This window comes from Streptomyces sp. NPDC048434 (assembly GCF_043200375.1).
Lineage (GTDB): Bacteria > Actinomycetota > Actinomycetes > Streptomycetales > Streptomycetaceae > Streptomyces.
This window is the reverse complement of the sequence record NZ_JBICXQ010000028.1, coordinates 1-57,671: the sequence shown is the minus strand read 5'-3', so window position 1 is coordinate 57,671 and position 57,671 is coordinate 1. Positions and strand designations below refer to the sequence as shown.

The following is a 57,671-nucleotide window of genomic DNA, read 5'->3' as shown; positions in this document are numbered from 1 at the left end:
ACCCTGTGGGGTGCGGCGGGCGAGCGCGGGCGGCGACAGCTTCAGATGCACGGAGAGATCGAAGGGAAACCAGTGGCCGAGCAGCAGGGGGCCGTGCAGCAGCAGGACGCCGCCGGGCGGCAGTTCCACGTACCCGCTGCGCGTCGCCCGGTCCGTCACGGGATCCCACAGGTCCGGCAGCACCCGCCCGGTGCCGCCCGGGTCCAGCGGCTGGAACACCTCGCGCCACAGGGCCTGCCGGTCGAACCACTCGTCGTGGTAGGCATCGGGGTCCTCGCGGCCGTATTCGAGCCGCAGCGAGGCGGGGCGCAGAAAGCCGAAGGTGCCGGCCTGGTGCACCGCCCGCCCCCGGATCCGCAGCGCCTCGGCGAGCCGCCCGGCCAGCTCGCCGGGCGAGGCGGCGGGGGCCCCGTCGAGAGCCACCCGCAGCCAGGGGCTCCCGTCCTTCGCCGGCATCGTGGCGATGCGCTCGGCGAGCGCGTCGGTGAGCCGTTCCCAGGTGATCGCTTCGAGCCGCACCCCGCCATTCTGCCCGGCGACCGCGCGGCGCGGGGCGCCCCGCGTCGGGCCGGGAGCGGTCAGGCCCCCTTGCCCCTCATCGGTACGCCCGTTGCGGCCGTCCGTGCCCCAGGGGAGAGGCGGACCGGTTCATGAGCGGGCCGGCGGCCGGGTGCCGCGGTTCAGGCCTGGTCCGCGGAGGGCCGGGCGGCTCCGTAGCGGCTGAGTTCGGCCGCCGCCTCCTTCGTCGCCTCGATGACGCCGTCGGGGGCCACCGGCATCACGGACTTGAGCTTGAGGAGCAGCACCGCTCCCATGATGGAGCCGTCCCACATGATCGGCGCCGCACAGGAGTTCCAGCTGGCCATGCACTCCTCGTACCCGAGTGCGTGTCCGAGGTCGCGTACCTCGGCGAGGGACTTCGCCAGCGCATCGTTGTCCCGGTAGACGCCGGGTCCCGCCTGGTCGGGGACAGGCTCGGCCAGCACCCGCTGCTGGAGCACCTCCGGCAGATAGGCGAGGATCGTCCGCCCGGAGGCACCGGTGCGCAGCGAACGCGTCACGGACAGCACATCGCGCGGTGTCATCCCCAGCTCCGCGAGGTCGGAGTCGCCGACGGCCATGTCGACGCACTGCCGTTGCGCGCCGGAGAAGGGCGCCACCATGTAGAGAAACGCCAGCCCACCGTCGGTGGCCATGCGCAGTTCGCGCAGCACCGTCTGCGAGGTCGCGCCGTCGAGGCGGTGGTCGAGCGCGGTGAAGGCGAGCTGGGCGGCCGAGGTCCGCAGCCGGTAGAGGCCGCGGTCCACCCGCTCGAAGATCCGCTGGTAGATGCCGGACTGGAGGATGCGGTAGACGACGGAGTCGTCCAGGCCGGTGAACTCGGCGATCTCACCGGGCCCATGGGCGGATCCGCCCAGCTCGGCGAAGGCCGTCTGGACGAGGAAGACCCGCTCGGCATGGCCGGATCCCGACGCCCGGGAGCCCGTGGACGACGTGCCCTTGGGTGCCTGGCGCGCCTTCTTGGAGTGGCCCGCGGTATGCGACGCCTCGCCGGTGGCGGGCACGGCGGCCGAGGCCGACGCTCCGGTGGCTGCGGTGCTGTTGCCCATCGTGTGCTCTCTCCCCTGGCAGTGGTAGGCGCCCGAAGGTGCCCGGCATGTGCGCTGCGAGCCGGCACCCCCGCCGGCCGCGGTTCCCGGCGGCCGGTCCCGGGGTGCGCTCCCGCAGCCGTTGTGCCCGTCCGGCACCCCGGGTTACCGGAATTATCGGGCGACGTCGAGGGCCAGTTTCCCGGTGGGGGTGCGTGCGGCCAGCTCGTGGTGCGCCCGTGCCGCCTCACCGAGTGCGTACACGGCGCCGGTCAGCGGCTTGAGGGTGCCGTCCGCGACCGCGTCGAACAGCGCCCGCATGGACGTCGGCAGCGCCGTACGGTCCGCGTAGAGCTGCGGCAGCCAGAAGCCCGAGACGGTGATGCTCCGCTCCATCAGGTCCCGGGTCGGCACACTCGCCAGGTCGCCGCCGGCGAACCCGTACACGGCGAGCCGGCCGCGCGGGGCAACGGCGGCGAGGGTCCGCTCGAAGGTGACACCTCCGGTCATCTCCAGCGCCGCCTCGACCGGACCACCGGCCGCGTCCAGGATGCGCTCGGTCAGGTCCTCGGCGGTCGAGTCGACCACTGCGTGGGCGCCCAATTCCCCGGCCAGCTTGCGCTTTTCCGGGGAGCCCGCCAGGCCGATGACCTTGGCGCCGGCCCGCGCGGCGAGCTGGACGGCCAGCGACCCGACGCCGCCCGCCGCGGCCGGTACGACAACGGTCTCGCCCTCGGTGAGGCGCAGCGAGGTGAACAGCAGATGCCAGGCGCTGTTGCCCTGCAGCGCCAGCGCGACGGCCTGTTCGTCGCTGATGGCGTCGGGGACGTCCCAGGTCACGCGCCGGTGCAGCAGCGTACGCTCCGCGTATCCGCCGCCGCGGCACAGCCCGACGACGCGGCGTCCGCCGTCCACCGTCCCCACGACCTCGTTCCCGGGTATGTACGGCAGCTCGACGGGTGCGAGATAGGTGTCCCCCCGTACGTGCACATCCGCGTAGTTGATGCCGGCCAGGGACACCTCGACGAGCGAGTGGCCGCCGCGGGGCGCGGGCTCGGGAACGTCCTCGAGCCGCAGCACGTCCGGGCCGCCGAATTCTCGCATCACAATCGCGCGCACGACTCTCCCTCGGGTTCTCCGGTGCGGTGCCCGCACAGGGTAGGCAGGCCGACCATCTGCCCGCCGGTACCCGATCATTTCGCGCCAACCCTGGGGGGCTTCGCGCGCCAACGCCCCTCTTCTCACGCGGATTTCCCGCCCGCTTTCTCGCCTCGCGAGCAAGCTCCCCGGCAATTTCTACCGATTGCGACGTTTTGCTGCAGATCTACCCACCGGTATCCCCAAGGTGGCCACCACGCGCCTCTCGCTCAAACCTCGCTATCGGATGTGATCGCCGCCGCCTACGATCCCGAAATGTGTCCGCCGTTGACCAGATGTGACGGCTGCGTCCCCCGGGGCAGAGCGCATTCCGCGAGGCAGTTGCGCCCGCCCCACCCGGTGATACGGGCGGGTGGCGGAGGAGGACGTGGCGGTGCGCAGGACAAGGCGGGCACGGCCTGAGGGGGAATCATGATGGGGAAATCGGGGGGCGGCAGGCCGGCGTTCGCGTCGGCCTGCCGGGACCCACAACGAGCGCAGCCGCTTCCGCCGGTACCTCTGCGCCTTCTGCGGACCGCATCCGCGTCCCTGCCGTTCTCGTTGACGGCTACGTTCACGGCCGCCACCGACGCCGTCATCGCCGCGGCGCGCCGGCGTTCCCGACCGTATGCGGCACCGCCCTTTCTGGACGTGTCCCGCACCCGCCGGGGATCCGTGCTCCGCCGCCGAGAAAGGGACTGCCCATGAACGGGTCGAGCACGACGAGCAGCAACGGGCTCCAGTTCAACCACCCCTACCTCGCCGTGGTGCTCGGCGGCGGTTTCACGGGCATGCTCGCCGCCGCGACGCTGTCCGAACACGCCGACGTCGTCGTCGTCGAGCGGGAGCGGCTGCCGCGGACCCCCGCCCTCCCCACGGACCTCCCGCAGGCCCGGCACGCCCATCTGCTGACGGGCGACGGCGCCCGGCTGGTCGATGCCCTGCTGCCCGGCAGTGTCGAACGCTGGCTGGCCGAGGGCGCCCGCAGGGTGCCGAAGCCGGCGGAGTTCGCCGGCCGGTTCCCGAAGGGCTGGTTAGGCCGGCGGGCACGCTCGGAGTATCTGATCGCCTGTTCCCGCGATCTGCTCGACCGGGTCATCCGCCACCAGGTGCCGGCCCTCCCCGGGGTGACCGTCCTCGACGGAACCGAGGCGGCCGAACTCACCGGCACCGCGGAACACATCACCGGGGTGCGCGTCCGGGACACCACCACCGGCGCCACATACCGCCTGGATGCCGACCTCGTCGTCGATGCCACCGGCCGCCACTCCACCACCCAGGACCGGCTGGCCGCGCTGGGGCTGCCCACCGCACGCGAAGACCTCTCGGACTCCGGAATCGTCTCGGCGACCCGTATCTTCCGTGCCCCTGACGGCATGGAGAAGTGCCCGGTGCTCACGACCCGTTCGGCGCCCGTCGGCCCGGTCCCCGGTCCTGTCGCAGCGCGGCGCCCGGTTCCCGGAAGGACGGCGACGCTGATCCCGATCGAGGGCGGGCGCTGGCTGGTCACGCTCACCGGTAGCGGGGACGACCGGCCCTCCGAACACGCGGGCCGGTTCGCGCCGTTCGCCCGTCGTACGGGCAGCGCCGTCATCGGTGACCTCATCGCCGACGCCGAGCCGCTGAGCGAGGTGCGGCTGTCCCGCGACACGACCAGCCGGCGCCGCCGCTATGAACAGCTGCCGTCCTGGCCCACGGGATTCATCGCCCTCGGCGGCGCCGTGGTCTCGCTCGCCCCCGACTGCGGGCAGGGCCTGTCCCTCGCCGCCCATGGTGCCGCCGCGCTGCGCGGGGCACTGCGCCGGCACGGGATGGACGAACCGGCCCTCGCCCGGAAGGTGCAGCGCGCCTTCGGACGCCTCGTCCGGGCGCCGTGGTCCCTGGCCACCGGCGCGGTCCTCCACTCCCCCACCGCCGGCCGGCCCGCCGTCGGCCGCGCCTACCTCGACGTCGTCACGCCCTCCGCTCCGACGGCCCCGGTCCTGCGCCCCGCTGCCGCACTCGGCCTGCTCCGGGGTACGGCACCCGGCCCGGCGGCCGGCGGTGCACCGGGCGGCCCGGCCGCGCCGAAGGCCGCGGTCCCTTTGCCGGCGACGGCCGGCCCCGCGTCGTCCACCGCTCCGCGTCCGGCTGCGGCCGGTGCCGCCTCCGCCCTCCCGGCGACGCCTGCCGCCACGCTCTCGGCCGTGCCGCCCGCCCCGGGACAGCCCTCGGCCCCGTCCCACCACCCCGGCGCCGAACCCGCCCCCAGACGCCTCCCGCGCCTCGGCTTCGGGCCGACGGCACTGCGCCGTATCGGCGGGGCGGGCAGACGGAAACCGGCCGACGGCTGACGACATGCGGGCCGTCCGCGCGATCCTCGGTGGCGCCGGATCCCTGCCCGGCGCCACCGGCCACGCTCCCGTGGTGAAGGCGGGGCCCACCGTCGAGCCTGCGTTCCTCGCTCTTCCGTGCCGCCCGGAGCGCCGGGCGGCTGCTCGGTCACATCCCGTCGGCACCGGTGAAATTCGGTCGCCGGGCGGTCCGGCCTCGATCACAGTGGTGGCGGGGCGGCGCGCTGCGGCGTCTGACGGTGTGTGCAGAAACGGGGAATGGGATGTCGACGCTACGCGTCACGGTCGAGGAACTGACGGTTCATGAGCACCCGAACGCCGATGCGCTGGAGTTGGCGCAGGTGGGCCTGTACCGCGCGGTGGTCGCCAAGGGCGTCTACCGGACCGGCGACCTCGCCGTGTACGTACCGGAACAGGCCGTACTCCCCGGGGAGTTGGTGGCCGAGCTGGGTCTGACGGGCAAGCTGGCCGGGTCCGCGGCCGACCGCGTCAAGGCGATACGGCTGCGTGGCGAGCTGTCGCAGGGCATCGTCTGCCGCCCGCGAGCGCTGGACGGGACGGACCTGGTGCGGGCGCATGAGGACGGCACGGACTTCGCGGCGGAGCTGGGGATCGTCAAGTGGGTGCCGCCGGTGCCGATTTCGATGAGCGGGGAGGTCGAATCGGCGCCCGGTCTTCTGCCGTGGATCGATATCGAGAACCTGAAGCGGTATCCGGCGGCGTTCTCCGAGGGCGAGCCGGTGGCGGTCACGGAGAAGGTGCACGGCACCGCGTGCTGTCTGACCTTCAGCGTGCCGGACGAGGGTGTCCAGGTGACGTCCAAGGGGCTCGGAGCGCAGCGGCTCGCGCTGGTCGAGGATCCGAAGAACCTGTACTGGCGGGCGGTGCGCGGCCATGACGTGCCGCGGGTCGCGGCAGAGATCGCCGGGGAGCTGGGGGCGTCGCGGGTCGGTGTGTACGGCGAGGTGTACGGCGACGGCGTCCAGGATCTGGGCTATGGCGCGGACAGCCGGCGCGGGGATCCGGCGTACGCGGTATTCGATGTCGCGGTGGAAAGTGACGGACAGCTGCGGTGGCTGGATCCGGAGGAGCTGACGAAGGTGCTGGACGGCCGGCTTCCGGTGGTGCCGACGCTGTACAGCGGCCCGTATGACGCACGGCTGGCGATGGAGCTGGCCGAGGGCCGCGAGACGCTGTCGGGACGTGCGGTGCACCTCCGGGAGGGTGTGGTCGTCCGTCCGCTCCGGGATCGCTTCAGCGCGGAGCTGGGCGGGCGGGCCATCGCGAAGGCGGTCAGCGGCGCCTATCTGACGCGTAAGGGCGGCACGGAGTACGAGTAGCCCTCCCCCGCACTGCTGACTGCTGTACGGGGACGGCAACGGGTCATGTGTCACCGGCCGTTGTGGCCTCCCGGGGTTCCGTCCGGAGCCCCAGGAGGCGGTGGGCGAGGGCGAGTGGTGCGTGGGGGTCGCGGGGAGGCGTGGGGGCCTTGGTGCGGTGCGCGGGGAGGCGTTCGACGGTCGTGGTGCCGGTGTCGGATTCCAGGGCCGGCGCGTATCCCGCGGCGCGCAGCGCGTCCAGGGTGGCGGTCGGGGGGCGGTTGCTGACCAGGACGGTCGGGGCGATGGCACGCAGCCCGAGGTCGCGCAGTGCACGGTGGGCGGCAAGCTCTTCGACGAGGGCTTCGTCGTCGGAGCGGATGCAGCAGGCGGCGGGCAGGACGCGCATCCGGCCATGGGAGCGGGCGGCGTCCTGGACGAGGTAGCCGAGCGGCTGCGGCAGGGTGCCGGTCGCCGAGGCGCGGGCGAGGTCCTCCAGGAGGGTTTCGGCGCGGTGTCCGGCAGCCAGCGCGCGGCGTACGGAGTGCGGCGTGAAGCGCCAGGTCACGGCGTGGCCCTCGGATTCCCGGTCGGCCGCGGCGGCGAGCAGTCCGGCGAGTGCGGCGGCGGGGCGGCCGGGCACGACGGCGGTCAGGTCGGCCTGGAAGTGGGCCTGTTCGAGGAGCGGCGGGAGCAGCTCGGCGAGCGGCTCGTCGAGGGAGCGCGCGTCGGCGAGCAGCGCCCGGCCGAGAGGGGTGAGGGTGCCATGGGCGACCAGCCCCAGGTAGGCGGCCTCGTGGAGGGTGTGGGCGGCGCGTTCCCCGGCCATCGGCTGCCGGGTGACGGCGAGCGGGCGGTGCCAGTCCGCTGCCCGGAGGAGGCCCTCCCACGGGGTGCGGGTACCCGCCGCCTCCTCCTCCTCCTCCTCCGGTGAATTGGTGAACGGCAACGGCGGAAGGGGTGCTCCGGCGCCGAGGGGGACGGTGGCCAGGGCGGCGAGGAGCGCGTGCCGGAGGGCGGGTGCGTGCCGGTCGTGGCCGCGGACCAGTGCGGTCGGGGTCTCGCCGGACGTGGTGTGGGTGGGGATGTCCCACAGCCCTGACCAGGCGGCCAGGAGGGGGGCGAGGCGCGCGCCGGGCGGGCGGCCGAGCCAGTCGTCGTAGGCGCCGGTGGGCAGCGCGGTGATGCCGGACGGGCTGCGGGTCAGCGCGATCAGGTCGGCTGCGAGCGTGAGGTCGAGGAGGAGGCGGGTCTGCGGTTCGGTGGCGCCGGCCGCCCTGGCCAGCCGTTTGATCTCCCGTACGGCCAGCCCGCCCGACTTGCGCAGCGCGGCGGGCTGCGTCGCCAGGGCGGCCAGCAGGCGGTCGACGGTGGCGGCGAGGGTCGCCGCGGCGGCCCGGGATTCGTCGTGCGGCGAGGTCGTGGGGACGGCTGCGGCGGGCGTCGCGGGGGCGGCGGTGTCGTCCTGGGCGGGCTGTGGGGCGTCCGCGAGGAACGGGCCGAGGTCGTGGGCGGCCAGGAGTTGCGGGGCGCGCGGCGGCACGACGACCGTGCCGTCCTCGGTCGGCGCGGCGAGCCCGTCGTCGTAGAGGTGGCGCAGTGCGGTTTCGGCGGCGGTGCGCTGCCGGCCGGGCGAGGTGACCCCGAGGGCGGCGAATACGTCCTCGGGCGGGACGGGTTCGGTGGCCAGATGCGCGAAGGACAGCCGATGCGCCATCAGGGACTGGTAGTCGGCGCCCGCGGCGGGGGCGGCGGGGCCGGGTGCCTCACGCCCGGCGCGCTCCTGGCTGATGCGGGCGGTGGCGGCGAGCACCTGGAGCCGGGGGTGGTCGAGATGCAGCACCAGGTGGTGGAGGGTCTCGTAGGACCACAACGCATGGGCCAGGCCGCGCAGTCCGGTGGGGGCGGGCCGGCGGGCGAGCGGTTCGGCATGGCGGGTGAGGAGTGCGGCGAGCTGCTCGGGGGTGCGCCGGGCGAGGGATCGGGTGACTGCGTCGAGACCTTCCACGGCGTCGAGGTTAGTCATCGCGCGAGCAGGGCGGTGAGGGCGCCCACGGGGTCGGGGTCCGCGGGCCCGGTGGGCCACCAGTCTTCGGTGCCGGGCTCGGATTCGTACGGATACCAGCGGTTGTCGTGGCCGAAGCGGAGCTGGATGCCGCGGTCCGCGTCGGTGAGGTGGTTGTGGCGTGGGCGCAGGGCCGGGAGGTCCGCGGCGAGGAGGGCGCTGCGAGCCCGGTCGAAGTCTCCGGCCGGGGGGTTCCAGGTGGCGTCGAGGAGGGAGAGGCCTTCGGGTCCGCCCTGCCGCCAGGCGGCGACGGAGCGGGCCACGTCGGTGGTCGTACGGCCGGTCGCCACGGCGAGGTCGCGGTAGAGGGCCCGGGTGGCGGAGGTCAGGCCGGCGGTGGGATGGGCGGTGGCCGCCAGGCGGATGGCGTCCTCCCATACGGGCAGCGCCGGGAAGGGGCTGTGGACGGGCGGCCGCCCGCCGCCGGGGCCCGGGGATCCGGCGGCGGATACGCAGGCGTGGGCGCGGGAAGATGCGTCGGCCGCCAGGAATTCGAGGGCCGCGGGGTCGAAGGGGAGGTGGTCACCGTCCGGCAGGGTCGGCGGGTGGGCGGCCCGGGGTGGGGCCGGCAGCGGTGGTGGGAGCGGCGGGCGGGGGTGGTCGGCGAGCGCCGCCCTGGCGAGGACACCACGGGGTGACGGCTTGTCCGGTGCCGCAGGCTCCCCGGGGGCAATGCCGTTGGCCGCCGCGGAGCTTGGTGCGGTGACGTCGGAGGGCGTCTCTCCGCCGGTCGCGGGCCCGCGGCGGTGCGGGGGCGGCCGGGTGGTGGCGGGGGTGTGGGCGCGGGCCTCGCGGGCGGTGAGGACGGTGTTGCGGCGGGAGAGTTCGTCGAGGAGTTCGCGTTCGCCGCGGCCCCGCATCAGCAGCAGGACGAACGGGTCCGCGTCCAGGAGGCGGGCGGCCTGGAAGCAGAGCGCGGCGGCGTGCTTGCAGGGCCTGCCGTCGTCGGGGCAGGAGCATCGGGTGACGAGGTCGCCCGGCCCCGGGAGGAGGCGCACCTCGCCCTCGGCCAGGGCTCGGGGCAGCTTCTTGGCCAGCAGGGCGGTGAGTTGACCGGGCTCCGCGGCGATGGCGTCCAGGAGTCCGTCCCACTCCTGGTCGGTGAGGGTCCTGAGGCGGATTTCGGCGCTGTAGGGGCGGGGTCTGCTGCCGCGTACGGTGGCGACGATGCGGCCCGGCGTGACGTTGATGGTGTCGACATGGCCGTCGCGGGCGTAGGTCCGGCCGCGGGCGAGCCGGGCGCCGTCGAGGGCCGCGGTCTCCAGTGCGTCCAGCCAGGCGCTGCCCCACCAGGATTCGGCGAACAGCCCCCGGGCTCCGGTCCTGGCCGGCAGGGGCGGGAAGGTGCGCGAGCGGTCCGCGCGGGCCAGCCGGTCCGCGGCGGCGGCGCGCCCGGAGGCGGGGCGGGGGGTCATCCGGGCCTCCTGAGGGAGACGAGGTCGGCCAGTTCGGCATCGGACAGTTCGGTGAGCGCGCTCTCGCCGCCGGAGAGCACCGCGTCGGCGAGTGCCCTTTTGGCGCCGAGGAGTTGGGCGATGTTGTCCTCGACCGTGCCCTCGGCGATCAGCCGGTGGACCTGGACGGGCTGGGTCTGCCCGATGCGGTACGCACGGTCGGTGGCCTGCTCCTCGACCGCCGGATTCCACCAGCGGTCGTAGTGGATCACGTGTCCCGCGCGGGTCAGGTTCAGGCCGGTGCCCGCCGCCTTCAGGGACAGCAGGAAGACCGGGGCGTGGCCCGACTGGAAGCGGTCGACCATCTTCTCCCGTTCGGCGACGGGGGTGCCGCCATGCAGGAGCTGTACCGGGATGCCCCGGTGGGTCAGATGGCGTTCGAGCAGCCGCGCCATGCCGACGTACTGGGTGAAGAGCAAGGTGGCGCCGCCCTCGGCGAGGATGGTGTCCAGGAGTTCGTCGAGGAGTTCGAGCTTCCCGGAGCGGGCGGCGAGTCCGGGCGCGGCCTCCTTGAGGTACTGCGCGGGGTGGTTGCAGATCTGCTTGAGGGCGGTGAGCAGCTTCATGACCAGGCCACGGCGCGCGATGCCCTCGGCGGTCTCGATCCGGGAGAGGGTCCCGCGGACGACGGCCTGGTACAGCGCGGCCTGTTCGCGCCCCAGCGCCACCGGGTGGTCCGTCTCGGTCTTGGGCGGCAGTTCGGGGGCGATGCCGGGGTCGGACTTCTTACGGCGCAGGATGAACGGGCGCACCAGCCTGGCCAGCCGCTCGGCCGCCCGCGGATCCTCGCCGCCCTCGACCTCACGGGCGTGCAGCGCACGGAACGTCTTGAGGGAGCCGAGGAGCCCGGGGGTCGTCCAGTCGAGGAGCGCCCACAACTCGGAGAGGTTGTTCTCCACGGGCGTGCCGGTGAGGGCGATCCGGGCGGGGGCTTTGATGCTGCGCAGCGCCTTGGCCGTCGAGGAGCGCGGATTCTTCACATGCTGGGCCTCATCGGCGACGATCCAGGCCCACGGGTGTCCGGCCAACTGCGTGGCGCTGCTGCGCATCGTCCCGTACGTCGTCAGCACAAAGCCGCCCTCCAGGCCGTCGAGGCTGCGGCCTGCGCCGTGGAAGCGGCGTACGGGGGTGCCGGGGGCGAAACGCTCGATCTCGCGCTGCCAGTTGCCGAGGAGCGAGGCCGGGCAGACGACGAGGACCGGTGCGGCGGGCTGCCGGTGCAGATGGAGCGCGATGACGGTGATGGTCTTGCCCAGGCCCATGTCGTCGGCGAGGCAGCCGCCGAGTCCGAGGGAGGTCATGGTGTCGAGCCAGGCCATGCCCCGTAGTTGATAGTCACGGAGGGTGGCCCGCAATCCTGGCGGCTGGGGCAGGGGCCGCGGATCGGCGGTGAGAGCACCGCGCAGTGCGGCGAGGGCGCCCTGGGGCACCACCTCGACCTCCTCGCCCTCCACCTCCGCGGTGCCGTTGAGCGTCGCGGCGAGGGCGTCCGCCGGCTCCAGGTAGCCCAGTTCGCGTTTCCGGGCCTTGCGGACGAGCCCGGGGTCGACCAGGACCCACTGGTCACGCAGCCGGACGACGGGGCGATGTGCCTCGGCGAGGGCATCCATTTCCGCCTCGCTCAGCGGCACTCCGTCCATCGCCACCTGCCAGCGGAAGTGCAGCAGTTCACGGGTGTCGAAGAAACCGAAGCCGTCCGCGGCCGAGCCCGGTGCCGGGCGCAGCACCGCCGCAGCGGTCAGGCCGCGGGCCAGTTCCTTGGGCCAGTGGACGGTCACTCCCGCGGCGCCCAGGCGTGGCGCGGCTTCCCCCAGCAGGTCGTACAACTCGTCCTCGCTGAGCGCCAGTACGTCGGGAACCGGCTGTTCCAGGAGGCGGGTGAGCGGGGCCCAGATACGGGCGGCGCGGCGCAGTGCGAGGAGGGTGTCGACACGGGAGCGCGGCCCGAAATGGTCGGGGCCCTCCCCCTCCCACAGTCCGCGGGCGTCGGCGACCAGGGTGGGGTCGGTGAGGCTGTGCACCTGAAGGACGGCGGCCGCCGCACTGCGCTCTTCGGCACCGCCCCGCCCGCTCTCCTCCCTCGTGTCGAAGAGCTTGTGCGGGGCGAGATCGAGACGCAGGGAGAGCCGCACCCCGGCGTCGACTCCGGCCGCGACCTCGGCGGCCCATTCCCGGGCGCCGGGAAGGTGTTGAGGCGCACTCGCGGCGAACGGGGCACCGGCCACCAGCGCGGCGGCGGGGGTGCGCGGCAGCGCATCGGCGACCGCATCCACGTAGAGCCGTACCAGGGCCGCCGGGTCGTGCACCTGGAGCGGGCGGCTGCCGGCGATCGGCACGGCGTAGGCATCGGCGGGCATGGCGGCGGCGATGGCCCGGAGATGCGCGATGTCGTCGGGGTCGAGCGGCCCGGCGCGCCAGGCATCGGTGTCCTCGGCGGTCAGCCCGGGGAGCAGCCTGCCGCGGGCGGCGAGATGCAGCGCCTGCAGGGTGGCCGCGCCCCAGCAGGCGGCGGCCGGGTGGGCGGCCGGGTCGTGCCGCGCACGGACCAGCAGCGGGACGGCCTCGGCGAGCGGAAGCAGCACGGCGGGGACCGTACGGCTGCGGGCGCCGTTCCCATGGCGGCGGGCGAGGGTGAGCCGGCCCGGCTCGGCGGCCCCGTCGCCGCCCGGCACCGCCTCGTCTCCTTCCCCGGTTCCGATGTCCGGGAGCGGGCCGCCATCGGGCCGCCACAGCGCGATCTTCCCGGCGCGCGGCGGCTGGGCGGGCAGGAAGACCGCGGCGCAGCGAGCCGGCGCAGCACCGATTCCGCCGCCCTCCCCCGCGCCCCCGGACCCGTCCGTGGGCGGCTCGTGCAACGGCCGGGGCTCCCCTGCCGTCTCCCACCGCCTCGTCATCCCATCCCTTACTTCTTGGTCGTTCGCTGCTGCGCGGCCGTTCGCCGCGCGGTCGTTCCGCCCCGGCCGCGGCGACCGCAGCGTCTGCCGCGCCCGGCCTGATCCGGCGCCCCCGACCTGCGAGTCTACGGTCGTCCGCACCACGTCTCCGGCGTCCCTCCCCAGCGTTCGCACCTCCCTCCGGGCGCCGGGCGATGAAGCACCGGCCGTGCCTCACGACCGAACCGGCGCCTCTCGACCGTGCGCGCCCCTCACCGCGTGACGCAGGAAGCGAGCAGGCGAGCAGGAGACGGCACTCTCTGCCGACCCCGGCTCCGCCACGGCGCCCGGCCATGCGATTCCGATGGAAGCAGACAGCACTGACAATGCGTCCCGACCAGGCCTTTTCGTGCACCGGCCGGGGTTATCCACAGGCCGCAGGAATCCCTCTCGCCCTCAGCCCGAGATCCGCTACGGTGAGTGACGTCATCACCCTCAGTAATCATTCGACGTCGATGAGGAGCACATCATGCACATCCCCACGCCCGAACAATCCGCCGCGGCGGAGGCCTTTCCGACCGGTTCGCATCTGGTGATCCAGGCCGGCACCGGGACCGGCAAGACGACGACTCTCGCGATGCTCGCCCGCACCGCGCGGCGGCAGGGCCGATCAGGTCGGTATATCGCCTTCAACCGAGCGGTCGCGCGCCATGCCGCGCGGACGTTCCCCACCGAAGTGGCCTGCGGGACCGCCCATGCCCTCGCCTACACGGCCGTGGGAAGGCGCTACCAGGCACGCATGAACGCCCCTCGGCAAGCAGGATGGCGCACGGGCGCCGCCCTGGGCATCGACGAGGACATGACCGTCCGCATCGACGCACGCAAGGTGACCCACAAGGCACTCTCGTACACGGTCCTGCGCACCGTCGCCCGCTTCTGCCAGTCGGCCGACACAGAGATCGCGCCGCACCACGTCCCGCCCCTGCGCGGAGCCGAATCCGCCCCGCTGCACGCACAACTCGCCGATCTCGTCCTGCCCTACGCGCGCAAGGCCTGGGCCGACCTGCAGCATCCGGACCGCGGCGTCGTCCGCTTCGAGCACGATCACTACCTCAAGATGTGGGCGCTGCGCGGGCCCGTCATCCCCGCGGATTTCCTGCTCCTGGACGAGGCACAGGACACCAACCCCGTGGTCGAGCAGGTCTTCACCGCACAGCGCGGCCACGCACAACTGGTGCTGGTCGGAGACTCGGCTCAGGCCATCTACGGCTGGCGCGGCGCACGCGACGTCATGACCGGATTCGACGGCAGACAGCTCAGCCTCTCCCGCTCGTTCCGCTTCGGACCCGCGCTTGCGGCCGAGGCCAATCGCTGGCTCACCATCGTCGGCGCCCCGATCCGGCTCACCGGATCACCCGGTCTGGAGACGGAGTTACGTGCGGTCGGCGCGCCGGAGGCGATCCTGTGCCGGACGAATGTGGGAGCGATGGTGGAGGTGATACGGCAGCTGGAGGCGGACCGCCGCGTCGCCCTCGCGGGCGGCGGCGAGGCACTCAGTGCTCTCGCACGCGCCGCGCACGACCTCGCGGCCGGGCGCCGCACCGTCCACCCCGATCTGATGCTCTTCGAGAGCTGGGCCGAACTGCGCGAGTACGCGGAGTTCGACCCGTCCGGGAAGGGACCTGCTGCCGCTGGTGGAGCTTGTCGACGAGCACGGTACGGAGGCATTACTGCACGCCCTGGATCAGCTCTCACCCGAGGACTCCGCCGAAGTGACGGTGTCCACGGTTCACCGGGCCAAGGGCCGGGAGTGGGCGAGCGTGCGCGTCGCGGACGATTTCACGGGCCCCGATGACCTCGACGAGCCCGGCGAGGACGGAACCCCGCTGCCCGGCCCGGTCGACATCGACGAGGCGCGCCTGGCCTATGTCGCCGTGACCCGCGCCCGATCACTCCTCGACATCGGCGGACTGTCCTGGATCAACAGCCACCCCGCCGGCGACCCTCGCCCCGACCCGCACCCCACCGAGGAGAGAGCCGCAGAACAGCAAGGGCAAAAGACAGTACAAACCAAGGAAAGAGGTGCTGGGTACAGGTGACTGACTCGCCGATCGGGAGGATCCTGGAGGTGGGAGATGGATGCCGATGCGTACGGGAAATGAGCCTCTTCAGGCACGCAGCCCGCTGAAAATCCGGTGCGGACTGGCGCTGTGGGGGATGCTGTGGGCGATCGCGGGAGCCGTGGCCTTCGTCCATGCCGGGCGGCCGGAATGGGCGGCGGCGTGTGCCGCACTGGCGATGGTGGCGGCCACGGATCTGATCATGGTCATCCGCCATATCCGCCAGGGACCGCACTACCAGCCGGGCAAGGACATACCGCCCTACACCCCTGACCGGGGCCGGAACGACGCGTTCGGCATACGCAACGGCTCCGGCCGGAGACGGAACACCAGACCGTAAGTACTGGGGCGCGAGGGTACGGCGTAACGCGTCCGGCGACAGGACGGGGCGCCGCGGTGGCCGCGATCGGCGCGAAGGGCGCGGCTACTCGGGACCGTCGCCCCGTCGGTCGGGGTCGGGGTCGCGATCACCGTTGCCCGTGCCGGGTGCAAAGCGGGCGGCTTCGATGAACTCCGGGCGCGGTTCGAGGGCCGCTGCCAGTCGGAAGTGGCGCAACGCCTCCTCGCCGCGGCCGGCACGCTCCAGGGTGCGACCGAGCGCGAAGTGCGCAAAGGCGTTGTCCGGCTCGCGTTCCAACACGATCTGGAACTCAAGCTCCGCAGGCCGCAGTTGAGCGGCGAGAAAGAAGGCGCGGGCGCGCAGCAGTCGGGCCGCGGTGTTCTCGGGGTGCGCGGTGATGACCGAGTCCAGCAGCTGGATCGCACCGCGTGGGTCACGGGCCGCCAACAGCTGCTCCGCGGCACGGAAGTCGATGACATGCGTCTCAGGGCTGCTCTCGGGCACGACTGCTCCTCTCCGTCGCCGTCGGGACACACATCAGCCACGGACCGTACGGCGTTACCTGCGGCACAACAATCCCATCGGTCGCGGCATTCCCCGGCCGGCATGGCCTCAACCGGCTCCCTCGACCTCCATATGAGGGCACACCAGTTGAGGCGGAGGGAGCACGGACGGTGCGCGGGAGACAGACGGAGGGGGAGGCGAGACGGCGGGGGCCCGGCGAGGGGCGCGGGATAGGGGGCCCGGTGGGGGGAGGGCCGAGGTAAGGAGCCTGGCGAGGGAAGGCGCGAGGTGAGGGATCCGGCGGGGAGAGGCGCGAGGTAAGGGACCACAGCGATGACCGGCGGAGGTGGGAGCGGAGGAGGAGGTGGGTGGGGGGCGGGGGCAGGGGGGCGGGGGGGACCGGGGGCAACAGGGCAACAGCCCAGCCCCAACGCCCCACCCCCTGACCCCAGATCCGCAGATCCGCAGATCCGCAGAAGCCAACCGCCCCCGCCGCCGGTTCCGCCGCACTCGCCCCCGCCGCACTCGCCCCCGCCGCCGGTTCCGCCGCACTCGCCCCCGCCGCCGGTTCCGCTGCCCCCAGTCTCCGGCCGCCGGCCTCTCACTGCCGGTCCGCTTCCCCTACCGCCTGATGCGGTACGCCTTTACAGGCTGATGTGGTACGCCTTGCGCAACGTCTCGTGCACGGTCCACTGCGTGCGGTCGCCCTCGCGCAGGACGCAGGCGTCGCCGGGCCCCACCTCCAGCACCGCGCCGCCCTCGACCTCGATGGTGGCGCGCCCGCTGACGACCACGAACAGCTCATTGGCCTCGGTATCCGTCACCACACCCGGCGTGATCTGCCAGATGCCCCGGATCTGCCGCCCGTCGGGGGACTCCCACAACACCTTGCCCGTCACCACCGGCTCGCCGGCGACGATCTGAGAAGGGTCCAGCGGTTCCGGCTGCAGATCGGCATCCGCGATGCCGGGGATATTGACCACGAACGACGCGAGCGCCGAGTCGTCGGCAGCGGGCACCGTGGCGGACTCGGAAACCGAGCCGGGGCCGGAGCCGGGCTCTGCCGTGGTGGCGGGCCCGGTGGCGGAGTTCTTGGCATCAAGGTCGGAAGCAGCAGTCATGGCGGCGAGGGTACCGTCCGGCCTCAGTCGCTCCGCAGCCGCTCCCATACGGCGCGGACCTGGGGTTCCAGCGCGTCCAGCGGCCCGTCGTTGTCAATGACGAGATCCGCGACGGCCAGCCGCTGTTCGCGGGTCGCCTGGGCCCCCATCCGTGATGTGGCCTCGTCCTCCGCCATGCCGCGCAGCTGCACCAACCGGTCCAGCTGGGTCTGCGGCGCGGCGTCGACCACGACCACCAGGTCGTACAGCGGTGCCAGGCCGTTCTCCGTCAGCAGCGGGACATCGTGTACCACCACCGCGTCCGGCCCGGCCGATGCCTCGAGTTCGGCCGACCGCGCCCCGACCAGCGGGTGCACGATGGCGTTCAGCGCCTTCAGTTTCTCGGGGTCGGAGAACACGATCCGGCCCAGCTGCGGCCGGTCCAATGTGCCGTCCGGCGTGAGCACACCGCTTCCGAACTCCTCGACCACTGCCGCCAGTCCGGGCGTACCCGGCTCGACGACCTCGCGGGCGATCTTGTCCGCGTCCACGATCACCGCGCCGTACGACGCCAGCAGTCGCGAAACCTCACTTTTGCCCGCGCCGATTCCGCCGGTCAGCCCCACCTTCACCATGGGCCCACGCTATACGCTGCGCCCGGACGGCAGGAGCGCAGGAGGCTCGACCTCCCCCAGGCCCCGGGCCTCCCCCAGGCCCCGCGGCCTCCCTCAGGTTCAGGCCCCGCCCGCACCGCCGTCGCCCTCGCGCTCCGCCAGGAAGCGCTCGAACTCCCGGCCGATCTCGTCGGCCGACGGCAGTTCCACCGGCTCGGCCACCAGGTTCCCCCGGCTCTCGGCCCCGGCCACCGCGTCGTACTGGTGCTCCAGTCCACTGACCAGCGTGACCAGCTCCTCATCGCCCTCCGAGATCTGCCGCTCGATCTCCTCCTGCGTCCGCAGCGCCTCCGTACGCAGCGAATGCGCGGCGCCGGGCAGCACCAGCCCGGTCGCGGCCGTCACGGCTTCCAGCGCCGTCAGCGCGGCGTCCGGGTACGCGGACCGGGCGATGTAGTGCGGTACGTGCGCCGCCACGCCCAGCACATCGTGTCCCGCCTCCGCCAGCCGGAATTCGATCAATGCCTCCGCGCTGCCGGGCACCTGTGCCTCATCGAAGAAGCCGCCGTGCCCGGGCATCAGGTCGGTGCGGTTTCCGTGCGGGGTGATGCCCACGGGGCGGGTGTGCGGGACGCCCATGGGGATGCCGTGGAAGTTCACCGAGAGGCGTACGCCGAGGCGCTCCACGATCTCCTTCACGGCGCCCGCAAAGCGCTCCCACTCGACGTCCGGTTCGGGTCCGGTCAGCAGCAGGAACGGCGCATCGGTCGTGTCCCGTACGAGCCGCAGGTCAATGCTCGGCGTCTCATAGGCGGTCCAGCGGCTGCGCTCGAAGGTGAGCAGCGGGCGGCGGGCGCGGTAGTCGACGAGGCGGTCGTGGTCGAAGCGGGCGACGACCTCGTTCGGCAGGCCGTTCAGCAGCCGTTCAACGATCTGGTCGCCGGTCTCACCGGCGTCGATGTATCCGTCGAAGTGGTACAGCAGCACCAGTCCGGCGGAGTCCCTGGAGGCGATCGCCTCGACCTCCGCGAGCCCGCTCGGCTCCCATTCGTACAAACCCTGGGGATCCAACACAGTGACTGCTCCTCCTCGTTCTCATCAGCGTCAACGCACGACCCGGCGCGGGCATTCCCGACGACGCGGATGACCCGCCTGCATCGCACACGCCCCGGTGCCGGGCCGGCCTTCGCTCCCACCGACACCGGTCCCCCTCCGATCCCGGTCCCCCTCCCCGGTCGCGATCCGGCCCCTCCCAGCCCCACACCGAACCCAGCCCAGCCCCGCCGGCCCCGCCGAACCCGTCAAACGCATCCCGTCCCGACCGGCCCCCGGCCCCGGCTCCGGCCCCGGCCCCGGCCCCTCACGCCGAACTCCCCCACCCCCTCGCCTCACACCCATTCAGCAACATGAACTCACCTGCACATACAGCGAGTTCACCTCCCCAACCACCACCTTGCGCCTTGCGCACTCCGCCCCGACCCAAGTAGTCGACCTCTCCACAGCGCCCAGCCCAGAGACGCACTCGCCACCGCCAAGCCGGGCGATACGCTTCAGCTCGCCGACGGCACGTACAAGGGCAACTTCACGACCGCTGCCGCCAAACGCCCCCTCATCCCGCACCCCACGGACCGGCTCGCCGAAGACCATGCCCACCGCGGGCGGCGACTCCGGCCCGTACCCGAACGGCACCTCGTACCGGACGCATCAGACCGAAAGTGCGTCCCCTCACCGACAACCGAAAGGACAGCACCCCCACCGAGGACCAGAAGGTGATCCCGAAGGACGCCTGGAACGGGCCTGGAACGGTGTCGCCATCGGCTGCCCTCCCACCCCGCCCGCCGCTCGCTCCGCACAACCTGAACATGGCGGACGGGCCGCTTCCGCAAGTCCGGCAAACACAGCGTCCTCAAGAACTCCTCCACCCACGACCCCGGCAAGTACGGCAGCGGTAGGGGTGAGGGGTGGGTGTACGTGGGGTGGCTCGGGTCGGGCTGGGGCTGCGGCACGGCCTTCCGTGGCCGCACCGCTCAGGTCGGACGGCGGCGCCACCGGCTCCGGCCGCTACGGCCCCAGCCGCTACGGCCCCAGCCGCTACGGCCCCAGCCGCTAGGGCCCGGCCCTACCACCCCTACAGCCGCACCATCCCCCGAACACGACGAAGACCCGCTCCCCGGAGGGGAACGGGCCTTCGTCTATCGGCTAGTGCCTATCGGCAAGAGCTCAGCTCTGGCCGCCGGCCAGCTTCTCGCGGAGCGCGGCGAGGGCCTCGTCCGACGCCAGGGCGCCGGAGTTGTCCGCCGACTCCGAGGAGTACGAGCCGCCACCGGTGCTGGCGCCACCGCCGGTGTTGCCGCCCGTCGCAGCCGCCGGCGCCGCAGCGCCCTCGGCCGCAGCCTGCTCGTCGGCCTCGCGGGACTTGATGACCTGGGCCTGGTGCTGCTCGAAGCGCGTCTGCGCCTCGGCGTACTGGTTCTCCCACGCCTCGCGCTGGGTCTCGTAGCCCTCGAGCCAGTCGTTGGTCTCGGGGTCGAAGCCCTCGGGGTAGATGTAGTTGCCCTGGTCGTCGTAGGACGCGGCCATGCCGTACAGGGTCGGGTCGAACTCGACCGCCGACGGGTCGGCACCGAAGGACTCGTTGGCCTGCTTCAGCGAGAGGCTGATGCGGCGGCGCTCGAGGTCGATGTCGATGACCTTGACGAAGATCTCGTCGTTGACCTGGACAACCTGCTCCGGGATCTCGACGTGGCGCTCGGCCAGCTCGGAGATGTGGACCAGGCCCTCGATGCCCTCGTCGACGCGCACGAACGCACCGAAGGGAACGAGCTTGGTGACCTTACCCGGGACGACCTGACCGATCTGGTGGGTCCGGGCGAACTGCTGCCACGGGTCTTCCTGGGTCGCCTTGAGCGACAGGGACACGCGCTCGCGGTCCATGTCGACGTCCAGGACCTCGACCGTGACCTCCTGGCCGACCTCGACAACCTCGGACGGGTGGTCGATGTGCTTCCAGGACAGCTCGGAGACGTGGACGAGACCGTCGACGCCGCCCAGGTCCACGAAGGCACCGAAGTTGACGATGGAGGAAACGACGCCGGAGCGCACCTGACCCTTCTGGAGGGTGGTGAGGAAGGTCTGGCGGACCTCGCTCTGGGTCTGCTCCAGCCAGGCACGGCGGGACAGGACCACGTTGTTGCGGTTCTTGTCCAGCTCGATGATCTTGGCTTCGAGCTCCTTGCCCACGTAGGGCTGAAGGTCGCGGACACGGCGCATCTCGACCAGGGAGGCCGGGAGGAAGCCACGGAGGCCGATGTCGAGGATGAGACCACCCTTGACGACCTCGATGACGGTACCGGTGACGATCCCGTCTTCTTCCTTGATCTTCTCGATCGTGCCCCAGGCGCGCTCGTACTGGGCGCGCTTCTTCGAGAGGATCAGGCGGCCTTCCTTGTCCTCCTTCTGGAGGACCAGGGCCTCGATCTCGTCACCAACGGCAACGACCTCGTTGGGGTCGACATCGTGCTTGATCGAGAGCTCGCGGCTCGGGATCACACCTTCGGTCTTGTAACCGATGTCGAGCAGGACCTCGTCCCGGTCGACCTTCACGATGACGCCGTCGACGATGTCGCCGTCGTTGAAGTACTTGATCGTCTCGTCGATCGCGGCGAGGAAAGCTTCCTCGTTACCGATGTCGTTGACCGCAACCTGCGGGGTGGTGGCGGTGGTCTCGGTGCTGCTCGTCATGTGGGTAAAGGCTCCGGTGCGGACATTGAAGTCGTAGGTACTGCTACGCCGAGAACCCGTATCGCCTCTGCATAAGCCGGACAGCGTCAAAGACGTATCTACTGGGAGCCCGCAAATGCCGGAGCATTCGGAGCGACCCGAAATACGCCTCAAAACCGAGGGGACATACATACAGATGCGAGCGCGGCCTGCTCCGTCTGAGGCGCGCAAGCCCGCAGCGCAACTTGTAGCATACGGGGGCAGCCGGACCCGGTCAATGCGCGAACGCGCACACCGGGGGCAGAACTCCCCATAACCGGCACACGCGATGTTCCGCGAGGTCGAACGGCCTCACAGTCCCTGCAGCTACAAGCAGAGCGAACACTACGACGACGGGCGCCATGAACCAAGAGCACGAGCCGGAGGCCACCCGCCGTGATGCTTCGGACACCGAAAGCAGCCGGGCCAGCCGGGGCTGGTGGGACAGCAACGCGGACGAGTACCAGAGCGAGCACGGTGCCTTCCTCGGGGACGACCGGTTCATCTGGGGCCCCGAGGGGCTGGACGAGGCGGACGCCGCACTGCTCGGCCCGGCAGCCGAACTGAAGGGGCGCCGGATCCTGGAGATCGGGGCCGGCGCGGCGCAGTGTTCCCGCTGGCTGGCGGCGCAGGGTGCGCTCCCGGTGGCGCTCGACCTCTCCCACCGGCAGCTGCAGCACGCACTGCGGATCGCCGACGGGGCGGCGGACGTCGCCACCGAACTGGTCGAGGCAGACGCCGGGGCACTGCCGTTCCGCGATGGCGGCTTCGACCTCGTCTGTTCCGCGTACGGCGCGCTGCCGTTCGTCGCCGATCCGGTGCGGGTGCTGCGCGAGGTGCGCCGGGTGCTGCGGCCGGGCGGCCGGTTCGTCTTCTCCGTCTCCCACCCGATCCGCTGGGCCTTCCCCGACGAGCCGGGGCCCGAGGGGCTGTCCGTGGGGGCTTCCTACTTCGACCGCACGCCGTATGTCGAGCAGGACGAGTCCGGCCGGGCCGTCTACGTCGAGCACCACCGGACGCTGGGCGACCGGGTACGGGACGTGGTGGCCGCCGGATTCCGGCTGGAGGATCTCGTCGAGCCCGAATGGCCCGAGTGGAACACCCAGGAGTGGGGCGGCTGGTCGCCGCTGCGCGGGCATCTCATCCCCGGGACGGCGATCTTCGTGTGCACGGCGGAGGCGTAGGGCGGAGCCCGGAGGCAGCGGGCCGGAGGCGGCGGGCCGGACCCCGGGGCCAGTGGGCGGAGGCGGCAGGCCGACGCATCGGGTCCCTGCGATCCGGCCGGTCAGCGCGAGATTCCGCCGGTCAGCGCGATCCGGCCGGTCCCGGTGATCCGGCAACCGGACCGTCGGGCGCCGCCCGGACAGCCGGATGGCGCCGGTAGCCCGTTCGGGCGGCGACCGCGCGGGGACCGGCCCGCCGATGGCGGCTCGTGGCGGTGACGGCAGGCGGCAGGCGGCAGGCAGCGACCTTCACAGGACCTCGTCCGGCAGCGACCTTCACAGGGCCCCGCCCGGTAGCGACCGTTCAGGACTCGGACCGGCGGTGACCGCCCCCGCCCCGGCCGGTCGGCGGATTCGGCCGGGGCGGCAGAATTGGGGCGTGATCCGCCGTGACGCCCTTGATCTGCTGCCCGTGCGTACCGCGCTGCCCGCGCTGCGTGCCGCCCTCGACGGGCCCGGTGCCGCGGTGCTGTGCGCCCCGCCGGGCACCGGCAAGACGACGCTGGTGCCGCTGGAGCTGGCGGGCCTGACCGACGAGGGGCCGAAGCGGCGGGTGCTGGTCGCCGAGCCGCGCCGGATCGCGGCCCGTGCGGCCGCGCGGCGGATGGCCTGGCTGCTGGGCGAGAAGGTGGGGGACCAGGTCGGGTTCACGGTGCGCGGGGAGCGCCGGGCCGGGCCCCGTACCGCCGTGGAAGTGGTGACGACCGGGGTGCTGCTGCAGCGGCTGCAGCGCGATCCGGAGCTGGCGGGCGTCGATGTGGTGGTGCTCGACGAGTGTCATGAGCGGCATCTCGACGCCGATACCTCCGCGGCGTTCCTCTTGGACGTACGGGAGACGCTGCGGCCCGAGCTGCGGCTGGTGGCGGCCTCGGCGACGACGGATGCCGAGGGGTGGGCGAGGCTGCTGGGCGGCGCGGAGGGCGCGGCGCCGGTGGTCGAGGCGGCGGGTGTGTCGCACCCGGTGGACGTCGTGTGGGCGCCGCCGGAGCGGCCGGTGCGGCCGGCCCACGGGATGCGGGTCGATCCGGCGTTGCTGGCGCATGTGGCGGCAGTGGTGCGGCGGGCGCTGCGCGAGCAGACGGGCGATGTGCTGTGCTTCCTTCCCGGTGTCGGGGAGATCGGGCGGGTCGCCGGGGAGCTGGCCGGGGTGGACGCCGAGGTGCTGCAGGTGCACGGGCGGGCCCCGGCCGAGGTGCAGGACGCGGTGCTGGCGGGCGGGGACGGCGTGCGCAGAGTGGTGCTGGCGACCTCGGTGGCGGAGTCCAGTCTGACCGTGCCGGGTGTGCGTGTGGTGGTGGACAGCGGGCTGGCGCGGGTGCCGCGGACGGATCATGCGCGCGGGCTCAGCGCGCTCGCGACCGTACGTGCCTCGCGGGCGGCGGGTCGTCAGCGCGCCGGGCGGGCGGGGCGCGAGGCGCCGGGTGTGGTGTACCGCTGCTGGACGCAGGGCGAGGACGGGCGGCTGCCGGCGTTCCCCGATCCGGAGATCAAGGTCGCCGATCTGACGGCGTTCGCCCTGCAGTCGGCCTGCTGGGGCGATCCGACGGCCGGCGGTCTCGCCCTGCTCGACGCGCCGCCGGCCGGGGCGCTGGCCGCGGCGCGGGAGGTGCTGACGGCGATCGGTGCGGTCGACGGGACCGGCCGGGCGACGGCGCGGGGTGTGCGTATGGCGAGGATCGGGCTGCATCCCCGGCTGGCGCGCGCCCTGTTGGACGGCGCAGCCGAGGTCGGTGTGCGGCGCGCCGCGGAGGTGGTCGCCCTGCTGAGCGAGGAGCCGCCGCGGGCGTACGGGGACGATCTGGCGGCCGCGTGGCGCACCGCGCGGCGGGGCGGCGATGCGTACGGAGCGAGGTGGCGGCAGGAGGCGCGGCGCCTGGCGTCGGCGGCCGGAGAGCCGCGGGGCGGGTCGGGCGGGGACGCCCGGGCAGGGTCCGGGGCGGGCGCGGGTGTCCACGCCGGGCCGGGTGTGCGCGCCTCTGACGGGACCGGCCGGGGCGGGGCGTCCGGCGGCGGACGAGGCCGGGACGGCGCCGAGGGTGCGGGCGGCCGGGCAGGTGCGGTCGCCGGCAGCGACCGTGACGGCGGCGCGGCGGCAGCAGGCACCGACGATGCGGTGGCGGGCCTCATTGCCGCGTTGGCGTTCCCGGAGCGGGTGGCACGCGCCCGCGGGGCCGGGAGTTATCTGATGGCGTCCGGGACCGGGGCCGAGTTGGCGGGCGCGGGGCCGGGCGCGGGGCCGCAGGCCGGCTGGGGGCACCGCCCGGGTTCTTCGGGCGGGGGCGGCGGGTCGCGGCTGCGGGATGCGGGGTGGCTGGCGGTTGCGGTGGCGGACCGGCCGGTGGCGGCGGTGTCCGCGCTGGTGCGGCTCGCGGCGGTGATCGATGAGGAGACGGCATGTGCCGCTGCGCGGGCGCTGTACTCCTCGGGTGAGGAGGTGCGCTGGTCGGACGGGGATGTGGTGGCCAGGAGCGTGACACGGCTGGGGGCGATCGAGCTGGCGGCCCGGCCGCTGACCGCGCCCGACCCCGGGCTGCTGCGGGACGCGGTGGTGTCGGGGCTGCGGCGGGAGGGGTTCGGGCTGCTGCGGTGGCCGGCCGCGGCGACGTCGTTGCGGCAGCGGATGGCGTTTTTGCACCGGGAGTTGGGTGCGCCGTGGCCGGATGTCTCGGATGCGGCGCTGCTGGAGCGCGTCGAGGAGTGGCTGGGGGTGGAGCTCGGGCGGGCGCGGCGCCGGGCCGATCTGGCGCGGGTCGATGCGGGGCAGGCGCTGCCCCGGCTGCTGCCGTGGGCGACCGGTGACGCGGCGCGCTTGGACGAGCTGGCGCCGGAGCGTATCGAGGTGCCGAGTGGTTCGCGGGTGCGGGTGGATTACGGGGGTGAGCAGCCCGTGCTGGCCGTCAAGCTCCAGGAGTTGTTCGGTCTGCAGGAGTCGCCGCGGGTGGCCGGCGGGCGGGTGCCCGTGCTGGTGCACCTGCTGTCCCCCGCGGGGCGTCCGGCTGCCGTCACGGCCGATCTCGCTTCGTTCTGGCGGGACGGATACCGGTCCGTGCGCGCGGAGTTGCGTGGGCGTTACCCCAAGCATCCCTGGCCGGAGGACCCTTCGGCGGCCGAGCCGACCCGGCACACGTCGTCGCGGTTCAAGCGGGGCTGAGGCGGGGGACGGAGGGGGGCGGGGGCGGCTCGCTGACGTCATGGGTCCACGCTACGGGCCGGCACTGACAACGCCCTCGCCGGACGACGGCGGCGCGGCGGCGGGCTGCCGGGCGGCTGCGGTGCGGGGGCGTCGGCCGCGGGCTTCGAGGTGCAGGCTCAGGGCGAGCAACGCGGCGCCGAGGACCAGGAACCCCCAGGGAAGGTAGCTGGTGAGCAGCAGGACCAGGGTGCGCTGCGACGTCACCAGGGCCACGGTGGAGTCGAGGTAGTCGCTGCGCATCTTCACATGGCCGGCGAACGCGGTGACCTTGCCGCCGCCGGGCAGCAGATCGCCGCCGCGCAGCTCCTCCTTGTGGATTTCCTGGCCGTTGACCGGTGCGCCGGTGACCGGCTCCACCCAGAACATCCGCTTGGTGGTGTACCAGCGGGTGGTGCCCATCTTCTCGACGGACTCGGGGGTGATGCCTTTGACCGGCATCTTCTTGGGGAGGGCGACCTTGGTCCAGGGGATGGTCTGCTCGAAGTAGTAGACCTTCAGGCCGCGGAAGGTGCGGGTCCCCTTGTAGTGGATGGGGGCCGAGGTGCGGGTCTGGGCGTCGAAGTAGGCGTAGTCGCGTTTCTCGGTGAGGAACGGCCACTTGTACTCGATGCCCTCGCGGCGCACCGGCTCGCCGTCGACCATCTCGCCGGTGGCATGCACGGGTTCCTGGGAGTGTGCGTCGAAGAGGTAGCGCTCGGGGATTTCGGAGACCATCTTGCCGTCGGGGCCGGCGACGTAGGACAGCGCGTCCCAGACGACGATGTCGCGGCCCGCGGACTGCTCGATGCGGTCGGAGGCGGCGACATCGCCCTTGAGGGTCTGCACGATGGTGATCTTGGGGACGCGCTCGGCCTTCATCGTCCCGTAGTTGAGGAGGGTGGCGGGCTTGGCCTCCAGGACCATGTTCTGGTACTGGCTGGGCGGGATCTTGGCGAGCCGTGGAAAGGCGTACCACCGGATCAGCGGGGACAGGGCGGTGAAGAAGACGGCGAAGGCGAGCAGCACCAGGCTCGCCGTGCGGCGCATCCCTCGCGCTTCTCGGCGCCGGCCGGGGCCGGCGGTGCTGGGGCCGGCGGTGCTGGGGTCTGCCGGGGGCTCGGGGGCGGTCCCCCGGGTGGGCACAGTGCGGCGCATGGCGGTGGCGTCCCTCCGTCAGGGGTGCTTGGGGACGGTGGTCAGCAGCGGCTTGGGCGAGGTCGTGCCGCTGGGTGCGCCGGTCGCCGTGAGGGTGAGGACGAGGGCGAGCGCCGCGGCCAGTCCGACCGCGGCTGCTGTCAGGGCGCGCATGGTCGGCCTCCCGAGAGCTGATACGGCGTCAGGGCGGGGGCACCGTAGCAACGGGCGGCCGAGATGAGAACACGTTGCACCGCCGTCCTGCCCTGGACGGCGGGCAGGACGGCGGTGACGGGCCGGCGCGGGGGCCGGGCCGACTGGTCAACCGGGCGTGGCGCCGGGCCGGGTGGCGCGGTGCGGGACCGGCCGCGGCGACCGACCGGGAGTCGGTCAGGAACCGGTCGGGGCGGCGACCTTGAGCTTGACGGTGAGTACGGCGCCGTCGGCGGTGGTCAGCCGCAGCAGGAAGGTGCCCGCGTGCCTGTCGGTGTAGATCTTCGGGAGCTTCAGCAGGCCGTCGGCGTCCGTGGTGAGCCCGGTGAGGGTGCGGTGCGGGGTGTCCTTGTCGTCGCCGGTGGCCTCGGGGTCCTTGAAGTAGGGGCCCTTGTCGTTCTCCACAGGGTGCTTCGGGTCGTCGGTGACCATGGTCGCGGTGACCGCAGCGCCCGCCGCGATCTTGCCCTGGTAGGTCGCCTTGACCTCGACCGCGTCCTCGGCGAAGGCCTGGCCGGCGGTCGCCGTCAGGTCCTTGTCCGAGGTGCGGACGATCTTGTCGGCCTTCGGGGCCGGCTTGGCCTTGACGGTGGCGCCGAAGGCGACGGCGGGGGCGGTGCGGCCCACGGCGGTGGCCCGGATGGTGAAGGCGCCGGCCGTGTCGCCCGCACGCAACCTGGGGGCGGTGGCGAGGCCTTCCTTGTCCGTGGGGACGGTGACGGTGGTGGCGTCACCGGGGAAGCGGGCGCCGGTGGACTCGGGCAGGGTGAAGCGGACGGGGGCGCCGGCGACGGCCTTGCCCGCGGCGTCCTTGGCGCGCACCTGCGGCGACGCGGCGAACTCGGTGCCCGCGGTGGCGCTCAGGTCCTTGGCGCCGACCCGTTCGAGGGCGGTGAGCCGGGCGGGCTCGGTGGGCGGCTCGGGGGGCTTCGGAGTGGGCTTCGGGGTGGGCGTGCCCGTACCGCCCGGGGTGTGTCCTGTGCCGTCCGAACCCCCGGGCCTGCCGGGGTGGTTCGGCTTGCCGGGCCTGCCGGTGCCGGATCCGCCGGGGCCCGGGTTCCGGCCCGGCGCGTGGGAGCCGTGATTGTGGCGCGTACCGCCGCCGCTGTGGCCGCCGGCCTTGCCGGCGCCGTCCCGGTGCACCGGAAGTACGCCCCGGCCGTCCGGCACCTCGTGGGTGCCGTTGCGGTAGAACGTGTACCAGGACAGCACCGTCCGCAGGTATTCCTCGGAGTGGTTGTAGCCGAGGATCGCCCGGTCCAGGTCGTCCTGGGCCGACAGATCGCGGCCGCCGGCGCAGAGATAGCGGCCGGCGGCGAGGGCAGCGTCGAAGACGTTGTGGGGGTCCTTCTTGCCGTCGCCGTTGCCGTCGGCGCCCCAACCGGTGCCGCCGGGGCCGCCGTTGGACCAGGTCGAGGGGATGAACTGCATCGGGCCCACGGCACGGTCGTGGGTGACGTCGCTGTCGTAGCGGCCGCCGTCGGTGTCCGTGATCAGGGCGAAGCCGTGGCCGTTGAGCTGCGGGCCCAGGATCGGCTGCAGGGTGGTGCCCTCGGTGTCGACGGCGCCGCCCCGCGCCTGCCCGGACTCGACCTTGCCGATCCCGGCCAGCAGCTGCCAGGGCAGCCGGCAGCCCGGATCGGACGCGTCGACCGCCGATGCGGCCTTCTTGTACGCGGCCAGGACGGTGGCGGGCAGGCCGGCCTCGGCGGGTCCGGTGGCGAGGGCGGCGCCCTGGCCGGTGCCGTGCGAACGGTGGTGTGTCACCGGCCTGTTGGGGGGCGGCCGATCGGTGTAGTACGCCGAACCGCCGTCGATGGGGGTGTCCGCCGGCGGGGCCGGATCCTGCTTCCTGGCGGCCGCGGCCTCGGTGGCGGCCGGTGCCTGAGAGGCGGTCAGGGCGGCGAGCACCAGGGCCGCCACCGCCGTCGAGGCCGCCCCCCTCTGGAGCCGCCTTCGGAATGTGGCTGCCATACGTGGTCCCCTCCGCGTTGCCCCACCGCGCTCCTGACGCGGTGTCGCGCTCCCCAGCGCTCCAACTCAGGCGACACTACGACAACTCGGGCCCGGCATCTACCACCAACATCGGACACATAATGATCTGAATCGATCGAGGAGAGGCGCCATGCCATTCACGCTCAGTCATGCCGCTGCCGTGCTCCCGGCCATCCGGCGGACCGGAGCGGCACGCGGTCCGTTGGTCGCCTCGGCGCTCGTGGCGGGGTCGTTCGCACCGGACATGACGTACTACGCGGACACGCTGGTGCCGGGCGCCATGGAATTCGGCGAGGTCACCCACTCGCTGCCGGGCGTGCTGACCGTGGACGTCCTGGTCGCCGCGGCGCTCGTCGGCGGCTGGCTGCTGCTGCGCGAACCGATACTGGCGCTGCTGCCCTCGGTGTGGCGGGGCCCGCTCCATACGTTCCTGCGCGGCCGGCCCTGGAGGCCCCGGGGCGCGCGTCAACTCGCCGCTCTGGTGGGCCGGTTCCTTCTCTCCGCGGTGCTCGGGGCGGCGAGCCATGTCGTCTGGGATGCCTTCACCCACCCGGGCCGCTGGGGCACCCGGCTGGTCCCGGGCCTGGACGGTATGGCGGGCGGTCTGCCGGTCTGCACCTATCTGCAGTACGGCACCTCGGCGCTCGCACTGGCGGCGATGGGAGGGTTCCTGTGGTCGGCCCTACGGGGCGCGGCCAGCGGCGGCGCCCCGGCGGCCGGGCCGTCCGTACCCGGCGCGGTACCGGCGCTGACGGTACGGCTGCGACTGCTGCTGACCGCTCCGCTCGCGCTGTGTGTGACGGCCGGTGCGGTGCAGCGCACCCTGCGGGCGCGCGCGGCCTACGGCCCGGGGGTGAGCTGGTTCGACTACCTCCCGACCGTGCTCTTCGGCGCGGGCGCGGGCCTCATCGCCGGGCTGCTGCTGTATGCGGTGGCCGTACGTCTGCTGGTCCGGCGGGGGCGCAGGGCCCGCCCTGTCCCCCGCCCCCTGGTCACGACCGCGCCCGGTGCGGCGACGGTCCCGGAGGCCGTGGCGCCCACCGCCGACTGACGGGATCGGGGCGGACCGGGCGGGGCCGGAGCGCGCTGCGGGCGCCCGCTCCGGACCCGTCCCGGCCCGCTGCCGTCCTCAGTGCGCGGCCGACTCCCAGTCCTTGCCGGAGCCGACCGAGACGTCCAGCGGGGCGCTCAGCTGGACCGCGGCGGCCATCTCCCGGCGGACCAGCTCCTCGACCTTCTTGCGTTCGCCGGGGGCTACCTCGACGACGATTTCGTCATGGACCTGGAGCAGCATCCGGGACTGGAGCTCGGCGGCCCGCAGCGCCGCGTCGGCCCGCAGCATCGCGATCTTGACGATGTCGGCGGCGGTGCCCTGGATCGGGGCGTTCAGCGCCATCCGCTCGGCCATTTCGCGGCGCTGGCGGTTGTCGCTGTTGAGGTCGGGGAGGTAGCGGCGGCGGCCGAGCATCGTCTCCGTGTAGCCGGTGGCGCGGGCCTCCTCCACCACGCGCTGGAGGTAGTCGCGCACCCCGCCGAACCGCTCGAAGAAGTTGTCCATCAGCTTGCGGGCCTCGTCGGGCTGGATGCCCAGCTGCTGGGAGAGGCCGAACGCCGACAGGCCGTACGCCAGGCCGTAGGACATCGCCTTGATCTTCCGGCGCATCTCCGGGTCGACCTTGGTCTTGTCGACCGAGAAGACATGGGAGGCGACGGTGGTGTGCAGGTCCTCGCCGGAGGTGAACGCCTCGATCAGGCCCTCGTCCTCGGAGAGGTGCGCCATCACCCGCAGCTCGATCTGGCTGTAGTCGGCGGTCAGCAGCGACTCGAAGCCCTCGCCGACGACGAAACCGCGGCGGATCGCCCGGCCCTCGTCCGTACGCACCGGGATGTTCTGCAGATTGGGGTCGGTGGAGGACAGCCGGCCGGTGGCCGCCACGGTCTGGTTGAAGGTGGTGTGGATCCGGCCGTCGGCGCCGATGGTCTTGATCAGGCCCTCGACGGTCGTCCGCAGCTTGGCCTGCTCACGGTGCCTGAGCATGATCACCGGGAGCTCGTTGTCGGTCTGCGCCGCCAGCCAGGCGAGGGCATCGGCGTCGGTGGTGTAGCCCGTCTTGGTCTTCTTGGTCTTGGGCAGGCCCAGTTCACCGAAGAGGACCTCCTGCAGCTGCTTGGGCGAGCCGAGGTTGAACTCATGGCCCGCGGCGGCATGCGCCTCCTTGACGGCCTGCTGCACCGCGCCCGCGAACTGCTGCTCCATCCGCTCCAGCCAGCCCCTGTCCGCGGCGATACCGGCCCGCTCCATCCGGGCCAGCAGCTCGCTGGTCGGCAGCTCCACATCGCGCAGCAGCTCGGCCGCGCCGACCTCCGCCAGCTTCGCCTCGAACGCCGTCCCCAGGTCGAGGACCGTACGGGCCTGCCCCATCAGGGCGTCCGCCTCGGCCTGTTCGTCCGCGCCGAACGCCAGCTGGCCGTCGCCGGCCGCGGCCGGGGCGAGATCCCGCCCCAGGTATTCGACGGAGAGCGCGTCCAGCGCGAAGGAGCGGCGGCCGGGCTTGACCAGATAGGCGGCCAGGGCGGTGTCCATGGTGACGCCGTCGATGCGCCAGCCGTGCTCGCCGAAGACCCGCATCAGGCCCTTGGCGTTGTGCATGATCTTGGGGCGGTCGGCGGCCGCGCTCCAGGCGGCGAAGGCCTGCTCGTCGGCCTCGTCGAGCTGGGACGGGTCGAACCACGCGGCCGGGCCGCCGCCGGCGGCCAGTGCCACCTCGGCGACGCTGCCGCTGCCCAGCGTCCACACGTCGACCGTGGCCACACCCAGCGGGCCCGTGCCGTGTTCGGCCAGCCACGGAGCGAGTTCGCCGGCACCGAGGACCGTGCCGTCCACCTCGACGCCCGGCGCCGGCGCAGCCTCGTCGGCGGCCTCGGCCGCTCCGGGGTCGACGGCATGCAGCCGGTCCCGCAGGCCCTGGTTGCGGATCTCCAGGGCATTGAGGCACACCGTGAGCGCCTCACGGTCGTACGCCTCCCGGGTCAGCTCCGCCGGGCCGCACGACAGCTCGACATCGCGCACCATCTCCGTGAGCCGGCGGTTGAGCTTCACGGCCTCCAGGTGCTCACGGAGGTTGACGCCCGCCTTGCCCTTGACCTCCTCGGCGCGCTCCACCAGCTCCGCGAACGAACCGAACTGGTTGATCCACTTCGTGGCGGTCTTCTCGCCGACGCCCGGGATGCCGGGGAGGTTGTCCGACGGGTCGCCGCGCAGCGCGGCGAAGTCCGGGTACTGGGCGGGGGTCAGGCCGTACTTCTCGAAGACCTTCTCCGGGGTGAAGCGGGTCAGCTCCGAGACGCCCTTGGTGGGGTAGAGGACCGTGACGTCGTCGGAGACCAGCTGGAAGGAGTCGCGGTCGCCCGTGACGATCGAGACCTCGAAGCCCTGGGCGGTGGCCTGCTCGGTGAGCGTGGCGATGACGTCGTCGGCCTCGAAGCCCTCGACCGCGAACCGCTTGACGCGCATCGCGTCGAGCAGCTCGCCGATCAGCTCGACCTGGCCCTTGAACTCGTCGGGCGTCTTGGAGCGGTTCGCCTTGTAGTCGGCGAACTCCTCGGACCGCCAGGTCTTGCGCGAGACGTCGAAGGCCACCGCGAAATGCGTGGGCGCCTCGTCGCGCAGGGTGTTCGCGAGCATCGACGCGAAGCCGTAGATCGCATTGGTCGGTTGTCCCGTGACGGTCGTGAAATTCTCCACGGGCAGGGCGAAGAACGCCCGGTATGCCATGGAATGCCCGTCCATCAGGAGCAGTCGGGGACGGCCGCCCGCCGCCGCCTCGGTGCCGGTCGCTTCGCTCTTCTTCGCTGCCTTTGCTGCCACGCCCCCGATCCTGCCACGCCCCACTGACAATCCCCGCCGCGACGGTCCCCCCTCCTCGCCCCGGCCGGGCCCCGGCCCGTCGCCGTACACCGCCCCCTCCCCCGACGCACACCGGCCCTGACCGCGCCGGACACCCCGGCGCCCCTCCTCGGACGCACCCCGCGCCCGCCCCTACACCGCCCCCATGCGTCCGTGACAGGATCTGATGTGTACAACAACGATCCGCCGCGACCGGCGGAGCGAGCAGCAGCTCACGGCTCAAGGGAGAGCGCCATGGCAGGCAAGCCGCCCGCGTCGGACCCCGTCCAGGACGCACCCGAGGTCAGCGAACCCCAGCACTCCGCCGTCGGGCTGCCGGCCATCGCCCACGCCCTGCGCGTCTCCCAGCAGCAGATGGGCATACGCCGTACCGCCCTCACCCTCCTGCGCGTCAACCAGCGCGACGGCTTCGACTGCCCCGGCTGCGCCTGGCCCGAGCCCGACAAGCCGCACGCCGCCGAATTCTGCGAGAACGGCGCCAAGGCCGTCGCCGAAGAGGCCACCCTGCGCCGGGTCACCCCGGACTTCTTCGCCGCCCACTCCGTCGCCGACCTCGCGACCCGCAGCGGCTACTGGCTCGGCCAGCAGGGCCGCCTCACCCACCCCATGTACCTGGCCGAGGGCGCCGACCACTACGTCCCCGTCCCCTGGGAGCGGGTCTTCGACCTCATCGGCGAGGAGCTGACCGCCCTCGACTCCCCCGACGAGGCCGTCTTCTACACCTCCGGCCGCACCAGCAACGAGGCCGCCTTCCTCTACCAGCTCTTCGCCCGCGAATTCGGCACCAACAACCTCCCCGACTGCTCCAACATGTGCCATGAGTCGTCGGGCTCCGCGCTGACGGAGACCATCGGCATCGGCAAGGGCAGCGTCCTGCTGGAGGACCTCTACAAGGCCGACCTGATCATCGTCGCCGGGCAGAACCCGGGCACCAACCACCCGCGGATGCTCAGCGCCCTGGAGAAGGCCAAGACCGGCGGAACGAAGATCATCTCGATCAATCCGCTGCCCGAAGCCGGCCTGGAACGCTTCAAGAACCCGCAGACCCCGCGCGGTCTGGCCGGCGGCGGCACCGCGCTCACCGATCTCTTCCTCCAGGTCCGTCTCGGCGGCGACCAGGCGCTCTTCCGTGCCCTCAACCGCCTCGTCCTCGACACCGACGGCGCCCTCGACGAGGACTTCATCCGCACCCACACCCACGGCTTCGAGGAGTTCGCGCAGGCGGCCCGCGCCGATGACGACTGGGACGAGACGCTGCGCGCCACCGGCCTGACCCGCGAGGAGATCGACCGCGCGCTGGCCATGGTCCTCGACTCGCGCCGCACCATCGTGTGCTGGGCGATGGGCCTGACCCAGCACAAGCACTCCGTCCCCACCATCCAGGAAGTCGTCAACTTCCTCCTGCTGCGCGGCAACATCGGCCGCCCCGGAGCCGGCGTCTGCCCCGTACGCGGCCACAGCAACGTCCAGGGCGACCGCACCATGGGCATCTTCGAGCGCCCCGCGCCCGCCTTCCTCGACGCCCTGGAGAAGGAGTTCGGCTTCGCCCCGCCCCGGGAACACGGACTCGACGTCGTCCGCGCCATCCGCGCACTGCGCGACGGGCAGGCCAAGGTGTTCTTCGCGATGGGCGGCAACTTCGTCTCCGCCACCCCCGACACCGACGTCACCGAGGCCGCCATGCGCCGCGCCCGGCTGACCGTCCATGTCTCCACCAAGCTCAACCGCTCGCACGCGATCACCGGCGCCCGCGCGCTGATCCTGCCGACCCTGGGGCGTACGGAACGCGATCTGCAGGACGGCGGCGAACAGTTCGTGACCGTCGAGGACTCCATGGGCATGGTGCACGCCTCCCGCGGCCGGCTGGCGCCCGCCGGCCCCCGGCTGCTGTCCGAGACGGCCATCGTCGCCCGCCTGGCCCGCCGTGTCCTGGGCGAGTCCAGCCGCACGCCCTGGGAGGACTTCGAGAAGGACTACGCGACGATCCGCGACCGCATCGCCCACGTCATCCCGGGCTTCGAGGACTTCAACACCAAAGTCGCCCACCCCGGAGGCTTCGCCCTCCCGCACGCCCCCCGGGACAGCCGCAGCTTCCCCACCGCCACGGGGAAGGCCAACTTCACCGCCGCGCCCGTGGAGTACCCCGCCGTCCCCGAAGGACGGCTGCTGCTGCAGACGCTGCGCTCCCACGACCAGTACAACACCACCATCTACGGTCTCGACGACCGCTACCGCGGCATCAAGAACGGCCGCCGGGTCGTCCTCGTCCACCCCGACGACGCCCGCGAACGGGGCCTGGCCGACGGGGCGTACACCGACCTGGTCAGCGAGTGGACGGACGGCAGCGAGCGGCGCGCGCCCGGCTTCCGCGTGGTGCACTACCCGACGGCCCGCGGCTGCGCGGCCGCCTACTACCCCGAGACCAATGTCCTCATCCCGCTCGACCACACCGCCGACACCAGCAACACCCCCGCCGCCAAGTCGATCGTGATCCGCCTGGAGAGCCCCCGCGAGGACTGACCGCCACCGGGCCGGGCGGGCGGGAACAACAACCCCGCGCTGAGCGCTTGCTCAGGGGCCTGATAGGAACAGGCACGGATCGACGACGATCACGGGCGAGCGAACGGAGCCGTAGGCATGGGTGAGCACAGCACGACCAAGTTTCCGCAGGAGATCCTCGACCAGTGGACCGGCCTCGGCCTCGACCTGCCGGCTCTGTTCTCCGCCGGACACCTCGGCGAGCGGATGAGCGTGCAGGTCACCGAAGCCGCCCCCGAGCGCGTCGTCGGCACCATGCCCGTCGAGGGCAACACCCAGCCCTACGGGCTCCTGCACGGCGGCGCCTCCGCCGTCCTCGCCGAAACCCTCGGCTCCGTCGGCTCCATGCTGCACGGCGGCCCCACCAAGGTCGCGGTGGGCGTCGACCTCAACTGCACCCACCACCGCGGCGCCCGCTCCGGTCTGGTCACCGGCGTCGCCACCCCCGTACACCGCGGCCGCTCCACCGCCACCTACGAAATCGTCATCACCGACGAACACGGCAAGCGGGTCTGCACCGCCCGCCTGACCTGCCTGCTGCGCGACACGGACGCCGACGTCTACCGCGGCTGACCCGCCCCGGCCGGCCGACCGCCGCCCGCCACCACGGCCCCGTACCCGGCTTCCGGGAGCGGGGCCGTACGCATTCCCGTAACGCTGCGTAACACGGGCGCCATGCGGCGCCGACCCCAACTCCCCTCCCCCGCACGGGCCCCGGCTCCGCCGCACCCAGCGCATCCGCTATCCGGACGCCGTTCCGTCACCGCACGCCCCATCCCCCCGTGGAAGTGCGAGTTCACCCTCCGCACCGTGTTCGCCCTCCGGTGTAAGGACCATAACGGCATAACACTCATCGAAGGTCATAACAAGAGCGTCACATCCTGGTCAGCGCCTCTGCCGGTGCGACGAACACCGCTCTAGAGTCACCGCCAGTCACCGCGCCGCCGGGCGCGCTGCCATCACGGGCCCTGTACGGCCCGTACTGCCCGGCGAGCGAAACGGCCATGCGACAGTCGTGGCCGCGCCAGGGAAAGGACTGATCGTGCGTCACCGTTCCTTGCTCATCCTCACCACCGCAGTCGCCACCGGCGCCCTCACGCTCTCCGCGTGCGGTTCGCGCGGCGACGACAACAAGAACGGCGAGGGAAAGTCCACGGTCGTCATCGGCCTCGACGCCCCCACCACCGGCGAGCTCTCCGCGCTGGGCCTGGGCATCCGCAACTCCGCCCAGCTCGCCATCGACACCGCCAACAAAGCCGGCGAGGTCAAGGGCGTCACCTTCAAACTCGAAGCGCTCGACGACAAGGCCCTGCCCAACGTCGGCCAGCAGAACGCCACCAAACTCGCCGGCGACAAGGACGTCCTCGGCATCGTCGGCCCCCTCAACTCCGGCGTCGCCCAGTCCATGCAGCAGGTCTCCAAACAGAACAACCTCACGCTGATCTCCCCGGCGAACACCACTCCCGACCTGACCCAGGGCAAGGACTGGAAGCAGAACAAGCGCGTACGCCCCTTCCCCACCTACTTCCGCACCGCCACCACCGACGAAGTGCAAGGCGCCTTCGACGGTCAGTACGCGTGGGAGAAGATGAAGGTCAAGAAGGCCTACGTCATCGACGACCAGAAGACCTACGGCGTCGGCCTCGCCTCCTCCTTCAAGGACCAGTTCAGCAAGCTCGGCGGCAAGATCGCCGGCACCGAACACGTCAGCCCCGACGACCGTGACTTCAAGGCGGTCGTCTCCAAGGTCAAGTCCGCCAAGCCCGACCTGGTCTTCTACGGCGGCGAATACCCCGCCTCGGGCCCCCTCAGCCAGCAGCTCAAGGACGGCGGCGTCACCGTCCCCCTCATGGGCGGCGACGGCATGTACAGCGGCGACTACATCAAGCTCAACAAGAAGGCCAAGGGCGACTACGCCTCCTCCGTCGGCAAGCCCGTCGAGGAACTCCCCTCCGCCAAGAAGTTCATCGCCGACTACAAGGCAGCCGGCTTCAAGGAGGCCTACGAGGCCTACGGCGGCTCCACCTACGACGCCACCCGGGCCGTCATCCAGGCCGTCAAGAAGGTCGTCGACGACAACAACGGCAAGCTCCCCGACGACGCCCGCAAGCAGGTCGTCGACGCCATGAACAAGGTCACCTTCGACGGTGTCACCGGCCCCATCGCCTTCGACAAGTACGGCGACACCACGAACACCATGATCACCGCTTACCAGGTCGACAAGGGCGCCTGGGCCTCCCGCTTCAGCGCCGAATTCAAGAAGTTCGACAAGAGCTGACCGACCGCACCGCACCACACCACCGGGCCGCGCCAGGACGCACGAACGACCCTGGCGCGGCCCGTGGCACACCGGGGCATCCCGGAATCTGCTCACTCCCACGCAACGGAGGCCCTGCGGTGAGCGAACTGCCGCAACAGCTGGCCAATGGACTCATCCTCGGCGCGATGTACGGACTCATCGCGATCGGCTACACGATGGTCTACGGAATTGTCCAGCTCATCAACTTCGCCCACGGCGAGATATTCATGGTCGGCGGCTTCGGAGCGCTCAGCGTCTTCCTCGCTCTCCCCGCCGGCACCTCACTCGCCCTCGCCCTGCCGGTCATGCTCCTCGGCGGCATCGCCGTATCCGTCCTCGTCGGCATCGCGGCCGAACGATTCGCCTACCGCCCGCTGCGCGGCGCCCCCCGCCTCGCCCCCCTCATCACCGCCATCGGGCTGTCCATCGCCCTCCAGCAAGCCATCTGGAAGTGGTACCCCGACGGCAAACAGGCCCGCGTCTTCCCCCAGTTCAAGGGCCACGCCTTCGACATCCTGGGCGCCACCGTCCAGCGCGGCGACCTCTTCGTCCTCGTCGCCGCCCCCGCCTGCATGATCGCCCTCGGCTTCTTCGTCGCCAAAACCCGCAGCGGCCGCGCCATGCAGGCCACCGCGCAGGACCCCGACACCGCCAGGCTGATGGGCATCAACACCGACCGCATCATCGTCCTCGCCTTCGCCATCGGTGCCGCCTTCGCCGGCGTCGCCGCCGTCGCCTACGGCCTGCGCACCGGCGAGGTCCAGTTCCGCATGGGCTTCATCATGGGCCTGAAGGCCTTCACCGCGGCCGTCCTCGGCGGCATCGGCAACATCTACGGCGCCATGCTCGGCGGCGTCGTCCTCGGCATCGCCGAAGCCCTCGCCACCGCCTACATCGAGGAAATACCCGGCATGGAGCAATTCGGCGGCGGAGCCTGGAAGGACGTCTGGGCCTTCGTCCTCCTCATCCTCGTACTCCTCTTGAGACCACAAGGCCTCCTGGGCGAACGCGTCGCGGATCGGGCGTGATAGCGATGACCACCCACACCACCACAGCCCCCGCCCGCGGCCTGATACCCCTCCCCGAACGCACCGCACGCCTCGTCACCGCCGCAGGCGCCCTCGCCACCGCCGCCACCACCGGTCTCTCCTGGACCTGGAGCAGCGACTTCCCCGGCGACCTCACCTACTACGCATCCCCCGCCGGCCTGCAGATCGTCACCCTCGTCGGCGGCATCCTCACCCTCCTCCTGGCCACCGCGGCACTCGGCGTCCGCGGCCTGCAATGGCTCACCCCCGCAGGACGCAACGCCCCCACCCTGCTCGCCGCCCTGGCCACCTTCGCCGCCACCTGGTTCACCCTCATCGCCATCGCGGTCCAACTCCGCGGGCTGATCAACCTCGAACCGGGCGGCGCCCTCGCCGGCATCGCTTCCCTGATCACCCTCGCCGGCGCCCTGGCACTGCCCCCCGACCAGGCCGCCGACCGGCCACCCGCCAACCCCTGGCAGCGCTTCACCGCCACCCTCGCCGCCAGCCCCCTCCGGCGCCGCACCCGCGAGCTGCCCTCCTGGGCCGAGATCCTGATCATCGCCGCCGCCTTCGCCGCCGGACTCCTCGCCTTCACCTACGGCATCGACACCGACGACGGCGCCCCCTTCGTCGGCTACCTGATCTTCATGGTGCTCGCCATCCCCGCCCTCAACCGGGCCGGGCTCATCGCGCGCCTCACCGCACTCACCCACACCCACCGCGGCGTGGCCCTCGGCGCGGCCTTCATCGCCGCCGCCTGCTTCCCCTTCACCCAGGACACCGACCAGTACACGATCATCGGGGCCAACATCCTGATCTTCGCCACCGTCGCCCTGGGCCTCAACGTCGTCGTCGGCCTCGCCGGGCTCCTCGACCTCGGATACGTCGCCTTCCTCGGCGTGGGCGCCTACGCGGCCGCCCTCGTCTCCGGCTCCCCCGAATCCGCCCTCGGATTCCACTTCCCCTTCTGGGCGGCCCTCCTCACCGGCGCCGCCGCCTCCCTCGTCTTCGGCGTCCTCATCGGTGCCCCCACCCTCCGCCTGCGCGGTGACTATCTCGCCATCGTCACCCTCGGCTTCGGCGAGATCTTCCGCATCGCCATGCTGAACCTCAACGGCACCACCGGCCCCGACGTCACCAACGGCGCCATGGGCATCCCCAACATCCCCAACCTCGAAATCTTCGGCTTCAACTTCGGCGAACCCCACGACATTCTCGGCATCCCCGTTGCCACCTACGGCAACTACTACCTGCTGATGATCCTCGTGACGGCCTTCGTCGTCCTCGTCTTCCGGCGCGCCGCCGCCTCCCGCATCGGCCGCGCCTGGATCGCCATCCGCGAGGACGAAACCGCCGCCGTCGCCATGGGCATCAACAGCTTCCGCCTCCGCCTCCTGGCCTTCGCCCTCGGCGCGTCCCTCGCCGGACTCGCCGGCACCGTCCACGCCCACGTCGTCACCACGGCCACCCCCGAACAGTTCCAGTTCGCCGGCCCCCAGCCCCCCAACTCCGCCTTCCTCCTCGCCGCCGTCATCCTCGGCGGCATGGGAACCCTCAGCGGCCCGCTCGTCGGCGCCGCCCTCCTCTTCCTCATCCCCGCCAAACTCGACTTCCTCCAGGACTACCAACTCCTCCTCTTCGGCATCGCCCTCGTCCTCCTCATGCGCTTCCGCCCCGAGGGCCTCATCCCCGACCGCAGGAAGCAGCTCGAATTCCACGAAACCGGCCAACTCGACGTACCCGACCAGCGCCTCCCCGACGCAGACGCCACCCTCGGCGCCACCCAGGCAAAGGCGTGACGACCATGACCACAGCACCCAGCCTCGCACCCGCCACTGACACCGACACCGTGCTGCGCGCCGACGGCGTCACCATGCGCTTCGGCGGACTCACCGCCGTACGCGGCGTCAGCCTCACCGTCGGCGCGGGCGAAATCGTCGGCCTCATCGGCCCCAACGGCGCCGGCAAAACCACCTTCTTCAACTGCCTCACCGGCCTCTACGTGCCCACCGAAGGCACCGTCAGCTACCGGGGCACCCGCCTCTCCCGCAAACCCCACCTCGTCACCCAGGCCGGCGTCGCCCGCACCTTCCAGAACATCCGTCTCTTCGCCAACATGACCGTCCTCGAAAACGTCCTCGTCGGACGCCACACCCGCACCAAAGAAGGACTCTGGTCCGCACTCCTGCGCGGCCCCGGCTTCAAGAAGGCCGAGCGCACCAGCGAACAACGCGCCATGGAACTCCTGGAGTTCACCGGCCTGGCCCACAAACGCGACCACCTCGCCCGCAACCTCCCCTACGGCGAACAACGCAAGCTCGAAATCGCCCGCGCCCTCGCCAGCGAACCCGGCCTGCTGCTCCTGGACGAACCCACCGCCGGTATGAACCCCCAGGAAACCCGCGCCACCCAGGACCTCGTGCTCGCCATCCGCGCACAAGGCACCGCCGTCCTCGTCATCGAGCACGACATGCGCTTCATCTTCAACCTCTGCGACCGCGTCGCCGTCCTCGTCCAAGGCCAAAAACTCGTCGAAGGCACCGCCGAGATCGTCCAGGCCGACGAACGCGTCATCGCCGCCTACCTCGGCACACCGGTCGAGGCCATGCCGGCACCGGACGACACCACGGACCCGGCAGCCCCGGCGGACACGGCCCCCACGCCGAAGACCGCCGCGCCCCCCGAGGCGGCAGAAGAACCCGACGCAGCAGACGAGGCGGCCCCGCCGGACCGGCCGGACCAGGGACAGACCGGAGACACCCCATGACCGCACTGCTCGAAGTCGAGGACCTACGCGTCGCCTACGGCAAGATCGAAGCCGTCAAAGGCATCTCGTTCTCCGTCGAAGCCGGACAGGCCGTCACCCTCATCGGCACCAACGGCGCCGGCAAGACCACCACCCTGCGCACCCTCTCCGGCCTCCTCAAGCCCCTCGCCGGCAAGATCACCTTCGACGGCGAACCCCTCGACGGCGTCCCCGCCCACAAGATCGTCGAACGCGGCCTCGCCCACTCCCCCGAAGGCCGCCGGCTCTTCCCCCGCCTCACCATCGCCGAAAACCTCCAGCTCGGCGCCTTCCTCCGCAAGGACGCCGACGGCATCGAGAAAGACATCCAACGCGTCTACGAGCTCTTCCCCATCCTCGGCGAACGCCGCAAACAGGCCTCCGGCACCCTCTCCGGCGGCGAACAGCAAATGCTCGCCATGGGCCGCGCCCTGATGTCCCGCCCCAAACTCCTCATGCTCGACGAGCCCTCCATGGGCCTCTCCCCGATCATGATGCAGAAGATCATGGAAACCATCCGCGAACTCCGCTCAGAAGGCACCACCATCCTCCTCGTCGAGCAGAACGCCCAGGCCGCGCTCTCCCTCGCCGACCAAGGACACGTCATGGAAATCGGCCGCATCGTCCTCTCCGGCAGCGGCGAATCCCTCCTCCACGACGAATCCGTCCGCAAGGCCTACCTCGGCGAGGACTGAACCCGCACACCGCCACCACGCGAGCGGCCCCGCACCGATCACCATCGGTACGGGGCCGCTCGCGCGCTCGGGTACGAGCCTGCGGACCTGCTACTGGTCCTTCTGCTGCTTCTTCTCCTCGGCATCCTCGATGACCGCCTCGGCCACCTGCTGCATCGACAGCCGGCGATCCATCGACGTCTTCTGGATCCACCGGAACGCGGCCGGCTCCGTCAGCCCGTACTGCGTCTGCAGAATGCTCTTCGCCCGGTCCACCAGCTTCCGGGTCTCCAGCCGCTGGGTGAGGTCCACGACCTCCTTCTCCAGCGTCTTCAGCTCGGTGAACCGGCTCACCGCCATCTCGATCGCGGGAACCACATCGGTCTTCGAGAACGGCTTCACCAGATACGCCATCGCGCCCGCGTCCCGCGCCCGCTCCACCAGCTCACGCTGCGAGAAAGCGGTCAGCATCAGCACCGGCGCGATGCTCTCCTCGGCGATCTTCTCGGCCGCCGAGATACCGTCCAGAACCGGCATCTTCACGTCCAGGATCACCAGATCGGGACGGTGCTCACGGGCCAGCTCCACGGCGGTCTGGCCGTCCCCGGCCTCGCCGACGACGGTGTAGCCCTCTTCCTCCAGCATCTCTTTGAGGTCGAGACGGATGAGGGCCTCGTCCTCGGCGATCACGACGCGCGTGGTCAGCGGCGGGACGTGCGACTGATCGTCATCGGCGACGGGCTGCTCGGGCTCGGCGGCGCTCACGGGACTCCTCGTTACAGGCAGGTGGTGCCCCATGAGCCTACCTAGCTCCTGTAGGGTAGGACCACGCAGGGCAGCAGGTATCCTCCCTTTCTAAGGCCCCAGTACTCCAACTGGTTAGAGAGGCGGCTCTCAAACAGCCGAAAGTGTGGGTTCGAATCCCACCTGGGGCACTTTCTCTTCGATTCGAAGATAGCGCGACAAGCGCTGAGCGTCACCCGTTTCGGTGAAGCGCTAACGGATCGAATTCACGTCGCTTGACGCATATCCCGTCGCGATCGCATGCATCCACGACCTCTCCACGCGTGCGCCTGCTCTCCCTCGTCGCCCAAGGGCGCAGCCTCAACGCCGTGAGCAAGCGGACCGGCATATCCCGGTGCGCCATTCGCTCCTGCCGGACCAGGATCGAGCCGGTCCCGCACAAGGCGGAGTGCCCGCGATGCGCGCGTGTGCCACAGCCGCCGCGTCCGACGCTCACCCCTGGGGGTTCATCAAGCGCGGCTCCGTCGCCCTCACCGACCAACACATCGGGCCGAAGTACTGACAGGGACGGCAGTCAGATACCTCGGCCCAGCGGAATCGCGGTGCGGGTGGGGCTACTTCGGGGAATCGTCCTCGCCGATGTGGTGGACGCGGACGAGGTTGGTGGAGCCGGGGACTCCGGGCGGGGAGCCGGCGGTGATGATGACGACGTCGCCCTTCTGGCAGCGGCCGATCTTGAGGAGCTGCTCGTCGACCTGGGCGACCATCTCGTCGGTGGAGTTGACGGTCGGGCCGAGGAAGGTCTCCACGCCCCAGCTGACGTTGAGCTGGGAGCGGGTGGCCGGGTCGGGGGTGAAGGCCAGGAGCGGGATGGGCGAGCGGTAGCGGGAGAGTCGGCGGACGGTGTCGCCGGACTGGGTGAAGGCGACGAGGAACTTGGCGCCGAGGAAGTCGCCCATGTCGGCGGCGGCGCGGGCGACGGCGCCGCCCTGGGTGCGGGGCTTGTTGGCCTCGGTGAGCGGCGGGAGGCCCTTGGCGAGGAGGTCTTCCTCGGCGGCCTCGACGATGCGGCTCATCGTCTTGACGGTCTCGGTGGGGTATTTGCCGACGCTGGTCTCGCCGGAGAGCATGACGGCGTCGGTGCCGTCGATGACGGCGTTGGCGACGTCGGAGGCCTCGGCGCGGGTGGGACGGGAGTTGTCGATCATCGAGTCGAGCATCTGGGTGGCGACGATGACCGGCTTGGCGTTGCGCTTGGCGAGTTTGATGGTGCGCTTCTGGACGATCGGGACGGTTTCGAGGGGCATCTCGACGCCGAGGTCGCCGCGGGCGACCATGATGCCGTCGAAGGCGGCGACGATGTCGTCGATGTTGTCGACGGCCTGCGGCTTTTCGACCTTGGCGATGACGGGGAGGAAGCGGTCTTCTTCACGCATGATGCGGTGGACGTCCTCGATGTCGCGGCCGCTGCGGACGAAGGAGAGGGCGATGATGTCGGCGCCGTAGCGCAGGGCCCAGCGGAGGTCGTCCTGGTCCTTTTCGGAGAGAGCGGGGACGGAGACGGCGACGCCGGGGAGGTTGAGGCCTTTGTGGTCGGAGACCATGCCGCCCTCGATCACCTTGGTGCGGACGCGGGGTCCGTCGACGCCAGTGACTTCGAGGGTGACTTTCCCGTCGTCGACGAGGATGTGTTCGCCGGTGGTGACGTCGGCGGCGAGGCCGTTGTAGGTGGTGCCGCAGATCTGGCGGTCGCCTTCGACGGAGGGTTCCACGGTGATCGTGAACTCGTCGTCGCGTTCGAGAAGTACAGGGCCTTCTCGGAATCGGCCGAGGCGGATCTTCGGACCTTGAAGGTCGGCGAGGATGCCGACGCTGCGGCGGGTCTCTTCGGATGCTTTGCGGACCCGGTCGAATCGTGCCTCGTGGTCGGCGTAGGTGCCGTGGCTGAGGTTGAAGCGGGCAATGTCCATTCCGGCGTCGACGAGGGCTTTGATCTGCTCGTACGAGTCGGTGGCGGGTCCCAGTGTGCAGACGATCTTTGCTCGGCGCATGTTTCGACTCTATGACTTACCGGACGGTAGGGAACGGTGGGAAAGTGACTGCTCAACGAGCGCTTGGTGAAAGCCTTTTGACAAGTAATGGAATGCGCGCGCAGGCGCTCCGATGAGCGGAATGTCATCCCCGTGCGCGCTGGTCTCACAGTGCGGGACGGGTCATCGTAAAGCGTGCGTTGACATTGGCGTAGACGGCTTGGCGCTGGGGTTCGAGATCGAGGGCGGGGGCGGATTCCTGGGCGGCGCCGCCATAGCCGCCAAAGGAGCGCATGGCAGGGGCTGCCACGGGGGCGGCGTTCTCGGCGCCGAGGTCGGCGATTTCGAGGAGGGCGTCGAGGCGGGCGCCGAGGGCTTCGGCGTATTCGCGGGCGCGCTGGACGGCTTCGTGGACGGCTTGGGTGCGGGCGGCGCGGTGGGCGGGTGAGTCGGGGCGCAGGGCCCACCAGGGGCCGTCGACACGGGTGAGGTCGAGGTCGGCGAGGCGGGTGGTGAGTTCGCCGAGGGTGGTGAAGTCGTTGAGGGTGGCGGTGTGGGTGACGCGTCCGTGGTAGGCGCGGATGCGTTCGTGGCGGCCTTTCTCGGCGAGTTGGGGGGTGAGGCTGAAGGTGCCGGTCTCCAGTTTTTCGATGGCGTCGCCGTAGCTCTTGATGAGGGTGAGGGCTTGTTCGTTGCGGCGGCTGAGGTCGGTGAGGGCGGCGGTGCGGTCGGTGCCGCGGGCGCTGACGGTGACGGCGATGCGGGCGATTTCCGGGTCGACGTCGAGCCGGGCTTCGCCGCGTACGGCGAGGCGGGGGGTGTCGGGGGTGCCGTACGGGAGAGCGGTCGGAGTGGGGCCGGTGGTGGGGACGGTGGGGGTGGGGGTCTCGTCGGTGGGGTCGGTCATGGGTGGCTCCCGGGTTGCGGGGTCGGTGTCCGGCGGGCGGGCTTCGGGGCGCGGGTGGTGAAGGGTCGCATATCGGGGCGGGCCGGGGTGGGTCATCCGAGGGGACGCGGTGAGGGGTGTTGCGCGGGGGGCGGCTGCGCCAGAATCTACGCGCGTTGTCCCGCTGTGTGGCGGCGCTCGTCCGCGTTTTCGGCGTTCATCCAAGGGAGTTGGCATGTCGCTCGACCGTAGGAAGTTCTTGGGGCGTTCCGTGGTGACGGGGGCCGGGATGGCGCTCGCGGGGGCGGCGGGCGCGCCGGTGGCGGAGGCGGTGGAGACCCGGGGCCCCGCCGGGGGCCGCGGTCGCCGGGAGCGGTACGCCTTCACGGTCATGGGCACGACGGATCTGCACGGCAACGTCTTCAACTGGGACTACACGACGGACGCGGAGTTCGACGATGCGGATCACAATGACGTCGGCCTGGCGAAGATCTCGACGCTGGTGGCCCAGGTGCGGCGGGAGAAGGGCCGGCGCCACACTCTGCTGATCGATGCGGGTGACACCATTCAGGGGACACAGCTGGCGTATTACTACGCCAAGGTGGATCCGATCACGGATCCGGACGGTCCGGTCCATCCGATGGCGCGGGCGATGAATGCGATCGGCTATGACGCCGCGGCGCTGGGTAATCACGAGTTCAATTACGGTATTCCGGTGCTGCGGAAGTTCGAGGAGAGCTGTGATTTTCCGCTGCTGGGGGCGAATGCGGTGGATGCGAAGTCGCTGCGGCCGGCTTTTCGGCCGTATGTGCTGAAGCGGTTGCGGTCACCGCGCGGGCGGGAGGTGACGGTGGCGGTGCTGGGTTTGACGAATCCGGGTATCGCGATCTGGGACAAGGCTCATGTGCAGGGGAAGCTGGCGTTTCCGGGGCTGGTGGAGCAGGCGGCGAAATGGGTGCCGAAGCTGCGGTCGATGGGGGCGGATGTGGTGATCGTGGCGGCACATTCGGGGATGAGCGGTACGTCGTCGTACGGGGACCAGTTGCCGTATGTGGAGAATGCGGCGGCGTTGGTGGCGGAGCAGGTGCCGGGGATCGATGCGATTTTGGTGGGGCATGCGCATGTGGAGGTTCCCGAGCGGCGGGTGGTGAACAAGGAGTCGGGCCGGGAGGTGGTGCTGTCGGAGCCGTTGAAGTGGGGGCAGCGGCTGACGCTTTTCGATGTGGAGGTGGAGTGGCGTCGGGGGCGTTGGGAGGTGGGGTCGGTCGGTTCGCGGGTCCTGAATGCGAATGCGGTGGCGGAGGATGCGCGGATCACGGGCCTGCTGCGGGCGGAGCACCGGAAGGTCGTGGCGTATGTGAACCGGGTGATCGGCCGGTCGAAGGCGGAGATGACGGCGGCCGAGGCGGCGGTGAAGGACACGCCGGTATTGGACTTCATTGCGTTCGTGCAGGCGGAGGTGGTGCGTAAGGCGCTGGCGGGGTCGGCGCATGCGTCGTTGCCGGTGTTGTCGCAGGCGTCGTGTTTTTCGCGGTCCGCTCGGGTGCCGGAGGGGGATGTGACGATCCGGTCGATGGCGGCGCTGTATCCGTTCGACAACACGCTGGAGGCGCGGGTGTTGACGGGTGCGCAGGTGCGGGCGTACCTGGAGTTCTCGGCGCGGTATTACGTGCAGACGGCGGCCGGTGGTCCGGTGGATCCGTCGAAGGTCACGAATGCGGACGGTACGCCGGATTACAACTACGACGTGGTGAGCGGTGTCTCGTACGAGGTCGATATCGCGAAGCCGGCGGGGCAGCGGATCGGGAAGCTGATGTTCGACGGGAAGCCGTTGGACGATGCGGCGCGGTTCGTTCTGGCGGTGAACAATTACCGGGCGAACGGTGGTGGCAATTTCCCGCATGTGGCGGCTGCTGAGCAGGTGTGGTCGACGTCGGACGAGATCCGGAATTTGATCATCGGGTGGGTTCAGGAGAGCGGTCAGATCGATCCCGCTCAGTTCGCCTCGGTGGACTGGAAGTTGACGCGGGACGGGGTGCCGGTGTTCTGAGATCCGGCTGACCACGAGGGGGCCGCGGGGGCGGCGTCCGGGGGTGGCCGTCGGTCTCTCCCGGGTCCGCGGCTCCCCCGGCCCCCGTAAGCGTGGTGCCGCCGTACGGGGTTGTCGTGGGCCCGAGGGCGGTGCGGGTCAGCGGCGGGGGACGAGGGTGGAGCCCTGGCGGGGGACCATGCCCGCGCGTCCCGTCGACGGCTGGGGGAGGCCGAAGGTGGTGAAGGCGGTGCGGGTGGGGAGGGGGTAGGGGGTTTTGTCGGTGAGGGAGTTGAGGATGGTGGCGCTGCGCCAGGCGGCGAGGCCGAGGTCGGGGGTGCCTACGCCGTGGGTGTGGGTCTCGGCGTTCTGGACGTAGACCGAGCCGGTGACGGCGGGGTCGAGGACGAGGCGGTGGTGTGCGTCGATACGGGGGCGCGCCCCGGAGTCACGGCGCATGTAGGGGTCGATGGCGGCGAGAAGGGTGTCCATGCGGCGTTCGCGGTAGCCGGTGGCGAGGATGACGGCGTCGGTGGTGAGGCGGGAGCGGGTGCCTTGCTGGGTGTGGTCGAGGTGGAGTTCGACCTTGGTGGTGCCGACGCGGCCCGCGGTGCGGACGAAGACTCCGGGGGTGAGGATGGCGTCGGGCCAGCCGCCGTCGAGGGTGCGGCGGTAGAGCTCGTCGTGGATGGCGCCGAGGGTGGTGTGGTCGATGCCTTTGTGGAGCTGCCACTGGCCGGGGACGAGGTCGTCGCGGACGCGTTCGGGGAGGGCGTGGAAGTAGCGGGTGTAGTCGGGGGTGAAGTGTTCGAGGCCGAGCTTGCTGTATTCCATGGGGGCGAAGGCGGGGGTGCGGGCGAGCCAGTGGAGGCGTTCGCGGCCGGCGGGGCGGGCGCGGAGCTGGTCGAGGAAGATTTCGGCGCCTGACTGGCCGGCGCCGATGACGGTGAGGTGGTCGGCGGTGAGCAGGGCTTCGCGGTGGTCGAGGTAGTCGGCGGAGTGGATGACGGGGACGGCGGGGGCCTCGGCGAGGGGGCGGAGGGGGACGGGGATGTGGGGGGTGGTGCCGATGCCGAGGACGAGGTTGCGGGCGTAGGTGCGGCCGAGGGCTTCGGCTTCGCCGCCGGTGTCGAGCTGGGTGAAGTCGATTTCGAAGACTTCGTGTTCGGGGTTCCAGCGGACGGCGTCGATCTGGTGGCCGAAGTGGAGGCTGGGCAGGTTTTCGCTGACCCAGCGGCAGTAGGCGTCGTATTCGGCGCGGTGGATGTGGAAGCGCTCGGCGAAGTAGAAGGGGAAGAGGCGCTCGCGGGTCTTGAGGTAGTTGAGGAAGGTCCAGGGGCTGGCGGGGTCGGCGAGGGTGACCAGGTCGGCGAGGAAGGGGACTTGGAGGGTGGCGCCGTCGATGAGGAGGCCGGGGTGCCAGTGGAAGGCGGGGCGCTGGTCGTAGAAGGCGGTGCGGAGGGGGGTGAGGGGGTGGGCGAGGGCGGCGAGAGAGAGGTTGAAGGGGCCGATACCGATTCCCGCGAGGTCGAGGGGTTCGTCGGGGGTCGTGGTGTCGGTGGTGGGAGAGGTTTCGGGGTGCGGGGTGGTGCTCATCGAGGCGTGTGGCCTTCCACGAGTTTGAGGAGGGTGGTCAGGTCTCCGGGTTGGGTGTGGGGGTTGAGGAGGGTGGCTTTGAGCCAGAGGCCGGTGGGGGTCGTGGCGCGGCCGAGGACCGCCTGTCCGTCGGTGAGGAGGGTGCGGCGGATGGTGGCGAGGGTGGTGTCGTCGGCGCCGGTGGGGCGGAAGAGGACGGTGCTGAGAAGGGGGCGGGAGTGGAGCTCGTAGCGGGGGTGGGCCTCGATGAGGTCGGCGAGGGTCTGCGCGGCGGCGAGGGTGCGGTCGACGAGTTCGCCGAGGCCGTGGCGGCCGAGGGCTTTGAGGGTGACGGCGATTTTGAGGATGTCGGGACGGCGGGTGGTGCGCAGTGAGCGGCTGAGCAGGTCGGGGAGGCCGGCTTCGGTGTCGTCGTCGGCGTTGAGGTAGTCGGCCTGGTGGGCGAGGGGGGCCAGGGTGGCGGGGCCGGGGACGGCGAGGAGGCCGGCCGCGACGGGCTGCCAGCCGAGTTTGTGCAGGTCGAGGGCGACGGTGTCGGCGCGGGCGAGGCCTTGGAGTGCGCCGCGGTGGGTGTCGCTGAAGAGGAGGGCTCCGCCGTAGGCGGCGTCGATGTGGAAGCGGGCACCGTGGCGTCCGGCGACATCGGCGAGGGCGGAAAGAGGGTCGATGGCGCCGGAGTTGGTGGTGCCTGCCGTGGCGGTGAGCAGGACGGGGCCGGTGCGTCCGGCGAGGTTGGCGAGACAGGTGTGGACGGTGTCGGGGGTGAGGATGCCGTCGGGGGTGGGGAGGGTGAGGGGTTCGGGGAGGCCGAGGAGCCAGGCGGAGCGGTGGATGCTGTGGTGGGCGTTGGCGCCGCAGACGATCTGGAGGGGGCGGGCGGGCCGGTGCGGTGCGGTCGCGGAGCCGTCGGGGGCGGCGGCTTCGCGGGCGAGGAGGAGGGCGAGCTGGTTGGATTCGGTGCCGCCGGTCGTGATCAGGGCGTCGGGTTCGGCGGCCTGGGGGTAGACCAGCGCGGCGAGTTCACGGCTGGTGAGGGCTTCCAGTGCGGAGGCGGCGGGGGCCTGGTCCCAGGAGTCCATGGAGGGGTTGAGGGCGCCGGCGGCGAGGTCGGCGGCGGTGGCGAGGGCCAGCGGCGGGCAGTGCAGATGCGCGGCGCAGTGGGGGTCGGCGGGGTCGGCGGCACCGGCCGCGAGGGTGTGGACGAGGGTGCGCAGGGCGGTGTGCGGACCGGTGCCGTGGTCGGGAAGCAGGGGGTGGCAGGCGTCGCGTACGGCGCGGGCGACGGTGGCCGGTCCGCCGGGCGGGAGGGGGCCGGCGCGGTCCTCGGCGCCGGTGGTGAGGGCGTCGAGGACGGTGTCCAGCAGGGGGCGGAGTGCGCGGGGGCCGTTGGTGCCGCCTGCGAGGGCGGTGCCGGCAGGGGGCACAGACATCAATGTGCTCTTCTGTCAGGGGAGTTGGGGCGTGGATCCCATGCGGACCAGCCCTTAGGCAGCCCTAAGTTACTTTCCCTGTACAGCCTGTATCCACTGGTCGCGGTCATACCACCCGTAAGTGGTACGGGTGTACCGCACGTGTTCGGGTGCCGCCGGTCCGGGGAATCCCGACGCCGTCAGCGGGGCGGGGAGCGGCCCCCATGGGGGCCCGTCATGACCAGCGTCGCCGCACGGGTGCTGCGCGCCGGGCTCGAAACGCAGGTCAGGGGTTGTTCAGATAGGTGAGGACGGCGAGGACGCGGCGATTGCTGTCGTTGTCATCGGTGATGCCGAGTTTGCCGAACATGGAGGTGGTGTATTTGCTGATGGCGCTTTCGCTGAGGAAGAGCCGGCGGCCGATGGCCTGGTTGGACAGCCCTTCGGCCATGAGGCCGAGCACGGAGTGTTCGCGTGCGCCGAGCCGTCCGAGTCGTGGGTGCGAGGGCCCGGTGGAGAGCAGTTTGGCGATGACGGCCGGGTCCATGGCGGTCCCGCCACCGGCGACGCGTTCCAGGGCATCGATGAACTGATCGGCGTGGAACACGCTCTCTTTGAGGAGGTAGCCGATGCCACCGGCTCCGTCGGCCAAGAGCTCGCGGGCATACAGCTGTTCGACGTGCTGGGAGAGAATCAGGACCGGCAGTCCGGGCAGTTCGCGGCGGGCGGCAAGAGCGGCCCCGCATCCGCCACCGCTGGTCCAGGCGGGCGTCGCGGCTGGTGCGCTCGTAGGAGAACCCGTTCCACCAGTACCCGGTGGACATCCGCACCACCGGCCCGGCCTGCCGGTACCCGGGGGGAATGACGGTGGGTGTCCACGTCGCGACGAGGAAGCGGAACATCCGGCAGACCGGGCGGGACAGGGCGAGCGTGCCCAGGCACGCCCACACCAACGGTGCTGCCCACGACCACGGGTTCCCCGCCCCCCACCGGATCCCCAGCGCCACTGCAGTGGCCCACACGGCCGGACCAGCATGCTGACGACCACCACCACGCACGCCCGCACGAACCCCAGCCCGGCACTTGCCCCCCACGACACCAGCTGTCGCATGACCCTTCCTTCAGAGCTCCTAGGAGCGCGCTCCCGGCCCCGGCGTGCCGGGAGCGCGCAGCACTCAGGCGCTCCCGGCAGCGGCGCGTACCGTCAGCGCCCGGCGCAGATCGTCGAGTTGGTCGACCAGTTTGCGGCGCAGGGCGGGGGTCGGGTGGGCGTCGGCGAGGCAGGCTTCGCCGAGGTGGAGGGTGTGCTCCTCGACGAGGACGGCGGGGAAGGCGTAGCGGCCGGCGGCCTCGGCGAGGGCGGGGCCGCGGGCGGCGGCGAGGGCGGGGACGTCGGTGAAGTAGCGGGCGGCGTAGGGGCGGAGCAGGTCGAGCTGTTCGGGTGCCCAGAAGCCGGTGGCGGTGGCGGTGAAGAGGTAGTTGGAGAGCGCGGCCTTGCTGTCGGTGGTGAACAGGGCGTCCCAGGCGGCCTGTTTGGCGGCCGGGTCGGGGAGCGCGGCGTGGCAGCGGGCGGCGCCTTCGCGGCCGGTGGCGCTGGGGTCCCGGGCGAGTTCGGCGTCGATGGCGGCGCGGAGTTCGTCGAGCGGCGCGGCGCCGAGTGTGGCGAGCCGGCCGAGGATGCGCCAGCGCAGTTCGGGGTCGAGGCGGGGGCCGCCGGGGACGCTGCCGTCGTCGAGCCAGTCCTGGATGCCTTCGGGGGTGGTGGCGTTGTCGATGAAGGCGCGTACCGCGGTGAGCCGGAGTCCTGCTTCGGCGCCGTGTTCGGGGCCTTCGGTGCGGCGGAGTATGTCGCGGCTGAGGGCGGTGAGGGTGGCGAGGGCGGTGTGGCGTTCGGTGTGGGGGAGATAGCGGTCGGCGATCTGGGTGCGGGCGAACGCGAGGACGCCTTCGACGACGGCGAGATCGGTTTCGTACGGGAGGTGGGCGCGGGCGGCGTCGAGGTAGGCGGTGGGGGCGAGTTCGCCGTCGCGGACCATGTCGCGGGCGGCGTTCCACACCACGGCGCGGGTCAGCGGTTCGGGGAGTCCGGACAGCGCCCCGAGGGCGGTGTCCCAGGAGACGGGGTCGAGGCGGACCTTGGCGTAGGTGAGGTCCTGGTCGTTGAGGAGGAGCAGGGCGGGGCGGCCGCCGGTGGCGGAGTGGGCGGCGCCGTCGGGGACGTCCCAGGACAGCGGCTCGCGCGGGACGAGGCGGCCCGTGCTGGTGTGGTCGTGGTCGTAGAGCCCGATGGTGAGCCGGTGCGGGCGGGTGCCGTCCTGGCTTCCGGTCTGCTCGACGGACACGCTCCAGTTGCCGTCCTCGCCTTCCCGTACGACGGGGGTCAGGGTGTCGACTCCGGTGGTGCGCAGCCAGCGTTCGGCCCAGGCGTGGACGTCGCGGTCGGTGGCGCGGGAGAGGGAGTCGATGAAGTCGGCGAGGGTGGCGTTGCCGAAGCGGTGCCGGGCGAAGTGGTCGTTGATGCCGGCGAGGAAGTCCTTCTCCCCCATCCACGCGACGAGTTGGCGCAGTGCGGAGGCGCCCTTGGCGTAGGAGATGCCGTCGAAGTTGGTGAGCGCGGAGGTGGTGTCGGGGACGTCCTCGGGGGCGGGGGCGACGGGGTGGGTGGAGGGGCGCTGATCGGCGTCGTAGCCCCAGCCCTTGCGGGCGAAGGCGAATTCGGTCCAGGTGTCGGTGCCCCACGTTCTGGGGGGCGTCCCCCCGCGGCTGGCCTCGGCCAGGACCTGGTAGCCCATGTATTCGGCGAAGGACTCGTTCAGCCAGATGTCGTCCCACCATCGGAGGGTGACGAGGTCGCCGAACCACATGTGGGCCATCTCGTGGGAGATGACCATGCCGCGGGTCTGGCGTTCGGTGTCGGTGACGGCGGAACGGAAGACGAATTTGTCGCGGAAGGTGACCAGGCCGGGGTTCTCCATGGCACCGGCGTTGAATTCGGGGACGAAGGCCTGGTCGTAGGAGTCGAAGGGGTAGGGCTCCTCGAAGATCTCGTGGTAGCGGTCGAAGCAGCGGCGGGTGAGGTCGAGGATCTCGTCGGCGTCGGCGTCCAGGTGCGGGGCCAGGGAGCGGCGGCAGTGGAGGCCGAAGGGCAGTCCGGCGTGCTCGGTGCGTACGGAGTGCCAGGGGCCGGCGGCGACGGCGACGAGGTAGGTGCTGATGAGGGGGGTGGGGGCGAGGGTCCAGTGGCCGGGGTCGCGCCGGGTGGCGATGCCGTTGCCGAGGACGGTCCAGTCGGTGGGGGCGGTGACGGTGAGGGCGAAGACGGCCTTGAGGTCGGGCTGGTCGAAGGCGGCGAAGACGCGCTGGACGTCCTCCATGAACAGCTGGGTGTAGGCGTAGGTCTCGCCGTCGGCGGGGTCGGTGAAGCGGTGCATGCCCTCGCCGGTGCGGGAGTAGCGCATGGTGGCGTCCACGCGCAGTTCGTGGGCGCCGGGGGTGAGCCCGGTGAGCGGGAGGCGGTTGTCGTCCAGGGCCGCGGGGTCGAGGCGGCGGCCGTCGAGGGTGACGGAGTGCAGCTCGGCGGGCTTGAGCTCGACGAAGGTGTCGCCGTCCGCGTGCGCGGTGAAGTGGATGACCGTACGGGAGCCGAACCGGTCCTCACCGTGGGTGAGGTCGAGTGCGATGTCGTAGCGGTGGACGTCGATGAGTCGGGCTCGGGTCTGCGCCTCGTCGCGCTGCAGTGCGGGCATGACTTCATGCTGCCGTACGGTCGGTGGCCGGTGCACGGGGGTTGGGGGAAGCGGGGCGGGCGAGTGCCCGCCGCGGCGGACCCGGGCTCCCCCGGTCAGCCGTTCCCTCCGCTGACCAGCGGCGGATCGTCCGGATCCGGGATCTGGGTGGACCAGCCGCCGGGCACATTGCGGACCTGACGGTCGCGGAAGCGCACCGGGGCGGTCCCCACCCGCCGGGTGAACAGGCGGCTGAAGTACGCCGGGTCGTCGTAGCCGACCCGGCGGGCCACCGCCGCCACCGGGAGCTCCGTTCCCACCAGGAGCTCCTTGGCGCGGCCCAGGCGTATGCCCAGCAGGTAGTCCTTGGGGCTGCAGCCGGCGCCGCGCCGTACGGCGGTGCGGAGTTCCGCGGGGGTCATGCCGTGCCGGGCGGCGTGCTCGGCGACCGAGAGCGGCAGGAAGGCGTCCCGGGCGAGTGCCTGGAGGACCGGGTCGCCGTCGGCGTCGGTATCGGCCCGTGCCCTGCGCAGTGCGACGAGGAGTTCGTGGACCGCGGCCGAGGTCTCCACCTCCAGCAGCGGATTGCCGCGCCGCGCCGCGCGGGCGATCCGCCCGATGGCGGTCCGGGCCGGCCCGGTGTCGGCGAGGGGGACGAGCGGGCGGTCCGCCTCGATATAGCCGAGTTCGGTGTAGGTCGCGGCGGCCGGCCCGGTGAAGTCGACGAAGCTCTCGTCCCAGCCGGTCTCCGGGTCGGCGCCGTAGTGGTGGGGCACCCCCGGCAGGATCCACAACAGGGCGGGGGCGGTCACCGCATGACGCCGGCCGTCGGGGGCGGTGAACCAGCCGCGGCCGGCGCTGATGACGATGGCGACATGGTGGTCGAGGGTGCGCGGGCCGACCGTGGGCAGGGTGCCGTGCTGGAGGCCGACGCCCAGGCACACCAGGCCGAGCCGGTGGTGGACCGGGCTCGGAGTGAAGTAGCGCATCCAGGTGTGGTACACGCCCGGACCTCCCGTCGCTCTGTACCGCTCCGTGCCGCTCCGTCGAACCGTCCAAACACAACCGATCTTTGTCCATGGACCGTCACACCGCCAGAGGGCAAGGGTGACCGGTGACCGTGTGCGCCCGGCCGGTGGCGCACGGGAGACGAGGCGAGGGCGGGTGACGTGACGCAGTTCGAGGTGGGCGAGCGGGACTTCGTGCTGGACGGGCGGCCGGTGCGGCTGCTGTCCGGGGCGCTGCACTACTTCCGGGTGCACGAGGCGCAGTGGGACCACCGGCTGGCGATGCTCCGGGCGATGGGCCTGAACTGCGTGGAGACCTATGTGCCGTGGAATCTGCACGAGCCGCGGCCCGGTGAGTTCCGGGATCCGGAGGCGCTGGGGCGGTTCCTGGACGCGGTGCGGGCGGCGGGGCTGTGGGCCATCGTCCGGCCGGGGCCCTACATCTGCGCGGAGTGGGAGAACGGCGGGCTGCCGCACTGGCTGACCGGGCCGCTGGGGCCGCGGGTGCGGACGCGGGATGCGGCGTATCTGCGGGCCGTGGACGCCTGGTTCGCGCGGCTGCTGCCGCAGGTCGTGGCGCGCCAGTGTACGGCCGGCGGGCCGGTGATCATGGTGCAGGCGGAGAACGAGTACGGCTCGTACGGCAGCGACGGCGTCTATCTGGCGCACCTGGTGGACCTGCTGCGTGAGCTGGGGGTGCGGGTGCCGCTGTTCACCTCGGACGGGCCCGAGGACCACATGCTGAGCGGTGGTGCGGTGCCGGGCCTGCCGGCCACCGCCAACTTCGGTTCCGGGGCCCGCGAGGCGCTGGCGGCGCTGCGGCGCCATCAGGCGGACGGGCCGTTGATGTGTATGGAGTTCTGGTGCGGGTGGTTCGCGCACTGGGGGCAGGCACCGGCGCCGCGCGCTCCGGAGGATGCCGCTGCGGCGCTGCGCGAGATCCTGGAGTGCGGTGCGTCGGTCAATGTCTACATGGCGCACGGCGGGACGAATTTCGGTGGGTGGGCGGGGGCGAACCGCGCCGGTGAGCTGCATGACGGGGCGCTGCGGTCGACGGTCACCTCGTACGACTACGGGGCGCCGGTCGACGAACACGGGCGCCCCACGGAGAAGTTCTGGCGGTTCCGGGAGGTGCTCGCCGAGTGGGCGGACGGGCCGCTGCCCCGGGTGCCGGAGCCGCTGCGGGTGCTGCCGGCTCCGGTACGTGCGGTGGTCGGGGAGTGGGCGTGCGCGCAGGACGTGATGGAGGCGCTGGGGGGTGTGGAGGTCGAGGGGGGCGGTCCGGCGACGTTCGAGGAGCTGGGGGTGGACCGGGGGGTGGTGCGCTACCGGGTGGCGGTGCCGGGGCCGCGCGGCCGCTATCCGCTGCGGGTGAGCGGGCTGCGGGACCGGGCGGTGGTGTACGTCGACGGGGTGCGCGGGCCCGTGGTGGAAGGCGAGGACGCCGTGCTCGGGGAGGTGGCCGGGCCCGCGTCGGTGGAGGTGTGGGTGGCGTCTCTGGGGCGGGTCAACTACGGTCCGCGGCTCGGCGAGTCCAAGGGGATTACGGGCGGGCTGCTACACGAGCGGCAGTATCTGCACGGCGTACGGTCGCGGGGGCTGCGGCTGGACGCCATGGAGAATGCCGGGGCATTGGCGAAGGTTCCGTTCCGGGCGGCGGAGGGGGCCGGCGGGGCCGTGGGGCTGTACCGGGGGACGGTGACGGTGGACGGGCGGCCCGGTGATGCCGATCTTGCGCTGCCGGGCTGGAGCCACGGTTTCGCCTGGATCAACGGTTTCTGTCTGGGGCGCTACTGGGCGCTCGGGCCGCAGCGGACCCTGTATGTGCCGGGCCCGGTGCTGCGCGAGGGCGACAACGAGCTGCTGTTGTGGGAGTGGGAGGGCGCCCCGGCCCTGGTGGGGGAAGAGGCGGGGGCGCCCGGACTGTACCCCTGCGCGACGGGGGGCTGAGCGGTCCGTGGGGGGGGGGGGCGCCCCCCCCCCGCCCCCCGCCCCCCCCCGCCCCCCCGGGGGGGGCACGAGGTACCGCGCGGTACCCGCGGGGGGCCCCGTGGGCCGCCCCCCCCC

General features: G+C 71.9%; 37 protein-coding genes, 1 tRNA gene and 2 pseudogenes (1 of these 40 running past the window's edge). 17 read left to right on the top strand and 23 right to left on the bottom strand.

Annotation, left to right across the window (positions count from 1 at the left end; all coding sequences use genetic code 11):
- The 3 genes from ACGFWI_RS29290 to ACGFWI_RS29280 form a co-directional block, all read right to left on the bottom strand.
- Positions 1 to 519, bottom strand: partial view of a uridine kinase gene (locus ACGFWI_RS29290; RefSeq protein ID WP_393909048.1) — the 5' portion only. 120 nt of this gene lie to the left of the window's left edge; the window shows 519 of its 639 coding nt (coding positions 1–519); the start codon lies at positions 517 to 519; the stop codon falls past the left edge of the window.
- Between the two features lie 161 nt (positions 520 to 680).
- The gene (locus ACGFWI_RS29285; protein ID WP_393909047.1) at positions 681 to 1,610 is read right to left on the bottom strand and encodes an IclR family transcriptional regulator C-terminal domain-containing protein; all 930 of its coding nucleotides are present in this window, start codon (positions 1,608 to 1,610) and stop codon (positions 681 to 683) included.
- Between the two features lie 153 nt (positions 1,611 to 1,763).
- A complete protein-coding gene (locus tag ACGFWI_RS29280; protein WP_393909046.1) occupies positions 1,764 to 2,708 on the bottom strand; it encodes a zinc-binding alcohol dehydrogenase family protein in 945 nt (314 codons plus the stop codon).
- A 722-nt stretch (positions 2,709 to 3,430) separates the two neighbouring features.
- Between ACGFWI_RS29280 and ACGFWI_RS29275 the strand changes: the two genes are divergently transcribed.
- Positions 3,431 to 5,059, top strand: a complete 1,629-nt coding sequence (locus tag ACGFWI_RS29275) for an FAD-dependent oxidoreductase (protein ID WP_393909045.1) — start codon at positions 3,431 to 3,433, stop codon at positions 5,057 to 5,059.
- Between the two features lie 263 nt (positions 5,060 to 5,322).
- Entirely contained in the window at positions 5,323 to 6,399 is a 1,077-nt protein-coding gene (locus ACGFWI_RS29270) for an RNA ligase (ATP) (RefSeq protein ID WP_393909044.1), read from the top strand.
- A 43-nt stretch (positions 6,400 to 6,442) separates the two neighbouring features.
- Here ACGFWI_RS29270 and ACGFWI_RS29265 read toward each other — a convergent pair whose 3' ends face one another.
- The 3 genes from ACGFWI_RS29265 to ACGFWI_RS29255 are packed head-to-tail and all read right to left on the bottom strand — an operon-like array spanning position 6,443 to position 12,791.
- Positions 6,443 to 8,404, bottom strand: coding sequence for a helicase-associated domain-containing protein (locus ACGFWI_RS29265; protein ID WP_393909043.1), 1,962 nt, complete (start codon positions 8,402 to 8,404; stop codon positions 6,443 to 6,445).
- On the bottom strand, positions 8,401 to 9,858 hold the full coding sequence (locus ACGFWI_RS29260) for an SWIM zinc finger family protein (protein ID WP_393909042.1): 1,458 nt from the start codon (positions 9,856 to 9,858) through the stop codon (positions 8,401 to 8,403). The genes ACGFWI_RS29265 and ACGFWI_RS29260 overlap by 4 nt, the downstream gene beginning before the upstream one ends.
- Complete coding sequence (locus ACGFWI_RS29255; RefSeq protein WP_393909041.1) at positions 9,855 to 12,791, bottom strand: DEAD/DEAH box helicase; 2,937 nt, start codon at positions 12,789 to 12,791, stop codon at positions 9,855 to 9,857. Before ACGFWI_RS29255 ends, ACGFWI_RS29260 begins: the two co-directional genes overlap by 4 nt.
- Positions 12,792 to 13,299: 508 nt before the next feature.
- On the opposite strand from ACGFWI_RS29255, the pseudogene ACGFWI_RS29250 reads away from it, so the two are divergent.
- Positions 13,300 to 14,869: pseudogene (locus tag ACGFWI_RS29250) on the top strand (UvrD-helicase domain-containing protein).
- 40 nt (positions 14,870 to 14,909) lie between these two features.
- The gene (locus ACGFWI_RS29245; RefSeq protein WP_393909040.1) at positions 14,910 to 15,230 is read left to right on the top strand and encodes a DUF6343 family protein; all 321 of its coding nucleotides are present in this window, start codon (positions 14,910 to 14,912) and stop codon (positions 15,228 to 15,230) included.
- Positions 15,231 to 15,314: 84 nt separating this feature from the next.
- Here ACGFWI_RS29245 and ACGFWI_RS29240 read toward each other — a convergent pair whose 3' ends face one another.
- The 5 genes from ACGFWI_RS29240 to rpsA form a co-directional block, all read right to left on the bottom strand.
- Entirely contained in the window at positions 15,315 to 15,734 is a 420-nt protein-coding gene (locus ACGFWI_RS29240; protein WP_393909039.1) for a tetratricopeptide repeat protein, read from the bottom strand.
- Positions 15,735 to 16,378: 644 nt separating this feature from the next.
- Positions 16,379 to 16,753 carry a cupin domain-containing protein gene (locus ACGFWI_RS29235; protein WP_393909125.1) on the bottom strand — a complete coding sequence of 125 codons (375 nt, stop codon included), beginning with the start codon at positions 16,751 to 16,753 and terminating at the stop codon, positions 16,379 to 16,381.
- 125 nt (positions 16,754 to 16,878) lie between these two features.
- The gene (gene coaE, locus ACGFWI_RS29230; RefSeq protein WP_393909038.1) at positions 16,879 to 17,469 is read right to left on the bottom strand and encodes a dephospho-CoA kinase; all 591 of its coding nucleotides are present in this window, start codon (positions 17,467 to 17,469) and stop codon (positions 16,879 to 16,881) included.
- Positions 17,470 to 17,568: 99 nt separating this feature from the next.
- Positions 17,569 to 18,522 carry a PAC2 family protein gene (locus ACGFWI_RS29225; RefSeq protein ID WP_393909037.1) on the bottom strand — a complete coding sequence of 318 codons (954 nt, stop codon included), beginning with the start codon at positions 18,520 to 18,522 and terminating at the stop codon, positions 17,569 to 17,571.
- A gap of 1,146 nt (positions 18,523 to 19,668) precedes the next feature.
- Positions 19,669 to 21,189 (bottom strand): 30S ribosomal protein S1, encoded by a 1,521-nt coding sequence (rpsA, locus tag ACGFWI_RS29220; RefSeq protein WP_393909036.1) that lies wholly within the window; start codon positions 21,187 to 21,189, stop codon positions 19,669 to 19,671.
- Between the two features lie 380 nt (positions 21,190 to 21,569).
- Between rpsA and ACGFWI_RS29215 the strand changes: the two genes are divergently transcribed.
- The gene (locus ACGFWI_RS29215; RefSeq protein WP_393909035.1) at positions 21,570 to 22,391 is read left to right on the top strand and encodes a class I SAM-dependent methyltransferase; all 822 of its coding nucleotides are present in this window, start codon (positions 21,570 to 21,572) and stop codon (positions 22,389 to 22,391) included.
- A gap of 418 nt (positions 22,392 to 22,809) precedes the next feature.
- Positions 22,810 to 25,581 (top strand): ATP-dependent RNA helicase, encoded by a 2,772-nt coding sequence (locus ACGFWI_RS29210; protein WP_393909034.1) that lies wholly within the window; start codon positions 22,810 to 22,812, stop codon positions 25,579 to 25,581.
- Positions 25,582 to 25,632: 51 nt separating this feature from the next.
- On the opposite strand, the gene ACGFWI_RS29205 is transcribed toward ACGFWI_RS29210, so the two are convergent.
- The 3 genes from ACGFWI_RS29205 to ACGFWI_RS29195 form a co-directional block, all read right to left on the bottom strand.
- Positions 25,633 to 26,649 carry a DUF3068 domain-containing protein gene (locus tag ACGFWI_RS29205; RefSeq protein WP_393909033.1) on the bottom strand — a complete coding sequence of 339 codons (1,017 nt, stop codon included), beginning with the start codon at positions 26,647 to 26,649 and terminating at the stop codon, positions 25,633 to 25,635.
- A 126-nt stretch (positions 26,650 to 26,775) separates the two neighbouring features.
- Positions 26,776 to 26,910, bottom strand: coding sequence for an SPW_0924 family protein (locus ACGFWI_RS29200; RefSeq protein ID WP_362608132.1), 135 nt, complete (start codon positions 26,908 to 26,910; stop codon positions 26,776 to 26,778).
- 216 nt (positions 26,911 to 27,126) lie between these two features.
- Positions 27,127 to 28,923 carry a lytic transglycosylase gene (locus ACGFWI_RS29195; RefSeq protein ID WP_393909032.1) on the bottom strand — a complete coding sequence of 599 codons (1,797 nt, stop codon included), beginning with the start codon at positions 28,921 to 28,923 and terminating at the stop codon, positions 27,127 to 27,129.
- 151 nt (positions 28,924 to 29,074) lie between these two features.
- Between ACGFWI_RS29195 and ACGFWI_RS29190 the strand changes: the two genes are divergently transcribed.
- A complete protein-coding gene (locus ACGFWI_RS29190) occupies positions 29,075 to 29,995 on the top strand; it encodes a DUF4184 family protein (RefSeq protein WP_393909031.1) in 921 nt (306 codons plus the stop codon).
- 78 nt (positions 29,996 to 30,073) lie between these two features.
- On the opposite strand, the gene polA is transcribed toward ACGFWI_RS29190, so the two are convergent.
- Positions 30,074 to 32,812 carry a DNA polymerase I gene (gene polA / locus ACGFWI_RS29185; RefSeq protein WP_393909030.1) on the bottom strand — a complete coding sequence of 913 codons (2,739 nt, stop codon included), beginning with the start codon at positions 32,810 to 32,812 and terminating at the stop codon, positions 30,074 to 30,076.
- Between the two features lie 273 nt (positions 32,813 to 33,085).
- On the opposite strand from polA, the gene ACGFWI_RS29180 reads away from it, so the two are divergent.
- The 7 genes from ACGFWI_RS29180 to ACGFWI_RS29150 all read left to right on the top strand — a co-directional run bounded on the left by ACGFWI_RS29180 (position 33,086) and on the right by ACGFWI_RS29150 (position 42,199).
- Complete coding sequence (locus ACGFWI_RS29180) at positions 33,086 to 35,371, top strand: FdhF/YdeP family oxidoreductase (protein ID WP_393909029.1); 2,286 nt, start codon at positions 33,086 to 33,088, stop codon at positions 35,369 to 35,371.
- A gap of 117 nt (positions 35,372 to 35,488) precedes the next feature.
- Positions 35,489 to 35,962 (top strand): PaaI family thioesterase, encoded by a 474-nt coding sequence (locus ACGFWI_RS29175; RefSeq protein ID WP_393909028.1) that lies wholly within the window; start codon positions 35,489 to 35,491, stop codon positions 35,960 to 35,962.
- A gap of 484 nt (positions 35,963 to 36,446) precedes the next feature.
- A complete protein-coding gene (locus tag ACGFWI_RS29170) occupies positions 36,447 to 37,667 on the top strand; it encodes a branched-chain amino acid ABC transporter substrate-binding protein (RefSeq protein WP_393909124.1) in 1,221 nt (406 codons plus the stop codon).
- A gap of 119 nt (positions 37,668 to 37,786) precedes the next feature.
- Positions 37,787 to 38,716: a branched-chain amino acid ABC transporter permease gene (locus ACGFWI_RS29165; protein ID WP_393909027.1), complete on the top strand. Its 930-nt coding sequence runs from the start codon at positions 37,787 to 37,789 to the stop codon at positions 38,714 to 38,716.
- A 5-nt stretch (positions 38,717 to 38,721) separates the two neighbouring features.
- Positions 38,722 to 40,518 carry a branched-chain amino acid ABC transporter permease gene (locus ACGFWI_RS29160; RefSeq protein WP_393909026.1) on the top strand — a complete coding sequence of 599 codons (1,797 nt, stop codon included), beginning with the start codon at positions 38,722 to 38,724 and terminating at the stop codon, positions 40,516 to 40,518.
- A 5-nt stretch (positions 40,519 to 40,523) separates the two neighbouring features.
- Complete coding sequence (locus ACGFWI_RS29155; RefSeq protein ID WP_393909025.1) at positions 40,524 to 41,486, top strand: ABC transporter ATP-binding protein; 963 nt, start codon at positions 40,524 to 40,526, stop codon at positions 41,484 to 41,486.
- The gene (locus ACGFWI_RS29150; protein ID WP_393909024.1) at positions 41,483 to 42,199 is read left to right on the top strand and encodes an ABC transporter ATP-binding protein; all 717 of its coding nucleotides are present in this window, start codon (positions 41,483 to 41,485) and stop codon (positions 42,197 to 42,199) included. Before ACGFWI_RS29155 ends, ACGFWI_RS29150 begins: the two co-directional genes overlap by 4 nt.
- Positions 42,200 to 42,289: 90 nt before the next feature.
- On the opposite strand, the gene ACGFWI_RS29145 is transcribed toward ACGFWI_RS29150, so the two are convergent.
- Complete coding sequence (locus tag ACGFWI_RS29145) at positions 42,290 to 42,943, bottom strand: ANTAR domain-containing response regulator (protein WP_393909023.1); 654 nt, start codon at positions 42,941 to 42,943, stop codon at positions 42,290 to 42,292.
- Positions 42,944 to 43,038: 95 nt separating this feature from the next.
- Between ACGFWI_RS29145 and ACGFWI_RS29140 the strand changes: the two genes are divergently transcribed.
- Positions 43,039 to 43,113, top strand: a tRNA-Leu gene (locus tag ACGFWI_RS29140).
- Between the two features lie 423 nt (positions 43,114 to 43,536).
- Here the strand turns inward: ACGFWI_RS29140 and pyk are convergent.
- Together pyk and ACGFWI_RS29130 are read right to left on the bottom strand one after the other, a co-directional pair.
- Positions 43,537 to 44,973: a pyruvate kinase gene (gene pyk / locus ACGFWI_RS29135; protein ID WP_393909022.1), complete on the bottom strand. Its 1,437-nt coding sequence runs from the start codon at positions 44,971 to 44,973 to the stop codon at positions 43,537 to 43,539.
- A 145-nt stretch (positions 44,974 to 45,118) separates the two neighbouring features.
- A complete protein-coding gene (locus ACGFWI_RS29130; protein ID WP_393909021.1) occupies positions 45,119 to 45,859 on the bottom strand; it encodes an SIMPL domain-containing protein in 741 nt (246 codons plus the stop codon).
- A 214-nt stretch (positions 45,860 to 46,073) separates the two neighbouring features.
- On the opposite strand from ACGFWI_RS29130, the gene ACGFWI_RS29125 reads away from it, so the two are divergent.
- Entirely contained in the window at positions 46,074 to 47,888 is a 1,815-nt protein-coding gene (locus ACGFWI_RS29125; protein WP_393909020.1) for a bifunctional metallophosphatase/5'-nucleotidase, read from the top strand.
- 138 nt (positions 47,889 to 48,026) lie between these two features.
- On the opposite strand, the gene ACGFWI_RS29120 is transcribed toward ACGFWI_RS29125, so the two are convergent.
- The 5 genes and pseudogenes from ACGFWI_RS29120 to ACGFWI_RS29100 all read right to left on the bottom strand — a co-directional run bounded on the left by ACGFWI_RS29120 (position 48,027) and on the right by ACGFWI_RS29100 (position 55,601).
- Positions 48,027 to 49,463, bottom strand: a complete 1,437-nt coding sequence (locus ACGFWI_RS29120; protein ID WP_393909019.1) for a lysine N(6)-hydroxylase/L-ornithine N(5)-oxygenase family protein — start codon at positions 49,461 to 49,463, stop codon at positions 48,027 to 48,029.
- Positions 49,460 to 50,893, bottom strand: a complete 1,434-nt coding sequence (locus ACGFWI_RS29115) for a pyridoxal phosphate-dependent decarboxylase family protein (RefSeq protein WP_393909018.1) — start codon at positions 50,891 to 50,893, stop codon at positions 49,460 to 49,462. Before ACGFWI_RS29115 ends, ACGFWI_RS29120 begins: the two co-directional genes overlap by 4 nt.
- 265 nt (positions 50,894 to 51,158) lie before the next feature.
- Positions 51,159 to 51,620, bottom strand: a pseudogene (locus ACGFWI_RS29110) (DNA-binding response regulator); the annotation flags it as partial.
- A gap of 427 nt (positions 51,621 to 52,047) precedes the next feature.
- Positions 52,048 to 54,618, bottom strand: a complete 2,571-nt coding sequence (gene pepN, locus ACGFWI_RS29105; RefSeq protein ID WP_393909017.1) for an aminopeptidase N — start codon at positions 54,616 to 54,618, stop codon at positions 52,048 to 52,050.
- A 95-nt stretch (positions 54,619 to 54,713) separates the two neighbouring features.
- Positions 54,714 to 55,601 (bottom strand): helix-turn-helix domain-containing protein, encoded by an 888-nt coding sequence (locus ACGFWI_RS29100; protein WP_393909016.1) that lies wholly within the window; start codon positions 55,599 to 55,601, stop codon positions 54,714 to 54,716.
- Positions 55,602 to 55,766: 165 nt separating this feature from the next.
- Between ACGFWI_RS29100 and ACGFWI_RS29095 the strand changes: the two genes are divergently transcribed.
- A complete protein-coding gene (locus tag ACGFWI_RS29095; protein ID WP_393909015.1) occupies positions 55,767 to 57,554 on the top strand; it encodes a beta-galactosidase family protein in 1,788 nt (595 codons plus the stop codon).
- Positions 57,555 to 57,671: the final 117 nt, after the last annotated feature.

What these genes read in the sequence shown, in the direction of transcription:
- ACGFWI_RS29285 (WP_393909047.1), bottom strand. Translation starts at nt 1,610, where the DNA reads ATGGGCAACAGCACCGCAGCCACCGGAGCGTCGGCCTCGGCCGCCGTG.
- ACGFWI_RS29275 (WP_393909045.1), top strand. Translation starts at nt 3,431, where the DNA reads ATGAACGGGTCGAGCACGACGAGCAGCAACGGGCTCCAGTTCAACCAC.
- ACGFWI_RS29270 (WP_393909044.1), top strand. Translation starts at nt 5,323, where the DNA reads ATGTCGACGCTACGCGTCACGGTCGAGGAACTGACGGTTCATGAGCAC.
- ACGFWI_RS29265 (WP_393909043.1), bottom strand. Translation starts at nt 8,404, where the DNA reads ATGACTAACCTCGACGCCGTGGAAGGTCTCGACGCAGTCACCCGATCC.
- ACGFWI_RS29260 (WP_393909042.1), bottom strand. Translation starts at nt 9,858, where the DNA reads ATGACCCCCCGCCCCGCCTCCGGGCGCGCCGCCGCCGCGGACCGGCTG.
- ACGFWI_RS29255 (WP_393909041.1), bottom strand. Translation starts at nt 12,791, where the DNA reads ATGACGAGGCGGTGGGAGACGGCAGGGGAGCCCCGGCCGTTGCACGAG.
- ACGFWI_RS29245 (WP_393909040.1), top strand. Translation starts at nt 14,910, where the DNA reads ATGCCGATGCGTACGGGAAATGAGCCTCTTCAGGCACGCAGCCCGCTG.
- coaE (WP_393909038.1), bottom strand. Translation starts at nt 17,469, where the DNA reads ATGGTGAAGGTGGGGCTGACCGGCGGAATCGGCGCGGGCAAAAGTGAG.
- rpsA (WP_393909036.1), bottom strand. Translation starts at nt 21,189, where the DNA reads ATGACGAGCAGCACCGAGACCACCGCCACCACCCCGCAGGTTGCGGTC.
- ACGFWI_RS29215 (WP_393909035.1), top strand. Translation starts at nt 21,570, where the DNA reads ATGAACCAAGAGCACGAGCCGGAGGCCACCCGCCGTGATGCTTCGGAC.
- ACGFWI_RS29205 (WP_393909033.1), bottom strand. Translation starts at nt 26,649, where the DNA reads ATGCGCCGCACGGCGAGCCTGGTGCTGCTCGCCTTCGCCGTCTTCTTC.
- ACGFWI_RS29200 (WP_362608132.1), bottom strand. Translation starts at nt 26,910, where the DNA reads ATGCGCGCCCTGACAGCAGCCGCGGTCGGACTGGCCGCGGCGCTCGCC.
- ACGFWI_RS29195 (WP_393909032.1), bottom strand. Translation starts at nt 28,923, where the DNA reads ATGGCAGCCACATTCCGAAGGCGGCTCCAGAGGGGGGCGGCCTCGACG.
- ACGFWI_RS29190 (WP_393909031.1), top strand. Translation starts at nt 29,075, where the DNA reads ATGCCATTCACGCTCAGTCATGCCGCTGCCGTGCTCCCGGCCATCCGG.
- ACGFWI_RS29180 (WP_393909029.1), top strand. Translation starts at nt 33,086, where the DNA reads ATGGCAGGCAAGCCGCCCGCGTCGGACCCCGTCCAGGACGCACCCGAG.
- ACGFWI_RS29175 (WP_393909028.1), top strand. Translation starts at nt 35,489, where the DNA reads ATGGGTGAGCACAGCACGACCAAGTTTCCGCAGGAGATCCTCGACCAG.
- ACGFWI_RS29160 (WP_393909026.1), top strand. Translation starts at nt 38,722, where the DNA reads ATGACCACCCACACCACCACAGCCCCCGCCCGCGGCCTGATACCCCTC.
- ACGFWI_RS29155 (WP_393909025.1), top strand. Translation starts at nt 40,524, where the DNA reads ATGACCACAGCACCCAGCCTCGCACCCGCCACTGACACCGACACCGTG.
- ACGFWI_RS29150 (WP_393909024.1), top strand. Translation starts at nt 41,483, where the DNA reads ATGACCGCACTGCTCGAAGTCGAGGACCTACGCGTCGCCTACGGCAAG.
- pyk (WP_393909022.1), bottom strand. Translation starts at nt 44,973, where the DNA reads ATGCGCCGAGCAAAGATCGTCTGCACACTGGGACCCGCCACCGACTCG.
- ACGFWI_RS29130 (WP_393909021.1), bottom strand. Translation starts at nt 45,859, where the DNA reads ATGACCGACCCCACCGACGAGACCCCCACCCCCACCGTCCCCACCACC.
- ACGFWI_RS29125 (WP_393909020.1), top strand. Translation starts at nt 46,074, where the DNA reads ATGTCGCTCGACCGTAGGAAGTTCTTGGGGCGTTCCGTGGTGACGGGG.
- ACGFWI_RS29120 (WP_393909019.1), bottom strand. Translation starts at nt 49,463, where the DNA reads ATGAGCACCACCCCGCACCCCGAAACCTCTCCCACCACCGACACCACG.
- ACGFWI_RS29115 (WP_393909018.1), bottom strand. Translation starts at nt 50,893, where the DNA reads ATGTCTGTGCCCCCTGCCGGCACCGCCCTCGCAGGCGGCACCAACGGC.
- pepN (WP_393909017.1), bottom strand. Translation starts at nt 54,618, where the DNA reads ATGCCCGCACTGCAGCGCGACGAGGCGCAGACCCGAGCCCGACTCATC.